At 37.4% G+C, this 57,671-nt stretch carries 54 protein-coding genes (1 of these 54 running past the window's edge); 15 read left to right on the top strand and 39 right to left on the bottom strand.

Going from position 1 to position 57,671, the window contains the following annotated elements; translation table 11 throughout:
* The 8 genes from AC1DFT_RS08110 to AC1DFT_RS08075 form a co-directional block, all read right to left on the bottom strand.
* A protein-coding gene (locus tag AC1DFT_RS08110) for a YczE/YyaS/YitT family protein (RefSeq protein WP_477918685.1) crosses the window boundary here: on the bottom strand, window positions 1–85 show its 5' end (the start). 563 nt of this gene lie to the left of the window's left edge; 85 of the gene's 648 nt are visible here — the first part of the coding sequence; it begins with the start codon at window positions 83–85; its stop codon lies off the left edge, out of view.
* Between the two features lie 39 nt (window positions 86–124).
* Window positions 125–619, bottom strand: a complete 495-nt coding sequence (ybaK, locus tag AC1DFT_RS08105) for a Cys-tRNA(Pro) deacylase (protein WP_477918684.1) — start codon at window positions 617–619, stop codon at window positions 125–127.
* 12 nt (window positions 620–631) lie between these two features.
* Window positions 632–1,276, bottom strand: coding sequence for a hypothetical protein (locus AC1DFT_RS08100; protein WP_477918683.1), 645 nt, complete (start codon window positions 1,274–1,276; stop codon window positions 632–634).
* Between the two features lie 467 nt (window positions 1,277–1,743).
* Entirely contained in the window at window positions 1,744–2,277 is a 534-nt protein-coding gene (resA, locus tag AC1DFT_RS08095; protein WP_477918682.1) for a thiol-disulfide oxidoreductase ResA, read from the bottom strand.
* Window positions 2,278–2,295: 18 nt separating this feature from the next.
* Window positions 2,296–2,700, bottom strand: coding sequence for a disulfide oxidoreductase (locus tag AC1DFT_RS08090; RefSeq protein WP_477918681.1), 405 nt, complete (start codon window positions 2,698–2,700; stop codon window positions 2,296–2,298).
* Window positions 2,690–3,331, bottom strand: a complete 642-nt coding sequence (locus AC1DFT_RS08085) for a DsbA family protein (protein WP_477918680.1) — start codon at window positions 3,329–3,331, stop codon at window positions 2,690–2,692. Before AC1DFT_RS08085 ends, AC1DFT_RS08090 begins: the two co-directional genes overlap by 11 nt.
* A gap of 52 nt (window positions 3,332–3,383) precedes the next feature.
* Window positions 3,384–4,232 (bottom strand): M56 family metallopeptidase, encoded by an 849-nt coding sequence (locus AC1DFT_RS08080; protein WP_477918679.1) that lies wholly within the window; start codon window positions 4,230–4,232, stop codon window positions 3,384–3,386.
* Window positions 4,233–4,235: 3 nt separating this feature from the next.
* Window positions 4,236–4,649 carry a BlaI/MecI/CopY family transcriptional regulator gene (locus tag AC1DFT_RS08075; RefSeq protein WP_477918678.1) on the bottom strand — a complete coding sequence of 138 codons (414 nt, stop codon included), beginning with the start codon at window positions 4,647–4,649 and terminating at the stop codon, window positions 4,236–4,238.
* Between the two features lie 155 nt (window positions 4,650–4,804).
* On the opposite strand from AC1DFT_RS08075, the gene AC1DFT_RS08070 reads away from it, so the two are divergent.
* Complete coding sequence (locus AC1DFT_RS08070; protein WP_477918677.1) at window positions 4,805–5,746, top strand: VOC family protein; 942 nt, start codon at window positions 4,805–4,807, stop codon at window positions 5,744–5,746.
* A 533-nt stretch (window positions 5,747–6,279) separates the two neighbouring features.
* Here AC1DFT_RS08070 and AC1DFT_RS08065 read toward each other — a convergent pair.
* The 8 genes from AC1DFT_RS08065 to AC1DFT_RS08030 all read right to left on the bottom strand — a co-directional run bounded on the left by AC1DFT_RS08065 (window position 6,280) and on the right by AC1DFT_RS08030 (window position 15,090).
* On the bottom strand, window positions 6,280–8,469 hold the full coding sequence (locus AC1DFT_RS08065) for a DNA topoisomerase III (protein ID WP_477918676.1): 2,190 nt from the start codon (window positions 8,467–8,469) through the stop codon (window positions 6,280–6,282).
* Window positions 8,470–9,434: 965 nt separating this feature from the next.
* Entirely contained in the window at window positions 9,435–10,037 is a 603-nt protein-coding gene (locus tag AC1DFT_RS08060; protein WP_477918675.1) for a flavin reductase family protein, read from the bottom strand.
* Between the two features lie 17 nt (window positions 10,038–10,054).
* The gene (locus tag AC1DFT_RS08055) at window positions 10,055–10,993 is read right to left on the bottom strand and encodes a ring-cleaving dioxygenase (RefSeq protein WP_477918674.1); all 939 of its coding nucleotides are present in this window, start codon (window positions 10,991–10,993) and stop codon (window positions 10,055–10,057) included.
* 33 nt (window positions 10,994–11,026) lie between these two features.
* Complete coding sequence (locus AC1DFT_RS08050; protein ID WP_477918673.1) at window positions 11,027–11,968, bottom strand: ring-cleaving dioxygenase; 942 nt, start codon at window positions 11,966–11,968, stop codon at window positions 11,027–11,029.
* A 171-nt stretch (window positions 11,969–12,139) separates the two neighbouring features.
* Complete coding sequence (locus AC1DFT_RS08045; protein ID WP_477918672.1) at window positions 12,140–12,742, bottom strand: NADPH-dependent FMN reductase; 603 nt, start codon at window positions 12,740–12,742, stop codon at window positions 12,140–12,142.
* 19 nt (window positions 12,743–12,761) lie between these two features.
* Complete coding sequence (locus tag AC1DFT_RS08040; RefSeq protein ID WP_477918671.1) at window positions 12,762–13,745, bottom strand: ring-cleaving dioxygenase; 984 nt, start codon at window positions 13,743–13,745, stop codon at window positions 12,762–12,764.
* Window positions 13,746–14,203: 458 nt separating this feature from the next.
* Window positions 14,204–14,473 carry a hypothetical protein gene (locus AC1DFT_RS08035; RefSeq protein ID WP_477918670.1) on the bottom strand — a complete coding sequence of 90 codons (270 nt, stop codon included), beginning with the start codon at window positions 14,471–14,473 and terminating at the stop codon, window positions 14,204–14,206.
* 224 nt (window positions 14,474–14,697) lie between these two features.
* A complete protein-coding gene (locus AC1DFT_RS08030; RefSeq protein ID WP_477918669.1) occupies window positions 14,698–15,090 on the bottom strand; it encodes a DoxX family protein in 393 nt (130 codons plus the stop codon).
* 216 nt (window positions 15,091–15,306) lie between these two features.
* Between AC1DFT_RS08030 and AC1DFT_RS08025 the strand changes: the two genes are divergently transcribed.
* Complete coding sequence (locus AC1DFT_RS08025; RefSeq protein ID WP_477918668.1) at window positions 15,307–15,834, top strand: helix-turn-helix domain-containing protein; 528 nt, start codon at window positions 15,307–15,309, stop codon at window positions 15,832–15,834.
* Between the two features lie 158 nt (window positions 15,835–15,992).
* Here AC1DFT_RS08025 and AC1DFT_RS08020 read toward each other — a convergent pair whose 3' ends face one another.
* The 4 genes from AC1DFT_RS08020 to AC1DFT_RS08005 form a co-directional block, all read right to left on the bottom strand.
* The gene (locus AC1DFT_RS08020; protein ID WP_477918667.1) at window positions 15,993–17,297 is read right to left on the bottom strand and encodes a DUF4179 domain-containing protein; all 1,305 of its coding nucleotides are present in this window, start codon (window positions 17,295–17,297) and stop codon (window positions 15,993–15,995) included.
* Window positions 17,290–17,808: a sigma-70 family RNA polymerase sigma factor gene (locus AC1DFT_RS08015; protein ID WP_477918666.1), complete on the bottom strand. Its 519-nt coding sequence runs from the start codon at window positions 17,806–17,808 to the stop codon at window positions 17,290–17,292. The genes AC1DFT_RS08020 and AC1DFT_RS08015 overlap by 8 nt, the downstream gene beginning before the upstream one ends.
* 118 nt (window positions 17,809–17,926) lie before the next feature.
* Window positions 17,927–18,490 (bottom strand): NADPH-dependent FMN reductase, encoded by a 564-nt coding sequence (locus tag AC1DFT_RS08010; protein WP_477918665.1) that lies wholly within the window; start codon window positions 18,488–18,490, stop codon window positions 17,927–17,929.
* 84 nt (window positions 18,491–18,574) lie between these two features.
* A complete protein-coding gene (locus tag AC1DFT_RS08005; RefSeq protein ID WP_477918664.1) occupies window positions 18,575–19,366 on the bottom strand; it encodes an oxidoreductase in 792 nt (263 codons plus the stop codon).
* Between the two features lie 247 nt (window positions 19,367–19,613).
* On the opposite strand from AC1DFT_RS08005, the gene AC1DFT_RS08000 reads away from it, so the two are divergent.
* From AC1DFT_RS08000 to AC1DFT_RS07990, 3 genes are read left to right on the top strand one after another with little or no spacing between them, the layout of a single operon-like run.
* The gene (locus AC1DFT_RS08000) at window positions 19,614–20,618 is read left to right on the top strand and encodes a hypothetical protein (RefSeq protein WP_477918663.1); all 1,005 of its coding nucleotides are present in this window, start codon (window positions 19,614–19,616) and stop codon (window positions 20,616–20,618) included.
* A gap of 47 nt (window positions 20,619–20,665) precedes the next feature.
* Entirely contained in the window at window positions 20,666–20,848 is a 183-nt protein-coding gene (locus AC1DFT_RS07995; RefSeq protein ID WP_477918662.1) for an SE1832 family protein, read from the top strand.
* Between the two features lie 33 nt (window positions 20,849–20,881).
* The gene (locus AC1DFT_RS07990) at window positions 20,882–22,450 is read left to right on the top strand and encodes an ABC-F family ATP-binding cassette domain-containing protein (protein ID WP_477918661.1); all 1,569 of its coding nucleotides are present in this window, start codon (window positions 20,882–20,884) and stop codon (window positions 22,448–22,450) included.
* A gap of 238 nt (window positions 22,451–22,688) precedes the next feature.
* Here AC1DFT_RS07990 and AC1DFT_RS07985 read toward each other — a convergent pair whose 3' ends face one another.
* Both AC1DFT_RS07985 and AC1DFT_RS07980 read right to left on the bottom strand, forming a co-directional pair.
* Window positions 22,689–23,237: an RNA polymerase sigma factor gene (locus AC1DFT_RS07985; protein ID WP_477918660.1), complete on the bottom strand. Its 549-nt coding sequence runs from the start codon at window positions 23,235–23,237 to the stop codon at window positions 22,689–22,691.
* Between the two features lie 124 nt (window positions 23,238–23,361).
* Entirely contained in the window at window positions 23,362–24,627 is a 1,266-nt protein-coding gene (locus AC1DFT_RS07980; protein WP_477918659.1) for a hemolysin family protein, read from the bottom strand.
* A 133-nt stretch (window positions 24,628–24,760) separates the two neighbouring features.
* Here AC1DFT_RS07980 and AC1DFT_RS07975 point away from each other — a divergent pair, with 133 nt between their 5' ends.
* Window positions 24,761–26,158 (top strand): dipeptidase, encoded by a 1,398-nt coding sequence (locus AC1DFT_RS07975; protein ID WP_477918658.1) that lies wholly within the window; start codon window positions 24,761–24,763, stop codon window positions 26,156–26,158.
* A gap of 61 nt (window positions 26,159–26,219) precedes the next feature.
* Here AC1DFT_RS07975 and AC1DFT_RS07970 read toward each other — a convergent pair whose 3' ends face one another.
* Window positions 26,220–26,792 carry a nitroreductase family protein gene (locus AC1DFT_RS07970; RefSeq protein ID WP_477918657.1) on the bottom strand — a complete coding sequence of 191 codons (573 nt, stop codon included), beginning with the start codon at window positions 26,790–26,792 and terminating at the stop codon, window positions 26,220–26,222.
* Between the two features lie 111 nt (window positions 26,793–26,903).
* On the opposite strand from AC1DFT_RS07970, the gene AC1DFT_RS07965 reads away from it, so the two are divergent.
* Window positions 26,904–27,476 carry a glycerol-3-phosphate acyltransferase gene (locus AC1DFT_RS07965; protein WP_477918656.1) on the top strand — a complete coding sequence of 191 codons (573 nt, stop codon included), beginning with the start codon at window positions 26,904–26,906 and terminating at the stop codon, window positions 27,474–27,476.
* A gap of 105 nt (window positions 27,477–27,581) precedes the next feature.
* The gene (locus AC1DFT_RS07960) at window positions 27,582–28,433 is read left to right on the top strand and encodes a DegV family protein (RefSeq protein WP_477918655.1); all 852 of its coding nucleotides are present in this window, start codon (window positions 27,582–27,584) and stop codon (window positions 28,431–28,433) included.
* 1,047 nt (window positions 28,434–29,480) lie between these two features.
* On the opposite strand, the gene AC1DFT_RS07955 is transcribed toward AC1DFT_RS07960, so the two are convergent.
* The 10 genes from AC1DFT_RS07955 to AC1DFT_RS07910 form a co-directional block, all read right to left on the bottom strand.
* Window positions 29,481–30,500 (bottom strand): histidinol phosphate phosphatase domain-containing protein, encoded by a 1,020-nt coding sequence (locus tag AC1DFT_RS07955; RefSeq protein WP_477918654.1) that lies wholly within the window; start codon window positions 30,498–30,500, stop codon window positions 29,481–29,483.
* Window positions 30,501–30,553: 53 nt separating this feature from the next.
* Window positions 30,554–31,333, bottom strand: coding sequence for a DeoR/GlpR family DNA-binding transcription regulator (locus AC1DFT_RS07950; protein WP_477918653.1), 780 nt, complete (start codon window positions 31,331–31,333; stop codon window positions 30,554–30,556).
* 33 nt (window positions 31,334–31,366) lie between these two features.
* The gene (locus AC1DFT_RS07945) at window positions 31,367–32,707 is read right to left on the bottom strand and encodes an MATE family efflux transporter (protein WP_477918652.1); all 1,341 of its coding nucleotides are present in this window, start codon (window positions 32,705–32,707) and stop codon (window positions 31,367–31,369) included.
* Window positions 32,708–33,601: a metallophosphoesterase family protein gene (locus tag AC1DFT_RS07940; RefSeq protein WP_477918651.1), complete on the bottom strand. Its 894-nt coding sequence runs from the start codon at window positions 33,599–33,601 to the stop codon at window positions 32,708–32,710. It abuts the gene before it with no gap.
* Window positions 33,602–33,610: 9 nt separating this feature from the next.
* Window positions 33,611–34,507: a carbohydrate ABC transporter permease gene (locus AC1DFT_RS07935; protein ID WP_477918650.1), complete on the bottom strand. Its 897-nt coding sequence runs from the start codon at window positions 34,505–34,507 to the stop codon at window positions 33,611–33,613.
* A 64-nt stretch (window positions 34,508–34,571) separates the two neighbouring features.
* Window positions 34,572–36,263: an extracellular solute-binding protein gene (locus tag AC1DFT_RS07930; RefSeq protein ID WP_477918649.1), complete on the bottom strand. Its 1,692-nt coding sequence runs from the start codon at window positions 36,261–36,263 to the stop codon at window positions 34,572–34,574.
* Window positions 36,264–36,287: 24 nt separating this feature from the next.
* Window positions 36,288–37,196 carry an ABC transporter permease gene (locus AC1DFT_RS07925; RefSeq protein WP_477918895.1) on the bottom strand — a complete coding sequence of 303 codons (909 nt, stop codon included), beginning with the start codon at window positions 37,194–37,196 and terminating at the stop codon, window positions 36,288–36,290.
* A 98-nt stretch (window positions 37,197–37,294) separates the two neighbouring features.
* A complete protein-coding gene (locus AC1DFT_RS07920) occupies window positions 37,295–38,764 on the bottom strand; it encodes a CehA/McbA family metallohydrolase (protein WP_477918648.1) in 1,470 nt (489 codons plus the stop codon).
* Window positions 38,742–39,884 carry an ABC transporter ATP-binding protein gene (locus AC1DFT_RS07915; protein WP_477918647.1) on the bottom strand — a complete coding sequence of 381 codons (1,143 nt, stop codon included), beginning with the start codon at window positions 39,882–39,884 and terminating at the stop codon, window positions 38,742–38,744. The genes AC1DFT_RS07920 and AC1DFT_RS07915 overlap by 23 nt, the downstream gene beginning before the upstream one ends.
* 195 nt (window positions 39,885–40,079) lie before the next feature.
* Window positions 40,080–40,568 (bottom strand): amidase domain-containing protein, encoded by a 489-nt coding sequence (locus tag AC1DFT_RS07910; protein ID WP_477918646.1) that lies wholly within the window; start codon window positions 40,566–40,568, stop codon window positions 40,080–40,082.
* A gap of 157 nt (window positions 40,569–40,725) precedes the next feature.
* On the opposite strand from AC1DFT_RS07910, the gene AC1DFT_RS07905 reads away from it, so the two are divergent.
* Window positions 40,726–41,748 (top strand): DUF2804 domain-containing protein, encoded by a 1,023-nt coding sequence (locus tag AC1DFT_RS07905; protein WP_477918645.1) that lies wholly within the window; start codon window positions 40,726–40,728, stop codon window positions 41,746–41,748.
* A gap of 76 nt (window positions 41,749–41,824) precedes the next feature.
* Here AC1DFT_RS07905 and AC1DFT_RS07900 read toward each other — a convergent pair whose 3' ends face one another.
* A complete protein-coding gene (locus AC1DFT_RS07900; RefSeq protein ID WP_477918644.1) occupies window positions 41,825–42,865 on the bottom strand; it encodes an NAD(P)/FAD-dependent oxidoreductase in 1,041 nt (346 codons plus the stop codon).
* A gap of 117 nt (window positions 42,866–42,982) precedes the next feature.
* Here AC1DFT_RS07900 and AC1DFT_RS07895 point away from each other — a divergent pair, with 117 nt between their 5' ends.
* From AC1DFT_RS07895 to AC1DFT_RS07880, 4 genes are all read left to right on the top strand, one after another.
* Window positions 42,983–43,774: an ABC transporter ATP-binding protein gene (locus AC1DFT_RS07895; RefSeq protein WP_477918643.1), complete on the top strand. Its 792-nt coding sequence runs from the start codon at window positions 42,983–42,985 to the stop codon at window positions 43,772–43,774.
* A gap of 4 nt (window positions 43,775–43,778) precedes the next feature.
* Window positions 43,779–44,696 carry an iron-hydroxamate ABC transporter substrate-binding protein gene (locus tag AC1DFT_RS07890; RefSeq protein WP_477918642.1) on the top strand — a complete coding sequence of 306 codons (918 nt, stop codon included), beginning with the start codon at window positions 43,779–43,781 and terminating at the stop codon, window positions 44,694–44,696.
* A 70-nt stretch (window positions 44,697–44,766) separates the two neighbouring features.
* A complete protein-coding gene (locus AC1DFT_RS07885; protein ID WP_477918641.1) occupies window positions 44,767–45,765 on the top strand; it encodes a FecCD family ABC transporter permease in 999 nt (332 codons plus the stop codon).
* A complete protein-coding gene (locus AC1DFT_RS07880) occupies window positions 45,762–46,769 on the top strand; it encodes a FecCD family ABC transporter permease (protein ID WP_477918640.1) in 1,008 nt (335 codons plus the stop codon). The genes AC1DFT_RS07885 and AC1DFT_RS07880 overlap by 4 nt, the downstream gene beginning before the upstream one ends.
* A gap of 48 nt (window positions 46,770–46,817) precedes the next feature.
* On the opposite strand, the gene AC1DFT_RS07875 is transcribed toward AC1DFT_RS07880, so the two are convergent.
* On the bottom strand, window positions 46,818–47,537 hold the full coding sequence (locus AC1DFT_RS07875) for a glycerophosphodiester phosphodiesterase (protein WP_477918639.1): 720 nt from the start codon (window positions 47,535–47,537) through the stop codon (window positions 46,818–46,820).
* A 560-nt stretch (window positions 47,538–48,097) separates the two neighbouring features.
* On the opposite strand from AC1DFT_RS07875, the gene AC1DFT_RS07870 reads away from it, so the two are divergent.
* The gene (locus tag AC1DFT_RS07870) at window positions 48,098–49,291 is read left to right on the top strand and encodes a GTP-binding protein (protein ID WP_477918638.1); all 1,194 of its coding nucleotides are present in this window, start codon (window positions 48,098–48,100) and stop codon (window positions 49,289–49,291) included.
* Between the two features lie 71 nt (window positions 49,292–49,362).
* On the opposite strand, the gene AC1DFT_RS07865 is transcribed toward AC1DFT_RS07870, so the two are convergent.
* From AC1DFT_RS07865 to AC1DFT_RS07850, 4 genes are all read right to left on the bottom strand, one after another.
* Window positions 49,363–50,217: a GNAT family N-acetyltransferase gene (locus tag AC1DFT_RS07865; RefSeq protein WP_477918637.1), complete on the bottom strand. Its 855-nt coding sequence runs from the start codon at window positions 50,215–50,217 to the stop codon at window positions 49,363–49,365.
* 10 nt (window positions 50,218–50,227) lie between these two features.
* A complete protein-coding gene (locus tag AC1DFT_RS07860) occupies window positions 50,228–52,048 on the bottom strand; it encodes an ABC transporter ATP-binding protein (RefSeq protein ID WP_477918894.1) in 1,821 nt (606 codons plus the stop codon).
* Window positions 52,032–53,768, bottom strand: a complete 1,737-nt coding sequence (locus tag AC1DFT_RS07855; protein ID WP_477918636.1) for an ABC transporter ATP-binding protein — start codon at window positions 53,766–53,768, stop codon at window positions 52,032–52,034. Before AC1DFT_RS07855 ends, AC1DFT_RS07860 begins: the two co-directional genes overlap by 17 nt.
* Window positions 53,769–53,864: 96 nt before the next feature.
* On the bottom strand, window positions 53,865–54,785 hold the full coding sequence (locus AC1DFT_RS07850) for a DMT family transporter (protein WP_477918635.1): 921 nt from the start codon (window positions 54,783–54,785) through the stop codon (window positions 53,865–53,867).
* A gap of 146 nt (window positions 54,786–54,931) precedes the next feature.
* Between AC1DFT_RS07850 and AC1DFT_RS07845 the strand changes: the two genes are divergently transcribed.
* Window positions 54,932–56,947, top strand: a complete 2,016-nt coding sequence (locus AC1DFT_RS07845) for an EAL domain-containing protein (RefSeq protein ID WP_477918634.1) — start codon at window positions 54,932–54,934, stop codon at window positions 56,945–56,947.
* The last annotated feature ends 724 nt before the right edge of the window (window positions 56,948–57,671 follow it).

Genomic DNA, 57,671 nt, shown 5'->3' with positions numbered 1-57,671 from the left:
CTTTAATCGTCATGGAAATACCGAGAGACATGAGAAGTACTCCACTTATAAAAAATGACCAACGCCAAATAAATTCTTTACTCATACGATTCCTTCTCTCTCTCTAACTAGAATGATCAGGATATTACGATTCCTTTTCCTGTTTACTAATCGCAGCTATTTTGCCTTTGGTTAATTTCAGTAAATCAGCTAAATTAAGCTTCACTTGAAGACCTATTTTTCCAGCACTTACGATGATAAAATCATTCTTTTCTGCACTTACATCCACTACTGTTGGGAATAGTTTTTTCATCCCGATTGGAGAACAGCCCCCACGAATATATCCAGTAGTCGGAAGTAAATCCTTTAGAGGAAGCAATTCTACTTTTTTCTCCCCTACTACTTTTGCGACTGCTTTTAAGTCCAATTCATTGTTCACCGGGATAATGTATACATAATATTTTCCTGCTCCAGCTGTCACTAGTAGTGTTTTATACACGACAAAAACGGGGTAGCCAATTATGTTTGCTACTGTTACCCCGTCTACTTTGTCACCAGACAATTCATATTCAATTAGTTCAAACTCTATTTTCTGTTGCTCCAATATTCGAACTGCATTTGTTTTTTGTTTTTTGGCCATTACTATTTACTCCTAAGCTATTCGGAAGAAACTAGGTTCTAGATCTGCAAAACCGTATCTCTTTAAATTTACTTGATACGAATATTTTTCTATCGCTTGTTCTTTCCAACGTTTTTTCTGTAAATTCTCTAGGTCTTCTTGTAGTTGTTCTGGAGATTGAAATTCTGATGGAACAGATCGATTAGAAATGGACGCTTCTTCCTCTAGTTGTTGCTTCACTTCTAAGTCAATTTGACGATTCGCTTCCATATTCAAGGATATTTGTGCATTTACTCGTTGAATTTTCGCGGAAGCACTAGTAGCAACACGTAGATCCTCAGGCGTTGGCTGTGCCGGAGCAAGCGCGGTGCTTCTGACTTTTTCCAATAACTCCACTGTTTTCTCCAGGGTTGGCCCACCAATTGTTTGCACCGGGATGCTTGGCCCTTTTATATCGAGCATACTGGTCGATTGATTGGTTGATGTATCTGCTTGTCTTTCTTTATTCCCTAATAGTAATTCTTCTAATTCTGAAAGGGTTGGTACTTTTGGTTGGAAATATTCCGCTTGTTTTCGGTAAGCATCACCTGCGTTATGACGTTGCGACAGACGTTTTCTTTCTTCAAAATCTGACCATTGTCCGAGCATACCGTTTCCAGTGGATCGCACTATACTCATATAGTTCACCTCGCTCATGCATTTCTATTATAGAATATTTTAACACATTGTCAGAATAATCAAACATACTATAGTCATAGTTATTTTACTGTACAAAACAGGTCTAAATAATCATCTGATTGTAGTTATTTTAGAGATAAAAAGCTCTTTCAAGAGTCGACCAATCAATATCAAAGTTCCATCTTCCTTAATATTATATAGTTCTACAAGAAATGAGACCAGAAAATGGCAGAGAGCAACAAAACGGTCATTGAAGTCAACCATTTCTAGTCTGAAAGCAACCAATTTGTAAGTAAGAGCAACTAAATCTCAAAATAACAACTTTACTTAGAATGAGATCGCGATTGCCGTGATGCTTTATACCTAAAGAATTATATACCTCATATCATTCTATTCATCAGTGCCCCCTTTCAAAAAAAAATAGTACAAACCACAGCTTTGGTTTGTACTACTTTTGTAAGCATTATTTAGTTCGGCATTATTTGTTCCATATGGCTTTTAATCGCTTCATCACTCATTTCCCCAGTAATGATTTTCTCTATTTTACCTTCTGGGTTTACAAGCATTGTTGTTGGCAACGGATTAATATTATATGTCTCCATGACACTTTTATTGCCATCAATTAATACCGGAAAAGTTAAGCCTTTTCTATCTACATATTTCTGAACAGCAAAATTGGATTCCCCGATGTTAACAGCGAGGATTTGAAGCCCTTGATCTTTATAGTCTTGATAATGTTTGTCCATTAGTGGGAATTCTCTTTCGCATGGTTTACACCAAGTTCCCCAAAAGTTTAAAAAGACTCCTTGCCCTTTATAATCGGATAATTGATGCTTTTCCCCGTTCATATCAATCAGTGCAAAATCCGGTGCATTGTCCCCTACTTGCAATACGGCTGTTTTCTCTTTCGTTAAGTTCGAGTATATAGTGAAAACGATTGCCACAACTAAGACACTCAAAATAACTGAGCGCATGTAAAACCGTTTTTTCTTTTTTTCCATTGTTACGATTCTCCTCTCCTACTTACGTTTCCAAAGTATCAACATCATAATAGTAATAAAAACAAAAGCAATAAACGCTAAAAAAGGAATTGTCACAAATCCAAACCAGTTTATATACTGTCCAGAACACGGAACCCCGCTAGTGCAACTACTGAATTCATGCATAGAGGGAATCTTTTGCAAAGCATAGTGATAACTGGACATAAGGACACCAGTAATGGAAATTGGCAATATATATTTATAAATCTCCCGATCATTTCGGTAAAAAGCAATGCCTAGAAAAACAACAAGGGGATACATTAAAATCCGCTGATACCAGCAAAGCGTACATGGGATAAAACCCATGCGCTCGCTGAAAAATAGACTTCCTACCACTGCAATGATGGAAGTGATCCATGCAAGGAGAAGTGGCTTATTGACCATCGGCTGCCTCATCTACCATTTTTGCAAAGTCATCCATTGTTGCGCCAGTGAATTCCTTCCCGCCGATATAAATTGTTGGAGTCGATGCGACGCCTAGGTTATTTGCAACATTCATATCGTTTTGCCATGCTTCTTTTCCTGCACTTTCGCTATATGCAACTTTTACCTTTTCCACTTCTTCTGTAGTTGCAACTTCCGCTAAAACAGCTTGTAAAAACTCTTCAGACATTAAATTCGCTTGTCCTGATTCAGTTGTCTGATTTGCAAACAACAAATGATGGAATTCCCAAAACTTTTCATTGCCAAGTTCTTTGTACACTGTTTCTGCGAATTGTGCAGAGGTCGTCGAGTCCGGTGCGATGAATGAGTAGTTCATAAAGTAAAATTTAGCTTTTCCTGTTTCTACAAATTGCTCGGTAATCATCGGTAAAAGGGTGTTATTGAAATCTCCACAATGTGGGCATTTATAATCTCCAAATTCGATGATTTCTACTGGTGCGGACTCTTCTCCTATGAATGGTTGTCCTGCGTATTCAATTGCTACTGCTTCTTGTTTCGCGTCTGTTAGTACAACGATTCCTATTATGCATACCGCGATTATTCCAATAATCCAAAATAATTTTTTTGACAATTAAAACACTCCTAATTCAGACTACGTTATGTAGTGTAATATGATAAAAAATTTACGCTAATGCGTAAATAAAAATAGCGCAAATTAAAGAAAAAATAGCCAATGATATCCATGCTACTTTCAATGGGATTTGCATTTGAATATTTTTTAATGGATTCAATATATATTCAATCCGGTAATTGACGGAAGTGTCCGCAAAGGATGCATATGCAAATGGCATTTTTTTAGCCACTCCTACCTTTAACATTTTCAACAGTGCGCTACCTAAGTGGACAGATGTTTCTTGTTTCTTAATCGCAAATTCATCTGCCAATACTTCTTGAATAATTCTATATTGCTTGTTAAACCATTTTAAAATTGGGATATACCCAATGGTGGACGAACAAAGGGATAATATAAATATCTTTAGTGGATCACGATTTGCTTTATGATACATTTCATGTGCGATCACTGCTTCTAGTTCATCATCTGTTAATAAGTTGATCAAACCTGTTGAAATAACGATTTTAGGTTGCACAAATCCCATCGTAATCGCCATTGGTGCAGGATGCGAGATAATGATGAAATCTTCCTTTTCGTTGCCATATGTTTGATTCAACTCGTTCGTAAGCATTTTCTCTCTATATTGCTCTAATCGTTTTTTCATACGTGCAGTATGAATTAATTGCCAACTAATATGCCAAACCGTAAAAATGAGCGTAAAGATTACGAGTCCGTCTAAAGCAAACTCTAGGGAAGATAACCCAATTGCCTTCAACCAGCTGTGGCATACTACCACCAAGTTAAACTTAGCGTTCCAACCTACTAGCATGGAGACTGCGTATATGGCCATCTGTATGAAAATGGTACCTGAAATAACTAGTGCTGCAAAAAATAGAAACGATGATTGACGTTTGGACATAGGCTACTGTTCCTTTTTCAATTCTTTAATTTTTTGTTCTAGTTTAGCGACGAGGTCATCGTCCACGTCTTCAAGCGCATCTAACATATGACTAACGACGACGTTTCCAAATTCGTCCATCAGCTCATTTGTCATTTCTTTCGATTGCGCACTTAAAAACTCTTCCCTTGTTTGAAGTGGTTTGTAAAGAGAAGATCTTCCTTCTGCTCTCTTTTGCAAAATGCCTTTTTCAACAAGTCGGTTCATGACAGTCATCACTGTGTTAAAATTCGTTACCTTTTCCTTGTCGAGCATTTGTTGGACATCTTTAATGGTCATTTCTAGGTCATTCCATAAGATATCCATAATTTTTGCTTCCAGAGGTCCAAAAAAGCGATTCAATCCACTTTCATTCATTTTAAACTTTCGAATTTTCATAGCTTTACCTCCTCACATTACACATTGTAGTTTAAACGTTATTACCGGTCAACTATCTTTACTTGAAATGGAGTAGTGAGCGAAATAGCTGTATTTTATGAAAATTTCTTGTTACACTACAACTTGTAGTTTAAATGAAAAAGGAGAATTATGCAATGAAAAACAAACGATTGATTATTATAGGTGTCGTCTTAGTTATAGTGCTTATCTCACTGTTCACCTTATTTAAAAAGGACGATACAACTTATGAAACTTATAATACAGACTCTCCTACAAGAGTTGGTGAAGTGCAGTTAGTTGTTTCCGATGTCGAACAAATGACTACTTTTTATGAAGAAGTGATTGGCTTTAAAGTGTTAACTTCTGAACCTAGTAGAGTTACTCTTACTGCTGATGGGAATACTCCCCTACTTGTATTAGAGGAACAAGATGATTCCGTAGAAAAACCACTTGGAACGACTGGTCTCTATCATTTTGCCATTCTAGTACCAGACCATGCTAGTTTAGGAAATATACTTTTACATTTAGCCGAAACCGAATATCCAATGCAAGGTGCGGCCAATCATCAGTATAGTGATGCGCTTTACTTAGCGGATCCAGATGGCAATGGGATAGAGATTTATGCGGATCTTCCTCCTGACACTTGGGAAAGAGACAAAGATGGTGGTTATGCAGGTGGATCCTATCCGATTGATTTTGAAAAATTAGTGGCAGAAGCTACACCTACTTGGAATGGACTTCCGGAAAACACACGTATTGGTCATATGCATTTGCAAGCCACTGAACTAGCTATTACAGAAAAGTTTTATGTAGACGGGCTTGGGCTTAATGTAACAAGTAAAGATAATGGTAGTTTATTTTTATCCAAAGATGATTACCACCATCATGTGGCTCTGAACACTTGGTCCGGAACTGGAATTCCTGCTCCACCGGATAATGCTAGAGGGCTTAAAAACTTCACACTTCTATTTTCTAAAGAAGAATTAGATGAGGCAAAAGCTCGACTTACGGACTTGGATTTTCATTTTGAAGAAAAAGACGGTTCTATTATCGTTCAAGATCCATCAAGAAATACAATCGAAATCATAAGTAAATAATGACTTTCTAAATACTGCTTGAATAAAAACAAAAGTATAATGCGTCATAGTTAGTTACCGCTAGGACTTAGCGCGGGAGACGAGCCGCTTCGTCGCTAACGCTCCTCCAGAGTCCCAAGCCGCGGAAGTAAATTCCAAAATTATGCATTTTATGGATAAATAATTCCGGAAAGTGGTAAAGAGCAACTAACTAGTCACCGAAAGCAACCAGTTCTATTCGGAAAGCAACCAAATTAGCACTAGGGCAACCAAATTGCTGGTGAAAGCAACCAATCCTTAAAATAACAAGCTTACATGGAGCAAGACCTCAATGAATGAAAGGTGTTATTCCAATAAATGGTTGAACTAACGAACTTTATCATAGTATATGCTCCACTTATTTTAAGACAGCATTTTTTAATGATTTTTACTAAATATTGCATATGTGCTTGAAAAAAGTAATCCGCATGTCTAGATTTTCAAAATTTTTTAAGCAATAAAAAAACAGGAGAAGAAAACATCTATTCCTTCTCCTGCTATATTTTAGGTACTTATTAATCAAACTTCATTCCTTTTAATAAATCTGCAAAAGCATTATTAATCGGCTCTTCCTCTTTTTCCTGTTGTTTCAAATACTTTTGCACAGAGCGTTTATCCACTTTACCGCCGCCTTCTTTTTTACGGCGAGCTTCGAAAGCAGATAACTTCTCACGATAGCCGCATTTACAAGTAAAGATTTGACCATCACCTTCACCACGAAGTTCTAACTTTTTCTTACATTGTGGACATCGGGCATTCGTCACACGAGCCACATTTTTACGGTGACCACATTCACGATCTTGACATACAAGCATTTTGCCTTTTTTGCCGTTTACTTCAAGCATTGGTTTGCCACAATCTGGGCAAGACTTAGTGGAAATGTTATCGTGTTTGTATTTCTTATCGCTGCTTTTAATTTCAAAAACGATTTCTTTCGTATACTTCTTCATTTCCGAGATGAACACTTCTTTTTTCAGTTTGCCGTTTGCGATTGCTTCCAGCTTTTGTTCCCATTCACCTGTTAATGTAGGAGATTTTAATTCTTCCGGTACTAGCTCGAGCAACTGTCGACCTTTTGATGTGATATGAATGTCTTTTCCACGTTTTTCGATTAGGAAGGAATTGAATAGCTTATCGATAATATCGGCACGTGTTGCTACAGTACCTAATCCACCAGTCGATTTTAATGTATCCGCTAACTGCTTATTTTGTGTTTCCATATATTTCGTAGGGTTTTCCATTGCCGTTAGTAATGTTGCTTCATTAAAGCGTGCAGGTGGCTTTGTTTGGCCAGACGTTTGGGCGATTAATTTCACGTTTAATGTATCGCCTTTTTCGATTCGCGGTAAAATTTGTTCTTTTAAATCATCTGCGGCATCGTCATCTTCCGTGTGATTTTGGTATACTTCTTTCCAACCGCTTACTAAAATCGTTTTTCCTCTAGCAACAAAGTTTTCATCACCAATTTTCGCACGTAGCGTTAGTTGTTCGAATTCAAAGGCTGGGAACAGGACTGCCAAGAAACGTTTTACGACTAAATCATAAATTTTGCGTTCTTTATCGTTGAAGGCAGAGAAGTTCACGTACCCTTCAGTTGGTATGATTGCATGGTGGTCCGATACTTTGCTGTCGTCTACAAACGATTTAGAAGTTTTTATAGGCTTAGTCAAGATTTTATTTGCTAATGAACGGAATTCACCTACCCCACAAGCTCTAAGACGTTCAGGAAGCGTTCCTACAATATCCGATGAAATATAACGTGAATCTGTACGAGGATATGTTAACACTTTGTGCTGTTCATACAGTTTTTGCATAATGTTCAATGTTTCTTTTGCAGAATAACCAAAGATTTTATTGGCATCACGCTGTAGCTCCGTTAAATCATACAGTCCAGGTGCAAATGATTTCTTCGGCTTTTTCTCGATTTCCGTTACTGTAGCGTTTCCTTTACCAAGCTTTTTCACGATAGTATCGACTTTATCTTTATCGAAGCTACGGCCATTTCCTTTTGCATCTTGCCAAGTGAGCTTTAAATTATCCACTGTTTGCGCTTCAATGCCATAGTAGGTTTGTGCTTGGAAATGCTTAATCTCGTCTTCCCGTTTTGCAATAATCGCTACGACTGGTGTTTGAACCCGTCCACAATTTAACTGGGCATTGAATTTTGTAGATAGAGCGCGACTAGCGTTAAGACCTATATACCAATCTGCCTCAGAACGAGCTACTGCGGATGCATAAAGGTTTTCATAGGCTTTACCAGGCTTTAAGTTGGCAAAGCCGTCTTTAATCGCTTTATCTGTTACAGATGAAATCCACAAGCGTTTAATCGGTTTATTCACTTTCGCTTTTGCGATAATCCAACGAGCAACAAGCTCCCCTTCACGACCAGCGTCGGTTGCGACAATAATTTCATTAATATCCCCACGGATTAGCTGTGATTTTACCGCATTATATTGTTTACCAGATTGTTTAATAACGGATAGTTTCAGATTTTCAGGAAGCATCGGTAAATCTTCTAAATTCCACGTTTTATATTTAACATCATAGCTTTCTGGATCCGCTAATGTTACGAGGTGGCCAAGTGCCCAAGTCACCACATAATCCTTACCTTCCAAATAGCCATTTCCTTTTTTATCACATTTAAGTACACGCGCAATATCGCGTGCAACTGATGGTTTTTCTGCTAATACTAAGCGTTTTGCCATACATAATAACATCCTTTCGTAAATCCCTATGCTAAATATATCACACGTTACGTTTAGATTCAGTTAGTAGACTGGGAGGAAATACAGATAATAGGGATAATGTGTCTTAGTGAAGTAACCACTAGCCTTCGCGCTTGCCGCACCTTGCATGAGCCAACTCGTGTTGCACACGAGTGGGTCTCATGACTGCGGCTCATGCGGCCCGGCGCACTACGGCATCAATATCCACTCTATTTATTCGGAGAAGATTGTCCTACAAAAAATGAGTAACGTTGCAGTCGTTACTCGTAAAATCTCTCTTTAAACTCACAACATTATAGACCATTTGCGCAACCTTTATAAATAGTGCTTCTTATTCCTGGTCATCTCAATCCAAGTAAAGAGCTATTTTAAGAAATGGTTGCTTTCACCGGCAATTTAGTTGCTTTCCTGTTGATTTGATTGCTTTCAGAATAGAATTGGTTGCTTTCAATAACCGATTGATTGCCCTTAGCCATTTATTGGATTCATACATTCGAAAAACTGTATAAGATTTTGTTTTTAGCTAGTAGATACCGAATAAATAAGCAATTTCCAATGATTTTCGTGAAAKGATGGCGACTCCTGCCGGATGAGTGGGCAGATKAGCCTTCACATCGCACGCGCTAGCGTCGGTGAAGGCTCATCGCTCACCCGGCGGAAAGCGTCCATCCTGTAACGAAAATCACAGCGGATACCTTAAGACGCATTATTCCTATTGTATGTCGAATTCATCGTCGTCTCACTCCAAGTATACTTGCTGTTTTGGAAGTTGGTTGCTCTCATCTGCTTTTTGGTTGCTCTCACGCTGATTTGGTTGCTTTCGGCATAAAATTAGTTGCTTTCGATGACCGATTGGTTGCTCTAAGCCATTTACTGGATTCATATGGCCGAAAAAATGTAATTTTAAAAAGCTAATCGGCTCGGTTACCGATTAGCTTTTATTACTACTTTGGTCTTTCAATAGAAAAAATATCACCAATCGCTGCATAACTAGATCCTGCTAAACGACTGACAGCCTTTAAGCCTCTCGGGTCGATTCGGCCATCTTCGTAAATTGCTTTATCCATGTGAAAGCGTACAACTTCCCCAATAAACAAATCACTACCAGGTCCGTCGCCACCGAAAGGAATGGATTGTACTAATTTGCATTCCATTCGAACTTTCGCTTCCTTAACTCCCGGTACAGATACGATTTCACTTTGTATAAGCGTTAAATTCGCCAACTCGATTTCACTTTCCGTTGCAGGTAATGAAGCGGCAGTTTCATTGATTTTCGCCACATTTTCATCATCTACAATATGCACTACGAATTCCCGATTGTTGTAAATATTTCTTGCAGTATCTTTCAGGTCACTAGGTCTTTGAATAGCAAGTGACACCATCGGCGGGTTGGATGAAACAATATTGAAATAACTAAATGGTGCTCCATTAACGATACCATCCTCCGATTGTGTCGTGACAAAGGCAATAGGTCTTGGAATGATAGAACCAATTAATAGTTTATAATTATCTCGTTCACTATTTTGCTTTGGATCGATTGAAATCAATATGTTCAGCCCCTTTATTAGTCGATTGGACGCACTTGAATTGGAATAAGCGAATTAACTAATCGCTCCCGATGTTGTTCGTATTGTGCAGGTAACATTAACTGAGTTCCCATTGTTTCTGGAGACTCATCATGTGCAAATCCTGGTGGGTCTGTTGCAATTTCAAATAGAATTTCACCAGATTCACGGAAGTACAATGCGTTGAAATAGTTACGATCTTTCAACTCTGTTACATGTTGACCAAGACTCATTGCATGTTGTTGCCATTCAAGATGATCTGCATCATCCTGTGCTCGCCAAGCAATATGGTGAACAGTACCTACACCCATCGATCCTCTTACACCTGTTACCATTTTCAAATCGATGATATTGCCGATATCAGCTGGAGCCTTGAAGCGTGTATAATCACCTTCCGTTCCAACTAATTCTAACCCCATAACATCTGTTAATGTTTTAGCTGTTTCTTCTGGTCTGCTTGAGTAAAGCGTTGCACCACCGAAGCCTTTAATCGCCACTTCTGGTGTTACACCGCCAAATGTCCAGTTGTTTTGTTCCCCTTCTGCACGTTCTACAAGCTCTAAATGCAGACCATGTGAATCGTCGAACTGAATCACTTGTTCGCCGAAACGCTCGGCTTTTTTAAATGGGACCGCAAATGTTGCAAGACGGTTGACCCAAAAACTTAATGCTCCTGTTGGAACTACATACGTTGTAACGCCGACTTGACCGTCTCCAATTTGTCCTTGATAAGCATTTGCCCAAGGGAAAAAGGTAATAATGGTACCCGGTTTCCCTCCACCATCTCCGAAATATAGATGGTATGTGCCAGGATCATCGAAGTTCACTGTTTGTTTGACTAAACGTAAACCTAATACCCCTGCATAAAAATCAATATTTTCCTGTGGATGACCGACAATTGCTGTAATATGGTGAATACCTGCTGTTTGTTTTTTCATTATTATTTCCTCCTTAGTTGGAATTTCTACCCTTTACTCAATGGGTTCTAATTTTGCCTCGATTTCAGCTCGCTTGCTTTCTAAAAATGGCGGTAAGTCCAGCTCTTTACCTAGGGATTCAATGGTCGAATCCACTGTAAATCCTGGACCATCTGTCGCTAGTTCAAATAAAATCCCATTTTCTTCTCTAAAATATAAACTCTCAAAATAGTAACGGTCTGTTATTTTCATAACTTCAAAACCAAAATCTTGTATACGCTGTTGCCACTCCCTTAGCTCTTCACCATCTTTTACTCGGATAGCTAAGTGATGCACACTACCTTTTCCAGGTTTTTCTTTCGGGCCATCTTGTTCGACTATTATAATTTCACCAAAAACCTGTCCCTTTACAGATTGGTAGATAGCTTCTTTTGCTGTGCGTGAAGCAACCTCATAGCCAAACAGGTTTGCTAAAACATTTGCTAAACTATCTAGTGATTGCACGGTCATTTCCACAGCACCCATTCCAAGGATACGGTGCTCCTCTACAACGATTGAATCATCCCAAGACTGCCAAAAGGAGGGGGTCTCATCACCATTATTATTTAATAGTACAAGTCGTAACCCCTCGCCATCTTCAAAGTGGAGTGCGTCACGTCCTGCATACAAAGTCAGTTCCCCGTGTTTCACATCGAGTAATTCAAATCTTTTCTTCCAATATAGTAAGCTATCATAAGAAGGAACAAGTAACCCGATTCGTGTTATAGCATCTGTTCCTCTCTTTGTTCTTCCTACCATCGGGATTTCAAAGAAAGACAATTCTGTTCCAGCACTTCCCGTTAAATCTCCATAGAACAGATGGTACATACTCGGATCATCTTGATTGACGGTTTTCTTCACTCTACGAAGTCCAAGCACTTTTTGATAAAATTGATTATTTTGTTGTCCTTTTTTCGTAATCATGGAAATATGATGATGTCCTGCTATTTTGTTCATCTTAGTTCCTCCCATCCATTTGTAAATTCAGCTTAAATTATCTTGTATAAATTCTGAGCAAAACCTTCAATCTGCTTGATAAGGTTTGGCTCAGAATTCATAATATAAATCACAAAATGTACATGGACTCATGCACATTTTGTGACTTGTAAAGAATTACATTTGACGAAATTATTTACGTACAGTGTTTAATGCATTTGTCCAAGGAATAACTTGATCTAACATTTGGTTTACAGAATCTGCTTGTACAGCAGCTGGTTTGAAATCTGTACCGTTTTCGAAGTCAGTAAATAATGATAATGCTGGATGCACACGTACATGCGCTACTAGTAATTCACTCAAAATACCACGTAAATGTTCTGTTGCACGAGCCCCACCTACTGAACCGTATGATACGATACCTGCAGCTTTGTTGTTCCACTCTTCACGTAAGTAATCTAAAGCATTTTTAAGTGCACCTGTGATTGAGTGATTGTATTCTTGAACGATGAATACAAAACCATCTTGTTTTGCAATGATTTCTGACCATGCTGCTGCACCTGATGCGTCGCCGCCTGCTTCACCTAAAAGTGGTAATTTGTAATCTGCGATATCGATGATTGTGTAGTTTGCATCTCCACGTTTATCTGCTAATTCTTTTACCCATGCTCCTACTTGTGGACTTACGCGTCCTTCACGTGTTGATCCTAAAATAATACCTATATTTGATTTTGTCATTGTTTTTTCCTCCTCAGGTTGTTGTTGTGTTCCAAATAATTTATTTAAAAAGCCCATTTTGTTATTTTTCACCTCCTTATAAATACTCTTTTTCTATTTTAAGCGTGCTACGTACTGTATTGATCGGTCGCACAGTTGCCTCAATTTGTTGGCGTTTCCCTTCTAGGAAAGGTGGTAAAGATAGTATTTCTCCTACAGTTTCGTAAGGCTCATCCCCCATGAATCCTGGACCATCTGTTGCCCATTCAAAAAGGATACCAGGTGCCACTCGTGCATATAAAGATTCAAAGAAGAAGCGATCTATATATCCTGAGGTACTAAAACCGGCCTTTTGCATATTGTCAATCCATTCATAGAGTACTTTCGTATCTTCTACACGGAAAGCTGCATGGTGTACTGTACCGAATCCTTGTCGTCCTGCTGGAAAAGTCGTATTATGTTCCACAATTACTTGTGCGCCATTGCCACCTTCACCGATTTCGAACAAATGAAACGAACCTTCTTGTGCGATTTCGCGCATTAACATTACTTTCTCCAATACTTCTTTAAAATAATCAAATTGTGCGATACGAATATGAATTGGTCCTAATCCTGTAATCGCAAATTCAAGTGGTACTGGCCCATTTTGCCAAGGTGTCCCAGATGCAATACCCTCGTTGAATTCATCTGAAACCAACATATATTGTTGATCATCAAAATCCACAAATGAAATAGTTTTCTTACCGAATACTTCTTCGATGCCCGTATTTTTCACTTCATATTTTTCAAAACGTTTCACCCAATATTCAAGTGCAGCATCTGTTGGTACTCGGAAAGCTGTTTTATAAATTTCGTTCGTTCCATGTGTTCCTTTTGGAATTCCAGGGAAATCGAAGAATGTCATATCTGTACCCGCGGATCCTTTATCGTCTGCGAAGAATAAATGATACGTTTGAATACTATCCTGATTCACTGTTTTCTTTACTAGACGCATTCCTAATACATAGGTGAAAAATTCATAGTTTTTTTCTGCGCTACTTGTAATCGCTGTTACATGGTGAATACCTTTTAAATGGTTCATTATTTTTCCTCCTCGTTTTACCTCTAAACAATAATTCTTGAATTCGAGATATTTACTTAAAAAAATTTATAGTTTCAATACATGGTGTTTAAGTTGTTAAAGTTGTTCAATCTCGTTATTACTTTATGTGCACTTAATTAAGATATCTTTAATTCAAAGTAATATTATCATAGGTGGAACTTCAATGTCAATACATTTTCCCTAATATTTTTAAATTACGTCTATTTACTTCTTTAAAACAGCAGCGTATGCGATTCCAAGAGTGTCGTTTAACATTTTATCTTCAAATTGCTGATATGAAAATACTGATCTTGACCCAAAATCTGAATTTGATATGGGGACTCCTTTGTTTCAAACTTCAATCGAGGAACCTTTCGCATAATCGGTTGTCTTGGAGATAGATTATTGTTTTGCAATGCGGCAAGTCCAAGTAGACAAGAAATCAGTAAATAGCCGATTCATCCAAGGGTTGAATTGTCTGGCAAGAGTTGATTCCTTGCAGTGTTAACATTTTGCGTGGGGATGTTAAGAGAATGGGAATGAAACAACTTATCGCCCATTTCAATTATGCCAATTTTTTTGGCACCCTGACCTTTCCACAGTTCGCAGAGCCTTTGCAAGGTTGCTCCTCCACCAAGACCACTTCCGACAATGAGAACATCGTAGTCCACTCCTGACATTTCTTCAAGCGTCTTAGTTGGAATCCAATTATTCTTATATTTCACCACAGTAGAAGTACACTCTCCTTTTCATTAAACATCCTTTTAAGATATGCACTACCTTTTGTCCAAGATAATAGATTTTCTCCAGTACAAGTGGTCATCGAAAAAAATAGCCGCCAGAAGTATGAAAGAACTTGAAACTGTTAATTTTTTCATAAACAAGAGCCTCCACGTCTTTTTTGACATGAAGGCTCTTGTTTATGATCTTCTACAATTAAGTATTCGCTCTTTTATTTAAATAAAGTTTCGTCAATTGATAAGAACTTACTTCCATTAATAGCTAAAAACAGTGCAATTACTAAGAATGCTAGATCAAGCTCATATCCAGCCATCTCAGGCGTCCCTAAAAATCCGATAGCAAATTTTACTTTAACTATTGCACCGATCATTAATATAACAAACAATGCAGAAAATACGCGAGTTCCAATCCCTAAAATAAGTGCAATTCCGCCAACCAATTCCAATGTTGCTACTGCATAAGCAAAGAATCCTAAAATTCCAATGCTATCAAACCATCCTGCAGTATTAGCAATACCATCTTTAAACTTTACAACACCGTGTATAAAAAAGCTGATCCCTAACACAAGTCTTAATAATAATGTACTAACTCCTAATTTATCCATCAATATTTCCTCCTTTATTCTCTTGAAGATATTTTATTCATATAAGTAAACTAATAGTGCAAAAAAATATTCCTCGTTTAAGTTGGGCCCGTTTAACGAAAGAAAAGTTCTCTACTAAGAATATTTATTTCTTATAAGATAACATCATGTTGTAGATATCGTCAACAACTTTGTGTTACGATATATGCAACTTAATAATTAATGGGAGGGATGAGCGTGGAAATCGGTTCTAAAATCCGGGATATACGTAAACGCAAAAAGATTACCATTGCACAAATGAGCGAACAAATTGGGCTGTCAAAAGGATTTATTAGTAATATCGAAAACGATAATACATCCCCTTCCCTTAATACGCTACAAACGATCGCAACCTATTTGGATGTTCCGTTACCTTATTTATTACTTGAAAAAGAGGAACATATGAAAGTAGTCAGGAAGTCTGAGCGGGTATATACGACGCATAATAATATTAAAATAGAACATCTTACGTCTCAAAGTGGACTTCGAATGATGCATGTGGAATTAACTCCCGGCGCATCTACTGGCGAGGCGATTGCGCACGAAGGAGAAGAAAGTCATGTCGTCCTTAAAGGCACTGTACTCGCAGAACAAGGCGAAGACTCAGTCATTGCACATGAAGGCGATTCATTCAGTTGGAACGCTTGTGTACCACATTTTGTAAAAAATATTGGAGAAGACAATGCAGTCTTACTCATCGCCGTTTATAAGGAAGATAGTCGATAAGGGAATAAGATAACCGCCAAGGAATAGAATTTCCTTGGCGGTTTGTGCTTTAGCTGGTTTCGACTTGCCTGGCTATTTTATCTGGAGTAAGGTTTCATGATTATTCAATTTTTGTGTCTGGTTATCCGATTAATCAATTCGTGCACGCTACTTTTGTGTTATTTAATCTGAATAGATACAGAACCGTTCAAATAATTTGGGTATGCAATAAAGTCGATTCTGACCGGATCAATTAAATTTGCTGCATCCACAGTTATTTCTGAGTATTGATATTCATCATCATTCCATGTACTTTGGGTTGGTATATCAACTATTCCTCCTTTTGCATTTTTTCCTTGAKAAAATAAGGAATAGGAGTGGTTTTCACGTAATGGAAGATACTTCACTTCCAATGAATTGCTATGGATGTTTGTTACTTCTACTTTTCCTTGCGAAGGCTGTTCAAGAAGTTTTTTCTTTCCAAAGTCAACTAATAAATAGCTCTCCACTTTAGGCAAGGCTTGCACCTTATCAAATTTAAAATAAAGTTCTTTTGGTTCTTTAAAATAATTACTCTGTAAAAAGTAAGTTCTTTCTTTATTATCCACGCCGCCAAAACCACTCGTTCCATTTTGAATAGAACTCCATACTTCCCCATTTTCATCTTCTAGGCGCATATCTTCAAATTGCAAGATTTGCATATCGTTCTGCTCATCAAATTCTATATCTACCGCTACACGAAGGGGGTGGACTGTAATTTTTTTCACTAACATCTTTTGTCCGTTCATTTCTACTTCTTGATTTAAGGCATATACTTTTCCTTGTTGTATTGTATTTTTTAAAGTAAATGGTACTTTAAAGGTCGTTTGTTTATCGTTTTCTATTTGAAAGATCAATTCGAATTGTTGAGAAGAAAATTGCTTTGCTTCTCCAAACGTATAACTAAAACGTTCGACTATTCGATTTGTTTTTTCACCAAAATGTCCAAATGAATAAGCTGAATCTTCACTAAGGTTTCTTCCATCGATTAACACATCAAGTTTTCCATAGTCAATATTTTCAATAGAAAACGGCGCTTCTAGTGTATAAAAAATCTCCATACCTGTTTCATCTAAAATAACTCCATCTATGGTGAACGTCATATTGTCCTTCACCTGACTGACTCCTACCGCCTCATAATATTCGTTTTCTATAATTGCTTCTAGCCCTTTATCAAACTGAATTAAATCAACAAACCTTTCCATGCCTGGTAAAGATGCAACCGCATTTGCAAATGCAGGTGATACCCGGATAGTGGTGATAAATGTAAGTATGAGTACTGCAGCGACCGATATAGTCCAAAGTGCTTTTTTACGTTTTCTGCTTTTACTATTGGCTCTGTAAATACCTCGCCGAATGGCATCATCTATCTGTGGATCAGGTATTGCTAGGCGCTCCAGTTGCTCTTTTGCTTCATTTAGCATCGCTTCTTCTTTTTCATACATGATCTTCATCCCCTTTCTCTGTCAGAAAACTTCGCAGTGACTTGAGTGCTTTATGGAGTCTCGATTTGACGGTGCCTTCAGGTATTTTTTCGAGTACCGCTATTTCTTTAATTTTTGTGTCTTGGAAGTACTTTAGAAATATTAACTGCTGCTCGCTACTCGAAAGCGATGCAATGGCTTCTTCTATTTCAAGAGTAGAATTATTTGTATGAAATTCAATTTCTTGTAGTACTTCATTCGAGATAAAACGTTTCTTCTTTTTTAACTGATCTTGGCAGTAATTTATCATGATTCGGATGAGCCATGTCTTCATATATTGTGGCTCTTTTACTGTATGTATTTTTTGATAGGCTCTAAATGTTACTTCCTGTATTGCTTCGATTGCATCATGTTCATTTTTTAGAAATGCAAAAGCTGTTCGATATAGTGCACCTTTATGCAGCTGCATTAACTGTATAAAGGCTTGTTCGTCACGCTTTATTGCTTTAATCGTAATTTCATTTTCCTCCACCCTGTCACCTCATTTCACTTCTTGTTACACATTAGACATCTGAATTAGGAAAAAGTTCATTTATTTTAAAAATTAAAAAAGGACATCACCAACTGAATGGGACATCCTCTCTACTATTTTAGTGCGTATCAATCGGCTCTTTGCAAAGACTTTTGCTCATTTCTGCATATTGGACGAATACACGAGCTAGCTCGCGTAGACGATTATGTACATCTTCGTCCACTATTACGTTATTCTCATCGAAATGACTAGAGTGTGTATAGACATAGTTTGGTGTCACCAGACATCTGAAATAGTCCAAAATAGGTTTCAACTGATTTTCGATGACTAAGTGATGCTGATAAGTTCCACCATTTGCAACAATCGATACCGGTTTATATCGCATCGTTTTCGGATGTAAAAAATCAAAAGCATTTTTTAAAACACCTGGAATCGATCCTTGAAAAATAGGCGTTGCCATTATATAGCCATCTGCTTGCTCAAACTTACTGACAAGCAACTTCATATCATCATTGTACTGATCGAATGGACGACCATCTACAAATTGGTGCTCATAATTAGCAAATCGAATAATTTCTAAAGTATGTTCTGAACTGATTTCTTCTATATAGTCTTTCACTTTTTCAAGAATGACACCTGTTTTCGTGCCGATAACCGTTCCATCTACGAGTAGAATTTTCATCGTTGTAGAACCTCCTTTACCCGTACTACATTGTATCAAAGAAGAGGCTCAGTTGTGAGATAATTGTCATGCTTCTAACAAAGTTCATTCTTTAGACTGAGAAATCTTATCACTGATACGATCATCCATTTTTTCCTCTTCCACAAAAATATTTTTCCGCTTACTCCAATCAAATAATTCTTCCCTAGAGATTGGTTTTTCATCTTTATTTTCTACAGGTCTAGCATTTAGAATGTCGATTGATCTATATGTATTTACACTATTTCTTCTTCCATGCACTGCATAATGATACATGGCAAATGCGAGTTGCTGCCCTTCAATTGCCCGAAGTCCCCTAAAAGGGCCAATCAATAACGGATTGAGTAGTTGAAAGATCCCTTCTGCTAATCGTTCCCCCATTCGAAATTCTGCTCGTTCTCCGGTTAATAATGAAGGGCGGAAGATAGATAGATGAGGTAGCTTCAAGTCGATCAGTCCTTCCTCCATTTTTCCTTTCACACGGCTATAGAAAAAAGGAGATTTGCTATTGGAACCGGCTGCAGAAATGACATGAAAATTAGGAATACCCCTTTTTTTAGCTAATGAAGCTATTCGTAGTGGATATTCTAAATCCACTTTTTCGAAGTTTTCCTTTGTTTTCGCTTTTTTTATCGTCGTCCCTAAGCAGCAAAATAAATCATCCGCAATTTCCAAATCTTTTTCTTCTATTTTATCGAAATCTCGAATCTTCACATCTAGTTTTGTATGTGTGTATGTACTATTTCTTCTAGCAATAATCGTCACTGCAACGTATTCTTCACTTTGGCATAATTGCTTGACTAATAGTTGCCCGGTAAAGCCCGTTGCCCCAATGACGATGGCTGTTCGTTTCGCCACTTCCATCCCTCCTCGCTTTTCTAGTTGTCTAGCTACAGCGCCTTGCCCCTGCGCAAAGCTCGTCGCAGAAGAACGTTGCCCCTCGGGTCAAATAACCTTCCACAACGAAGTTAAAGTGCAACTTCTTTTGTGGAAGAACATTTGCCTGTCGGGGCAGTAACAGGCGCTTCCGCTTTTCTAGTTGTCATATACACCCGTCCATCCCCATACACTACTAAATATATGCACTTAGAAAGGAAGATGAAAAATGAAACTAGCTTATCTATTAAATACATTTCCACACCGTGGTTTATACCCTGCAGATCGGGCGAATGCACTATTACCCGCTTTGAAAACATCCGATTATAAAGTTTTTGTGCCTAGTACTAATACAAGCCTTCTAAACTATTTAGAAAAACGACATATTAAAACTTGTGCATTTAATAATAATGCACAGTTATTTGAAGAACTGAAATCATTTAATCCAAATTGTATAATTCATGATAGCGGAAATTCCGAAAAAGATTTAATTCGCCGTTTAAAATCATTAAATACTCCACTTATTCATTTTGATGATCATGGGGACGGCAGTGCTTTAGCTGATCTTGTTTTTCAAGCCTTATATGAAAATCCAAAAGATCTTTCCAAAGAACATTTTGTTTATGGACTAAATGGGTATATTCCATCAGAGAATATTCTTCCTAAAGATAATAACACGACACAGGATCCACCACATATTGTTGTAGCTTTTCCACATGAGGATCCGGAAAACTTAACGTATCGAACGCTAAGACATCTTGTTCAACTTCATATTCCCCTACAAATCAGTGTTCTAGTAGACGAACATTACAAACATGATATTCTGGATCTCAAACGGTTTGCGCTCACTCGTAAATCGATCAAAATTATTTCAACGTCTGAACCAACGTCTATTATTACTACTAGTGATATCGTCATAACTTCTGGATCTTATATGCCTTTTTTAGTGGCACAGTTTCAAATTCCATGTATTATTCTGTGTGCACATGAAGAGGAAGTAAATTATGCATTTCCTCAAGAAGGGAATGGATTTGCGAATCTAGGACTTGGTCGAAAAATAAAACAATCGTATTTGCAAAATGCGGTAATGGAAATTATCTTACATGATAATCGCAGAAAGGCTTATATTCAGAAACAAAAAAACTTTGACTTTACTCCTAACTTAGTAGAAGTAGTGGAACTAATCGAACAAACAATTGCAAATAAAAAAGCCGAAGAAGAAATCGCACGTTAAGCGCATTTTTATGCTACAATAGGGCAAAAAGCTGAAGGTGATTATTCATGACAAAAGATCAACTACAAGCGGAAATTGCTGAGTTAAAAATGGATTACATCCAATTACAAGGTGACATGGAAAAACTAGAATCTAATGGCCACCCCACTCAAGTAGAAAACGCCGAACGTAGATTAGCCAAAATGGAAGAAGACCTTGCAGAACTAAACAAACAGCTCGCGGACCTGTAATCCGTAGAGCTTTCTTTTTGGAGGAAATAATAAATGAGCTTATTAAACGTAGAAAATTTGGGACATACATTCGGAGATCGCACACTATTTAAAGAGGTTTCTTTTCGCTTAGTTGAGGGTGAGCATGTTGGACTTGTTGGTGCAAACGGTGTTGGAAAATCCACATTGATGAACATTTTAACAGGGGAAATCATTTACGATGAAGGTCGTGTGGAATGGCTTCCTGGAACACATTACGGTTATTTAGATCAGCATACTCGTCTGCAACAAGGACGTTCGATGTTCGATACATTACGTGATGCATTCTTGCCTCTGTATAAAAAAGAGGAAGAGTTAAATGAAATTATTGCTAAAATGGCGGACGCGACGCCAGAAGAATTAGAAGTATTACTAGAAAAAATGGCAGAAATACAAGATGTATTAGATGCCGGAGATTTTTATTCATTGGACATGAAAGTAGAAGAAGTTGCGCGTGGGCTTGGACTAGACGCAATTGGTTTAGACCGTCCCGTTGAAGCACTTTCTGGTGGTCAGCGCACGAAAGTTCTGTTGGCAAAATTATTATTAGAAAAGCCAAAAGTCCTTTTATTGGATGAGCCTACCAACTATTTAGACGAAGAACATGTTAATTGGTTATCCAATTATTTGAAGAACTATCCATATGCGTTTTTATTGATCTCGCATGATACAGAATTTATGAATGGCATTGTAGATGTTATTTTCCACTTAGAATTCTCTAAACTTACGCGCTACACTGCGTCTTATGAGAAATTTTTAGAGCTTGCCGAGTTGAATAAACGACAACATATCGATGCTTATGAAAAACAACAAGATTTCATCAAAAAACAAGAAGACTTTATCGCCAAAAATAAAGCACGCTACTCAACAACTGGTCGTGCAAAATCTCGTCAAAAACAATTGGACCGCATCGAACGAATCGATCGTCCAGAAACAGCTGCTAAACCAGAATTCAGTTTTAAAGAATCTCGAAGTTCTGGACGTTATGTTGTGGAAGCAGAGCATTTGCAAATTGGGTATGATAATCCACTGCTCCCACCACTTACATTTACAATCGAGCGTGGAGAAAAAATTGCACTTGTCGGCATGAATGGTATTGGTAAATCTACCTTGCTAAAAACGATGTTAGGCAAGATTCCCGCACTAGGTGGGAAAGTAATRCGAGGCGATTTCTTATACCCATCTTATTTTGAGCAAGAAGTAAAAGCTGGAAATATTACACCAATTGAATCCATTTGGGAAACTTATCCTAGTATGGAACAAAACCAAGTTCGTGCCGCTCTAGCTCGTACTGGTTTAAAAAGTGAGCATATCTCTCGCCCGCTTTCTTCTTTAAGCGGTGGAGAACAAGCGAAAGTACGTTTATGTAAGCTCATGATGGAAGAAAGCAACTGGTTAATCTTCGATGAGCCGACCAACCACTTAGATATCCACGCCAAAGAAGAGTTGAAACGTGCGATGAAAGAATTTAAAGGCACGATTGTCCTCGTCAGCCATGAGCCTGAGTTTTACGAAGGTTTAGTGACGAAAGTATGGAATGTGGAAGAATGGTTTTCTACTGGTAAAGAAGTTATTGAAGAATAAGATTGTGTGAAGCCCTTGAGCATTTCAGAAGCTCAAGGGCTTTTTTTCGGGCGGACCTTTTCTCCCTTGGGGCGCTTGCATCCCAGTTAGGGGCGGATGCAACCTCGGTAAGGGCGGATAACCCAATTCTTTGCTCGGTCCCCATTTATGCGTGGACACCTCCTCTTTACCCGGTTATTTCCATTCAACAAAAAAGCCTCCCCAGCCACTTTTGGACAAGGGAAGCTCTTACACATTATTAGGCTAAAACTAAAGAATCTTTCGCAATTTCATCATTCAAAATAAGCTCTTTTAAACGTTGCTTCGCTCTAAATAATCTCGATTTTACTGTACCGATTGACACCTTCATCACTTCTGCAATTTCGATCAACGAAAATTGGTGTACATAAAAATACATGACTGTTTTTTGGTAAATACCATCTAACTCAGCGACTTTCGAACGAATAATTTCGCCGACATCTTCTTTCTCCAACTGTTCTTCTACCGATAAAACATCTGCAGCGATTAAATCCAACAAAGAGACATCTAGTTGTTCTGGTTGATTGGCAACGTATTTGCTGCGTCTTACTTGTTTACGGTATCTGTCACGGAATGTATTCATACAAATAGTCGTTAACCAAGCTTTCACATGGTCCACTTCTTTCATATATGATTMATATCGTACGACTTTCATCCACACTTCCTGCATTAGATCTTCTGCGTCTATTTGATTTTTCGTTAGTTTCAGGCATAAGTAATATATGTAACGGTTATATTCTTCGTAAATATTTTCAATTTTAACTTGCATCATTTATTCCTCCGCTCGGCTTTTCTTTATATCTCTATAATGCCAAACTCCAACCTTACCCTCTATCGTATTCTCTTTCAATATAATTACAATCGTGTAAGAAAGAAAAGCGCAAAAGGAAATGCTATTCCTCTTGCGCTTCATCTATTTTCGGTTCTTCTCTCTTCGTAATCGTTAACGTCACAATTCGGCTACGATCCATTTCATTAATTTCTATGAATAAATTCTCGTATGTAAATTGCTCGCCTTCTTCTGGAACATGCCCTAGCTGGTCCAGTACGAATCCTCTTATTGTTTCATTTTCATTTACTATCGATAGATCAAACAATAGATTTACTTCTTCAATTTCCACGCGACCCGCGCAAATCAAACGATTTTCCGTCATTTCATGTATTAATATTTCTTCATCATCATCTGTTTCATCTTCAATTTCTTGCCCGATCATTTCTTCGATTAAATCTTCATGGGTGACAATTCCAAGTGTTCCACCATATTCATCTAAAACGATTGCCATATGCTTTTTATGCGTCAGCATTAGTTCAAATACTTTCTCTATACTTAACGTTTGCACGACAAACAGCGGTTCTAAATCGATAAGCGTGTCGAATGGAAGTGACGGATCCATAGACCATTCGATTAATTTTTTCGAATAAAACATACCAACAATCGTGTCTAAGTTTTCATCATAGACAGGATATCTTGTATAGGAGTGTTCGAGTATGGTGTCCCGTACTTCTTCATACGTAAATTCTATAGGTAAGGCAACCATCTCTGTTCTATGTGTAAATACTACGTCCGATACGTCTTTATTTTGGAAATCGAGTATTCCTTTTATGCGTTCGGATTCTTCTTCTTCAAATGTGCCATCTGTTGAAGCTATATCTACCATGTTCAAAAGTTCTTCTTTGGTAATAATCGTTTCTTTAACTGCACCTTTAGACCCGATTCGGATCAGCATATTGATGAATTCAGCAACTAAAAATGTTATGGGTCTTAATAGTCCGACCAATAATCGAATCATCGGAGCAACGATATATACGATTCTTTCCGAAAAAGTTGCGGCGATTGTTTTTGGTAGCACTTCCGCAAATAAAATAATGATTACGGTCAGTACGATAACGGACCAAACAATATTCCACTCATAATTTTCTGCGATGAGAATTACTAAAACAGTCATTGCCACATTGGCAATTGTGTTACCTATTAATATCGTTACAATCATTCGGTCCGACTTTAATAAAAGAACGAGCAACTTTTCTGCTGCCCGGTCCCCTTGTTCTGCTCGCAGTCGGACCTTCATCCTATTTACTGTCATTAAAGCTGTTTCACTTCCCGATAAAAAGAATGAAACAAGTAGTGCAAATGCTAAAAGTACAAATTCTATGTACAAGTTTGTATCCTCCTAAAATGATAACATCGTTGCTTATTTCTTTTTATTACTATAGCACACTACGATTTTAGTTGTCACAGTTCTTATGCTATACTATTTCTATTCACGAAACTTTATGAAAAGAGGGATTCTAGTGAGCCATTTGACAGCATTAAATAACTACTTTACCGAGAAACGAGAGACACATTTAGAAGAGCTAAAACATTTTTTACGCATACCGAGTATCTCTTCTCTATCTGAACATAAAAACGATATGCAAAAAGGTGCCGAGTGGTTGGCTGACTCATGCAAAAAAGCTGGATTAGAAAATGTAATCATCGATAAAACAAATGGACATCCCGTCGTATATGCGGATTGGTTACATGCAGAAGGCAAACCAACTATTCTTGTGTATGGCCATTATGATGTGCAACCAGTCGATCCATTAAATCTTTGGGAGTCAGCACCTTTTGAACCAGAAGTACGCGACAATAAATTATTTGCACGAGGAGCAAGCGACGACAAAGGGCAAGTGTTCATGCATGTAAAAGCAATAGAAGCACTTCTTCAAACAGAAGGATCACTTCCTGTTAACGTAAAATTTTTAATCGAAGGCGAAGAAGAAGTTGGTAGCCCAAACTTAGAAGCTTATATTGAAGAAAATAAAGCCAAGCTTGCTGCAGATGTCATCGTCATTTCTGATACTGGCATGCAAGGACCAGGTCAACCTGCTGTATGTTACGGTTTACGCGGCCTTTGTGGCGTGCAAATTGACGTAAAAGGAGCTAAAGGTGACCTACATTCAGGTCTATACGGAGGTGGAGTTCAAAACTCTATCCATGCCCTTGTTTCGGTTTTAGATTCTTTCCGTGATGCAGAAGGTACGATTCAAGTTGAAGGATTTTATGAAAATGTACGTCCCCTACTTGATGAGGAACGTGAAGCTTATAAAGCACTCGGTTTTGATGAAGAAGAGTTAAAAAAAGAAGTTGGAGTCGACGAGCTATTTGGCGAAAAAGGCTACTCTTATTTAGAGCGTACTTGGACTCGCCCAACGCTTGAAGTGAATGGCATATTCGGTGGATTTTCTGGGGAAGGCATTAAAACAGTATTACCGAGTGAAGCCGGTGCCAAAATTACTTGCCGTTTAGTACCTGACCAAGATCCAGATGAAATCGTAGCGAAATTAAAAGCGCATATCGAAAAAAATAAGCCGACTGGTGTTACAGTTACTATCACTGAATTTGATAAAGGAAAACCTTTTATCACGCCTTTTGATCATCCTGCAATTCAAGCAGCCGGTCGTAGTTATGAAAAAGTGTATCATGTTCCAACTGCCTATACACGTGGTGGTGGTTCTATCCCAATCGTAGCTGCATTTGATGAAATTCTTGGCTTGCCAGTCGTATTAATGGGCTTCGGATTATCTTCTGAAAATTTCCATGCACCAAATGAGCATTTTCATTTGGAAAACTTTGACCAAGGGCTACGCGTAATTGGTGATTATTACTACGAACTAGCAGAGCTATCAAAAGATCAGCTTAAAAAATAAAACGTCACTTAAAGAAGACAAAATAGAGCTATCCCTCGTCTATAAGGAGATAGCTCTTCTTTTATTCACCAAATATCGTAATTAGCTCTTCCACATGCTTACGTTCTTTCGGTTTTGGCATTTCGTCAAAATAACCTACTTGTAACATACTAATAATACGTTCCCCTTGTTTAATCCCAAGTGCTTCACGGAATTTAGGGTTGTCTAAAAAGCCCGGTGTTTTCCAGCAAGAACCAATACCACGGTCCCAAGCAAGCAATTGGATATTTTGAATAAGCATGCTTGCGGCAGCATAATCTTCTAAACGCTCTTTTTGGCGTGCATCTTCCGGGACAATGACGAACATATATCCCCCTGGATTTGTAAACTTTTTCATTTGTTTTTCTAATTCTTCATCCGTCAGCTCTTTCCACTTTGGAATAGCGAATTCTTTTAGTACATCATATAAATCTAATAGTTCTTTCCCGCATGCAACGACAAATCGCCATGGTTGTCTATTTTGATGGTTTGGTGCCCAAACAGAATCTTCCATAATTGAAAGTAAAATATCTCTTTCAACCGGTTGTCCATTAAATGCCTTGATGGACCTTCTTTGAATAATCGCATCACGAATAGTTAATGATTGTTGCATCATTGTATGAAAACTCCCTTTTCTTTAGCATCCATTATCACTAACATCATACCAAGTAAAGCGGTATATTAAAAGAGTTGCTATTTTCAAATTCAAACAATTCGAGGTGGTTATATGTTTGTCTATTGGTTAGTAAGTTATATTACGGGTACGTTTCTTACTGCTTGGTGGATTGGAAAATGGAAGAAAACCGATTTAACTAAAATACGTAGCGGAAACCTAGGAGCAAGAAATGCCGGTGCTGTCCTTGGGAAACCTGCATTTTTCTTCACTTTTTTTGGAGACGCGCTTAAAGGGGTATTTATCCTCTATATTGGCTTCCGTTATCATTTTTCTTTAGAGATTGTTGCAATTGGTGGGTTATTGGGAATCGTTGGTCATATGTTTCCATTCTGGCTTCGATTTAAAGGAGGTAAAGGAATTGCCACTTTTATAGGAGTCGCGCTCGTTTTTGAACCAATGTTATTTGGGGTGATGGTTGCTTGCTTTATTATTTTCATTGCTCTATTAAGAAGTGCCACATTAAGTATGATTATAGCTTTTAGTATATACGCCATTTTGTGCTGGATCATCCCTGCATTTACACATGCATGGCCACTTTCTATTGCCGTCCTACTCATTTTATATCGTCATCGATTGGATGTTTTAGAATCTTGGGAAGCACGCTGGTGGAAATCTACCAAATAATTATTATTTCTTTAATAGTAATTCTCAATATTCATAGGCGAAGTAACCAAGTAAGTATGCTATAATTACTAAAAAATAAATAATGAATAAGATAGGATGTCCAACATGACTTTGAAAAAAATTGCTTGGGTTGTAGATAGTACAGCTTATGTAAATCCCCTTTTAAAAAATCATCCAGATGTTTATGAAATTCCACTTAATATTCATTTTGGCCAACAGCAATTTGTAGATGGTGTGGACTTAACTTCTGAGCAGCTGTATGAACGTATTCAAAACGGGACAGAACCAGTAAAAACTTCTCAGCCATCCGCTGGAGAATTTGCGGAAATTTATACAAAACTTAGTAAGGAATATGAATCCATCATTGCAATTCATGTTTCCAAAAGTTTAAGTGGAACAATTTCCTCTTCCTTAAGTGGTGCCGAGATTGCTGAAGTACAAATGGAATGTGTCGATTCACTTTCATTGTCTGCTGGTATAACAGGTCTCGTTGAAAAAGGACTTCAGTTGCAAGCGCAAGGTTTACCTTTTAAGGAAATCGCCCCTTTGTTACGAACAGAAGCTACTAAATTTAGAAACTATATATTAATTGGTAACTTAACACAATTATATAAAGGTGGAAGATTGAGTAGTGCCCAGTTTTACTTAGGCAGTTTATTGAAAATAAAACCAATCATTCAGATTAATAAAAAAGGTGAATTACAGGAACTGGATAAAGTTCGCTCCGAGAAAAAAGCGGTGCAATATTTGATCAATAAAGTAGTAGAATCGGTTGAACAAGAAGGCGCAAAATTGGTGTATATTATGCACGCTAATGCACTAAGCAAAGCAGAAAGTTTGAAAGAGGCTATTTTACTACAATCCCCCGCTCTCGAAATAGAGATTGGAGAAATCAGTACTGTTTTAGCTGTTCATGCAGGAGAAGACACACTAGCAGTGCTTTGGTACGTACCGTAGAAAACCAAGCAGGACAACTTAAGAAAATAAGAAAAGCGTCTATCTCTGACCCGATATGTGAAATAGAAAAAATTTACAGTAAAGGGTTATCACACATAATAGGGATACTGCGACGTAGTGAGTTGACTAGTGACCGCTATGATTTTCGCTGCAGGACGGACGCTTTCCACGGGGTGAGCGATGAGCCTTCACCGCCGCTTGCGCGTACGTTGTGAAGTCTCATTATGCTCAGGCAGAGGAACAAAGGCTAAGAGCGCCACATCGTGTGGCAACGCCTTCGTGACCAACATCGTGTTGGCCTCCACTGGAGTCGCCGCCTGCAGCGAAAATCAATGGAAATTGCTAAATTATTGAGATCCCATATTAACAATAAATGGTTGAACGCGACAATCTCCACTGCGAACGCGACAATCTCGCCTTTGAACACGACAAACTAGTCGAGTAGATGCCGGCCAGGCGTGTTCGAAGGGATTTAAGACATATAATTCCTATAATAGGTCGGAATTATAGTTGTCTCACATCAAGTAAAGAGCCTTTTTAAGAATTGGTTGCTTTCACGAGTAATTTGGTTGCTCTCGTGCTGATTTAGTTGCTTTCGTAGTAGAACTGGTTGCTCCCAGTGATCGGTTGGTTGCCCTAAGCCATTTATTGGATGAATGCAATGAAAAAACTGGTTGAAATTTTGTTTTTTAACGGGATGGTATGGATAATTGGGCAATTTTTTTTGATTTTCGCTACAGACGTCGACTCCTGCCGGATGAGTGGGCTAATGAGACATCTCAGGCGTACGCCTAAGGGCGGCGGGGATGGCTCATCGCTCACCCGGCGGAAAGCGTACGGCTGCAGCGAAAATCACAGCGGACACTTTATTCAACGTACTACGGCACAGTATCCTTATACCGCGTTCGATTGAAAAAATGCCTCACCATATGTTACTTTTAAAAAAGTTATCCACATGTCAAAAATCTTTATAGCTTCCGAAGCAACAAAAAAGAGCTTAGAGAGTAGTTTTCAACAACTTTCTAAGCTTCTCTTTTCAATACACTATCACGTAACTAAAATGGGATCCATATGTAGAGGCTTTACAATTCTTTTTTTCTTATCAAAGGTTACTACTTCGTTCACACCTTTTTCCACTAACATCTTTTTTATATCATCTGAATAAATACCTAAATCATTAGGAAAATGCGAATCCGAGGATGTTGTGAATTTTACTCCTTCGGCAAGTAGGATATCTAAAAACATTGGGCTTGGACACATTTCTTTCACTGGGTAGCGATAAAATAGTCCAGGATTAATCTCTGTTGCCATATCATTTTCAACTAACGTTTTTGCAACCTCTTTATATATTTCCACCAAACTTGCTTCATCTGGTCTATAATTAAATACTTTCATATTATCTAAATGCGCAATGAAATCAAAAATTCCACTTTTCGCAGCTTTTTTTACGGTTTCAAAGTGATTGTAGTAAAGTTCATTCAGATCATATTGCTTAAATTTATGTTGCAGTTCGGGATTATCGAATCCCCATCCTTCATAAAAATGCACAGATCCAATCACATAATCAAAGTCATAATTACTAAGTATAGATTTTAACTCCTCTTCTCCACCGACAAAGTAATCGGCCTCGATACCTAGCCTTAGTTCAACCCCTTTAGAAGCCCATTTTTCCTTTTCAGAAGTAATGAACGTAACAAACTCTTTCAAACTTCTAACCATTACTTTTTCTAACCAATCTGCTTGTTTTTTACCTACCTCTTCTGAACTAACATCCATATATTTGGTGAAATACGCTTTCGTTTCTTTGAATCTGTATAGATGATCGACAATTCCTACCTCTTTAATTCCTTTATTTAAAGCTTCTTGTAGATAAAAATCTAACCACCAAGTGGAATATTCAGTTTCATCCAAGCGCTTACCCATCAACTTCATCGCTTGTACTAACCACTCTTTTGTATGCTTCTTTTCTTTCATAGAACTAAAATGCTCCAATGCCTTCAACGTTTTCTCCACGTAAGCAAGTGAATACGGTCCTTCTTCCAGATGAATATGATAATCTACTTTCATACGCTCAATTCCTTTTTTTCATATGTTCTGATCATTCGTGCAAATCCTTTTTTTCATATGTTCTGATCATTCGTGCAAATCCACTCATATTCCCCTTTAGACCAGTCTAAAGGACGTTCTTCATTACAAATAACTTTTGTAAGTTTGGAAATAGGGCTTATTTCAAATAATGTCTTTTTATTTAATTTGGATGAATCAGTAAGTAATATAGCTTCTCTGCTATGTTCCATCATGACTTCTGATACTAGTGATTCGTCCATATCATAATCATATATAGCATCTTTCGTTACTCCACCGCAGGATATAAAAGCTTTATTTAAATTAAATCTTTTTAAAAAGTCGACCGTAAATGTACCTTTTACAGAAGCTTGTTCAGGATTAGTAATACCGGGTAGCATAATTACTTGTCCAGAAATTCGCTTCTCCTCAATCGCCAAATTAAATCGATTGGCTGCACTTAGTGAATTCGTTACGACCGTTAATGATTGGATATCTTCTATCATATCCGCAATATGTACGGTCGTCGTCCCAGCATCTACTGCAATTGTATCTCCGTGCTGAATAAGTTCGGCTGCTTTTTTGGCTATTTTCACTTTTTCATCATAATTCAATGACACTTTCTTCTCATATACCATTTCTTTTTGAGTCGGAACATAAGGAACAGCTCCGCCATGGATTCGTGTCAACTGCTCATTCATTTCAAGCTCTGCTAAATCTCTTCTTATTGTTTCGGGCGTTACATTTTGATGCTTGGCAATATCTATCACCATAATTTTGGAAGAACTTTGTAGTTGGCTTAATATAAATTGGTGTCGTTCATCTTTATTTAACATTCCATTCCCTCCACCGTTATCTAGTCATTAGTATTAATCTACCAAAATGTTCACTGATTTCCAACGTCTTTTTTTCCATCGCAAAAATAAAAATAAAGCACGAATCCACTCATCTAATATGAATACAATCCAAATACCAACTAATCCATACCCCAACCATACGCCTACTATAAAACTCATCGGAATAACAAATCCCCATACAACAACAATGCTTATAAATACAGGATACTTCACATCCCCTGCAACATTTAGATTAGAAACGAGGATAACATTTGCTGTTCGAGCAGGTTCTAACAAAATACTGAAAAAAACTAACATAATCGTAAGATGAGCGATTTCCTCATTTGAAGTGAAGAAGGAAATTACTGTGGAAGATAGTAGTGCGATAATAGCTGTTAAAGTAGTAGTAATAGCAACACTTTTCACTAATAAACGCACCGAAAAGGTATAGGCAAGATCATGCATTTTAGTTCCAATGAGCTTACCTGTTATGATTTGACTTGCTTGAGATATTGCCATTGAACATGCAAAAACAATGGAAGTAATCGTTTGCGTATAAATTTTAGCTGTAACTGTTGCAGCCCCTAAGCTGGCGATAAAACCAGTGATGATTACTTGCGATAAATTATAGGAGACATGTTCGCCAGCTGAAGGGATGCCAAGCACTAGTATTTTTTTCATTGCTTTTACATCTATTTTTAACCACTCAATAAAACCAAATAGTAATTGCTTATGTTTCACAAAGTACAAGCATAATATGATCATACCAATCATTCTACTTAGGTTCGTCGTAACAGCTATACCAAAAACACCTTCACCGAAAACCGAAATCGGTGTAAATAATACGATATAGTTAAAAATAATATTAATAATATTAATGAATATAGATACAAACATAACAAATTTAACCATTGAGTAGCTTCTAAATATGCTCCCTAATAAGCCCATTATCGAATGGAAAACGAGACCATAGGTAAGTACTTTTAAATAGGTAGATGCTTCACTCATTAAACTCTCTGGTACTTGAATCATTTGAAGTAATTTTTCATGAAAGATTACTAAAACGGACGTCATAATAATAGTAAAAATCACATTTAAATAAAAAGCTTGCGAAACAACTTTTGCACTTCTTTCCTTCTGATCAATGGTCGAAAGCTGAGTTAGCTGAATGGCTGTTCCAATATTGATAAATCCGTAAATCATAGTCGTCACAACTAGTATTTGGTTCGCTAATCCAACCGCTGCAACACTATTATCGGAGTACTGACTAAGCATTAACACATCCATGTTTCCAAGTAGCAGTTGAAATAGCTGCTCCACTAACAAAGGAATAAAAAGAAACTTGAATGTAGGTATTTCTTTATAACTTTTCATTTATTTGTAATTTTGTTGGGAAGTTGTTTCGATTATATGTGTTTGAAACAACTGTTTGGAGTTCATTTCAATTACACGCGCCCCACGCGTAAGTTCTCCATAACACTGGAATCCACTAATTCTACCGTAACATAACTTAATATCTTGAAATGCGGCAACGAAGTCATTGTCATGATCATGGCCACAAAATACACCTGCGACATTCCCATTCAATAATAGCGATGTAAATAACCCAGTATTGACCATTGGCGAAGAAATACTTTCATTTTTTTGACCACTAGCTTGGCCATCTTCCCATGCTTCTTTGTATTCTGGAAGAGGTATATGTAAGAATAATAGATCTTGCTTGAAATCTTGCTTTCTACCACCATAATGCTTGGAAACTTGGTTAAACCATGTAACTTGATCTGGGTGAACAAACTCATATGTCCCAATTTTTAAGGGATCTAAAGCACCACTATCAATCATGTAAAGAACATTTGTCACAGCATTATCTTCATTCTTTATTTCCACACAATAAGCTGCACGATCCTCCACCACATGTAAATGCTTTTTCTCTACTAGTAAATCAATTTTTTCTTCCATTTCTCTTAATTCGGAACGGGTAACGCCTTCTTCTGTATCATGGTTACCATATGTAATGGCAATTGGTTTTTTTAATTCATTTAGCACATGGATCAATTCATCAAAACTTTTTTCCGGTCCTACTACTCCTTCAGACCATATTAAATCTCCTGTAATAACGATTAAATCTGGATCGGCCTTTGCAGTCATTTCTTTTATATGGTGAAACGTTAAATAATCATGTTCGTGAAACGGCATTGATCCCACATGTAAATCAGTCAATTGCATAATCGTAAATTTTCCATCATTTTTCATTACTAATTCCATCATTCCATCCTCCTACTCTTTTACCGAACCGATATTAACACCTTTAACAAAATACTTTTGGATAAAGGGATAAATCATAATAATTGGTGCTACAACAAGAATAATAGTTGCCATCTTTAAAGAATCACCAGTAACCGTGATTTTCTCTATAAGCTCATATGCACCTGAGTTTTTCATCAAGGCATCTGCTAATGCTTGTTGTCTTGTCAACATTTCTTGTAAAATGGTTGCAAGTGGTTTTAGTTCCGGATTCCTTACATAGAATGATCCAGAGAACCAATCATTCCAATGGGCAACAGCATTAAAAAGTCCAATGGTCGCAATAACTGGTTTACTCATTGGTAGAATGATTTTAAGGAAAATTTGAAATTCACTACAACCATCAATTCTAGCTGCTTCTTCAATACTGTCTGGTATTTGCAAAAAGAAAGTTCTCATGATTAATATATTCCACACGCTATAAAGGCTTGGAATAATGTATACCCAAATCGTATTTGTTAAATGGAGTTCCGTTAGCACTAAATAATAAGGAACAATTCCGCCACTAAATAACATGGTAAAAAAGATGAAAAATGTTATAAACTTTCTACCAGGCAATGTTTTCGTTTTAAGTGCATAGGCAGCCATTGCAGTTAAAAAAACGCTGATAATCGTTCCTACTACTGTTCTGAACAAACTGATCCCAAAAGCATTTATAATAGTTGATTGCTTAAAAACTTCCATATAGTTTTCAAAACTAAACTCTCTAGGGAAGAAAGAGATTCCGCCTCTTTGCGCATCAGTTCCTTCATTAAGCGATAATGCTAGTATATTTAAAAAGGGGAGAATGATAGACAAGCAAAGCAGTGCCACAATGACCAAATTGAATATTTTAAAGAAACGCCACGTTTTATCATGCTCGTCGAACATATTTATACCTCCAATAAGTAAAGCTTCCTTTCCCTCACTCAGATAAGAAAGGAAGCTTTTTATTTTAGAATTTAATTGTCGTTCCTTCTGATTCTTTTTCTTGAATTAGATTGATATAATCATTTAGTCCAGCTTTTTCTAATTGTATTTTAGAATCATTTAATATTTTCTCCGCTTCTTCCGAAGACTTACTATAGTAAGCACGAAGTAAATTTTCATTGTACGTATCTAGTGCAATGTTTAAATTATCCCCATTTTGGAATTCGAAAATAAATGATTTAGGTGTTGAACCATCAATTACTTTTGCATTCTTAAACTTCTCATCGTAATTCCACATTTGAATTATTTTTTCTGCTGCTTGAACATCTTCTCCAGCAACTCTTGCACCGTATTCAAACTCACCGAAGTCTGCTAAATTATCCATATCTGTATATCCTAAATGTTCTGCCCAGTATGATCGAACGCCTCTAAAACCTAACTTAGCAGCTGCTTCTGGATCATTTTCTTTTAACTCTAATACTTCTTTTTTCACTAACGGATTACCTTGTTCATCTAGTGTGTAATCTCTTCCTTCAATTCCATAATGGCTAAGTAACTTTCCTTCACGACTTGATAAAAAGTCAGCTAATTTAACAATATCCTCAGGGTGTTCGGTTGTTTTAGGAATAGACCATCCAGCATAACCAGATTTGTAGTTTAATTGCATTTGATAGTCGCCTTCGACCGTATCAATTGGGCCAAGTGGAATATATTTCATATCATTATTTTGAACAACATAGTTATGCATATCCGAAACAATCCCAAATGACTTGTTCACAATACCTTCCTTAGCTCTGTTTTCTTCCATCGTGAAAAATTCAGGATGCAGAAGATCATCTGCTAATAATTCTCTAATAAAATTAACTCGTTTTAAACCGTACTCCGTTTGAGATTCATGCTTGATTGTTCCATCTTTATCTTTTAAAAACTTCTCGCCTGTTGCCCCTGACCACACAAGATCATTGAAAATGGAGTCTCTGTCTGCCCCACCCCATGCAGTTGGACCAATCGGTGTCATCGGTTTACCATTTACATCTGTTAAATTGGCAGCTTTAATCTGTTCTGCTACTTCACGTAATTCTTCTGTCGTATCGATTTCAGTTGGATTGATGCCTAATTGGTCAACAACGTCTTGTAATATATATGGTCCTCCAACATATTTACGGGTAACAGTTCCAGCTTCACGTGGAATAGACATATGAACAAAATAACTTGCATCATTAAATTCATCCCTGAACATGACATTATCCTTCGTGTCTGTCGGTAAATAGCCTTCTTCAAAATATTTACTATAAATAGTTGTATCTTTTAACATTGGCGTTAAATCGTGGAACATGCCTTCACGAGCGCCTTTTAATAATATTTGCATTTCTGGTCTTCCACTATGATCTAAGTAGTATGCAATGAAATCTGGTAAATCTCCAGATGCTAATCCAGAAGTTAAAGCTTCTGTTGAATTTTCAACTGTAATTCCTTGTAATTCTAAAGTAATCCCTGTTTTTTCTTTTAATTCGGCAGCAATTTCAGGGTTCATTTCGGCTGAAACGTCTCCATCACTCATAAATATAAGCCCTTTTACAGTTCTATCTGCAATCCAAGTTTCTGGAGCTCCTTCAGGTTTTTCATGGCTAATTGCTTCCTTGTCATTTGTACATGCTGTTAGTAACAAAATGCTTACTAATAGCACCATTAATAGTTTATAAGTTAGTTTTTTCATCTCTTTTTTCCTCCAAGTTTTGAATTACCATAATGAAGTATTAAACTTTTTGCTGGCAAAACGATTCACCGCAAGTACAACGATTAATCCTACTATTCCTTGCATCATTCCTACTGCGGTTGCATAACCAAATTGGCCACTTTGAAGCCCAGTACGAATAACATACGTATCGATAATCTCCGAAACTTCCATATTACCTGGTGTTTTTAGTAAATAAATTTGATCAAATCCTGCTGATAAAATATTTCCTAATGATAAGATGAACAAGATTAGTATCGTTGGTCGTATACCAGTTAAGGTGATATGCCATATTTGTCTCCATCTGTTCGCACCATCAATCGCGGCTGCTTCATATAGGGATGGGTTAATACCCATAATAGCGGCAAAATAAATGATAGAGCTCCAACCAATATCCTTCCAAACATAACTCCAAAACATGACAGAATGAAAACTCGCTTCTTCCATTAAGAAGAATCTGCTCCCATCGCCTCCTAAAAACGAAATCATCTGATTCAATAACCCTGAGTTAGGTGCCAGAATACTTTGTAATATCCCTACAACAACTACCCAAGATAAGAAGTGTGGCAAATAAGTGATACTTTGAAAAAAGCTTCTAATTTTATTGTTTTTTATTTCATTAAACATAAGTGCTAAAATAATCGGAAACGGCAATGCTAATATTAATTTCATCCCGCTGATGATGAGTGTATTTTTGACAAATGTCCAACTTTGAGGATCCTGAAAAAATCGTTCGAAATATTGGAGTCCTACCCAAGCACCACCAAATATTCCTGTGTCAAATCGAAACTCTTTAAACGCTAGTACCATACCAGCCATCGGTAAATACGAGAAAATAATGAAGAAGATAATACATGGCAGGAGCATAAAGTATTGCGCCCGGTGTTGCCAAATGTTTTCTAAATTGATCTTCATTGGCTTGACTTTATTCTTTTTTTTCAAGCTTGATGGTTGTTGAATTTTTTTATCAGCCGTCATCACCATAAAATAACTCCTCCTTTCTAATTCATGGATTAATTTTCTGAGAAATAAATGGGATTTGTTAATAAAATACGATTTAGATTGTTATCAAAAGCTGATACTCTCAACCATTTCAATTGTTTAATCGTATCGATTTTGTATTGAATATTTAATTGATCACTACTAACTAAATCTCCTAAATTCGATTCCACTTTCACGACATGCACCTTGGCAGCATTTGTAAGATGAATATTTACTACCATGTCATCGACACCATTTGAAGTTATCCGATCTCCAATTGTCCACTCGTTATTAATGTTCCACTCCATTTGAGGTGCAATTGTCATATAGCTTCTTCCAAGCTTTATGGCTTGTAAGATGTCCCGTTCCCTTGCATTTTTCTCCGCCATGACATAAAGAGAAGGTGGCATTTTAGCTGTATTTGAATGATGCCAATCCCTTCCGCATGTAGCGGGGATTTCAATACCACTATTTAATAATTGCGTCCATTTCCCAATGGCATCTGCACTGGATAACGAATAATGAGGATCCTCTGAATTCCAAACTTCGATAAAATCAATATACTCTAGCGATTCCAATACATACTGCCATCTACAGCCTGTACAATATGGACTTCCAACATCGAATGGATGAGCAATACCTATTAATAAATTTTGCTCTTTCATTTCTTTTAATTTTGCATTGATATTAAATCGATCAATGGATGTCCAATCGATCGGCTTTTGATCTTGATAGCCTAATGTTAAGAAATGTCCGTGTAATGTTGTCATTTCTAATCCTTTAATCAACTTGATTGATTTATTCTCCGTTGCAAGTTCATTAAACGCACTTAATGTATTATGATCTGTTATCGCTAGCCAATCGATGTTTTGCTTAATAGCTTCGTTCACTAATTCGGAAGTAGTATGAATAGCATCACTATGCTGCGTATGCGAATGCAATTCTACTTTTTGGAAATGGCGGTAATCCATTTTATTTCTCTCTAATGACTTTTTAGAAATATCTTCTATTGCTATAGGTTGATGTACATTCAATTCCTCTTCATGTAGAGCTTGAATTGTGCAATCGATTTGCGTCAATTCCGTCACCAATGCATGTAGATTAAAAGAGATATCCCAAAATCCTGGCTCGATTTCGCCAGTATTCATACCTGGTGTAGAACTAGTGTTGTTAATAGTAATCGTTCCAACTGTTTCAAATCGATGACAACTTCCTTCGAATCCTTTATTGGAGCGAGCTGATATAGTAATTAGGTTTCTTACGGATTGAATATGAGCTCTATCTGAAGAAGCCATATGGTTGTCTTTCTGATATTTTAAAAATAGTTTATCTACATTTGCTTCTACTTTTTCTTCCGTTGGTGAGTAAGCATAATGGATAATAAGCTCTTTCGTTAACTTCGGGACTTCCACTCTAAATAATATATGGGACTGATGTGCGTCCGGGGTAACTGTAAGTTGATAGTTCCCTAAAGTGGTTTTAAACGGCGACAATTGCTTCACCTTTCTCCATCTCTACTGGATGTAATTCAATTCGTTCGGTTGATTTTTCATCAAAATAGTGGATATGTTCAAAGTCAAAAATCATGTCAATGGATTGACCTGATTCAAATGGTTCTACTGCATCTACTTTTACAACCATTTCATTAGTATTCAATTTCACATGTAAAATGGTTTCAGACCCTGTTAGTTCTGCTAATTCAATATTTGTTTGAAAATGATAGCTATTTTCACTTTCTGTATGCTCTTTACATAATTTAATATGTTCGGGTCTGATACCAACAACAATGCTTTTATTCATATATCCTTTTGTTTTTAATCGATTAATCTGATCAACTGGTAAAGGAATAATAGTTCCAGTTATATCTAGTCCCGCTTCTGTTAAAATACCTTCCAGAAAGTTCATAGCAGGAGCACCTATAAAGCTCCCAACAAAAATATTATTTGGTTTTGCGTAAATTTCCCGTGGTGTTCCAACTTGTTGAATGACGCCATCTTTTAATACAACGATTCTAGTCGCCATTGTCATTGCTTCCGTTTGATCATGTGTTACATATATAGTTGTTGTTTTTAATTCTTTATGAAGCTTCGTAATTTCTGCTCGCATTTGTGTTCTTAACTTCGCATCTAGATTAGAAAGAGGCTCGTCCATTAAAAATACTTTGGCGTCCCTTACAATCGCTCTTCCTAAAGCTACACGTTGTCTTTGTCCACCTGACAAGGCTTTAGGTTTTCTATCTAATAACGATTCAATATCTAAAATCTTTGCTGCTTTAAGCACACGTTCTTTAATTTCCTTTTTCGGTACCTTTCTTAACTTTAAAGAAAAAGCCATATTACCGAATACAGTCATATGTGGGTACAGTGCATAGTTTTGAAAAACCATTGCAATATCTCTGTCTTTCGGATGTAAAGAATTTACTATCTTATCGTCTATGAGTATTTCACCACCACTTATACTTTCAAGACCTGCAATCATTCGGAGTGTAGTGGATTTACCACAACCTGAAGGACCAACAAACACAATAAACTCTTCATCATCTATTGTTAAATTAAAATCTTTTACTGCTTTTACGTCACCACTATACTCTTTCGACAAATTGCGAATTAATAACTTAGCCATGGTACCTCCTAGTAAAGTTCGTTTAACTTTTGCTTCTTGATTTTTTATGTTTGTTTTGTTTTTGTTTACAAGAGAAATTTAACATGCAAATATTAAGTAGATATATTTCGGAAGTAAATAATTTGTAAATACCAAAAAATCAGCATAATAAAAAAGGTAACTAAAGCGCATGAGCGTTTAGTTACCCTTTTTCTATTAAAACTGATCTTTGACATGAAAAAAGACGTATTTTGTATTTGGTGTATGGGCATAGGAATCTGAATAGTTCCAATGCCTGTTTCGACTATTATTCGTATGCGCATTTACATAGGGGATCCCATCTTGAACGCTTGTTACAATCGTGGAATGATCGTATCTCCCATCCCCTTCAAAATCATAAAAGATAAGATCTCCCGGAATCAGCTTACTTGGAGAGTCTACTTGAGTCGCCTGTAAGCCCTTTGTAGATCCCGCCAAATACCAGCGTAAACCATGAGGAGTACTCCAACTGAAACTCCATGTATTATTTCCTAGCCACCATCCTCTCTCCCTATTATATTGTCCTCTCATAGGGGCACCACCGGCAAATAAGCATTGGGAAATATAATTGGTACAATCCACATCAAACACGGGAAACTTGGGGTTGTAGCTATTCCACCACTTTTGGGCATAAGCTACCGCAGCATCGCGGTTATAAGTTGCCAATTTTCGACCTCCCTCTATTTGTTTATATGATTTCAAAGGAATTATATGCTAGTATTGAGTCAATGAATTCAAATTTTTCAACAAAAATTAAAGACCCCGGCGGATGTCACCATTTTTGGAGAAATGGCAACCTACTTTTTAGAAAGGAAGATGGCAAGTGATACAGCATGCAGAAAAAGAAATAACCGAGTCGACTTTACTTTGCGACGACAAAGGTAATTTGAATCCAAAGGCAATTGGATATGCCAAAAAGCCAATCATTGAGAGCAATTTAAAAGGTCATTATATGCGGAAGAAAAAGTGGAATTATTGGTGTATCTTTGGAGATGATATACTCTTTTCTGCAACCATTAGCCATTTAGATTATGCAGCAGTTTGTTCTGTATATTTTTTAAATTATGAAACACAACGGTTTGTCGAAAAAACGGTTACAATCCCTTTTGGCAATAAAATAAAAATGCCTTCGAACGTTTTAGAAAGTCTGCAACTTCATTCGAAGGAAATGTCTATTCATCTATTATATATACAAAACGAAACACATATGACAATTACGATACCTGATTTTGATGGAGACTTTTTGCATGCTGATTTACATATTTCACATCCTTTAGAAGATGAATCTTTGAATGTAGTCATCCCTTGGAATCGGACTCAGTTTCAATTTACAGCAAAGCAGCATATATTGCCTGCTACAGGTTTTGTAAAAATGGGAGACGCTCGTTATATTTTTCAAGCAGAGGATAACTTCGCCGTACTTGATTACAGTAGAGGGGTTCTGCCTAGAGAGATGACACGGAATTGGGGATTTGCTTCTCAACGTGTAGGACCTCGACGAATTGGGTTAAACTTTGGTGGAAAATGGACAGATGGTACGGGCATGACTGAAAATGCCATTATACTAGATGGTAAGTTAATGAAAATACATGAGGACTTAATGTTTACCTATGATACAAATGATTTTATGTTACCCTGGAAAATGAAAACCAAATTTTCGAAAGAAGTAGATTTAACATTTACCCCTTTTTTCCACAGAACTGCAAAAACGGATATAAAGCTTGCTTCTTCTGAAGTCCATCAGATGATTGGTTACTATAATGGCAAAATCCAATTAGAAAACGGTCCAACCATACATATCCGCGAAATGTTAGGTTGCATAGAAGAACAAAAAGCGAAATGGTAATAGCAAAGGTTGCCTACCGAGTATTTTTTCTACTCGGTGGCAACTTTTGCTTTTTAGTCGGAAAACCCATTTTCCTTCAAACAAACTGCTTAACAAGCTGTTTGTTTTTTTCTTTAAACACATCATTATGAGAAGAAACCATGGCCATTTTATATGCATCCGGTTGAATGAATTGTTTCGCTTGGTTTACTGCATTTGCTGCATCATGGAAAGTTCCTGCTATTAAATGCAATTTCCCGGGATGCGCCAATATATCACCTGCTGCATAAATACCTTCCACAGACGATTCGCTCGTACTAGTACCGTCCACATAAAAGTCCTCTACCATCGCAATGTTCACATCACTATTTTGGAGAAGTTCCGCTTCTCTTTCATATCCATGATTAATAATCACTTCATCAATTTCCAAAAAAGTTACTTCTCCAGTTTCATGGTTTGTTAAAGCTACCTTTTCAACTGCATCATGACTATGTGATGCGATTAGTTTGGATATGGAAGTATTGAAAAGGACTGTTGCGGAGCTTGACATTAATTGACTAACTTGTGCCTCATGTCCATTCAAAGCATCCTTACGATATGTCACATACACTTTCTTAGCAACGGGCTCTAATTCATTTGCCCAATCTACCGCTGAATTGCCTCCCCCGGAAATAACAACTGTCTTATCTTTAAATCTTTGTATAGACTTCACTGTATAATTTAAATTGCTTACTTCGAATCGCTCTGCACCTTCGATATCTAACTTCAAAGGATTAAGGATTCCACCACCTACCGCTAAAATAATTGTTTTAGAATAATGCAATTGACCTGTAGCCGTCTTCAAGCAAAAAATTCGTTGTTCGTTTTGTGTGATGGATTCCACTTTCTCATTTAACACAACTTCCGGATCAAAAGTAAGTCCTTGTTGTACTAATTGTTCGATTAATCGTTCCCCCGAAATTGGAGGTTGCCCCCCTACATCCCAAATCATTTTCTCCGGATATACATGTATTTTCCCGCCTAAATGTGGTTGAAACTCAATAATTTTTGTTTTCAATTCCCGAAGTCCACTATAGAAGGCAGAATATAGTCCAGCTGGTCCCCCACCAATAATCGTTACATCCAATATATCATTCATTTTTTAGTCTCCTAAAATTTATTGTTGACATTATGACTTTATTTAAATATAGTTGCTATTGTGATAATGATAATCGTTATCAACTATTAATGCAACATTAAATTTGGAGGTTTCTGTATGGTCCGTCTTTATACAGACGATTTATCTATTGGCTACGGGGAACGTTTAATCGTAAAGGAGTTATCCGTACAAATTCCAGATCAACAAATTACGACGATTATTGGACCGAATGGATGTGGAAAATCCACCCTTTTAAAAGCTATTACAAGAATTATCTCCCATCAATCTGGCTCGATTGTGTTAGATGGAAAAAGCGTTACAAAAGAAAATACGAAACATCTTGCTAAAAAAATGGCTATCTTACCACAAACACCTGAAAGTGCAGCAGGTCTCACAGTAGGAGAGCTTGTTTCTTACGGAAGATTTCCTTATCAAACTGGTTTTGGGCGACTAACAACGAAAGACTATGAAGTGATTGAGTGGGCTCTTCAAGTTACTGGGACGTCTGAATTCAAGTATTATCCAGTAGATTCACTATCCGGTGGACAACGCCAGCGTGTTTGGATTGCTATGGCACTTGCACAAGAAACCGAAATTATTTTTTTAGATGAACCAACTACATATTTAGATATGGCGCATCAATTGGAAGTGCTAGAACTACTGCAAAAACTGAACAAAGAAGAAAAACGCACAATTGTCATGGTATTACACGATCTCAATCAAGCAGCGCGCTTTGCAGACAATATTATTGCCTTGAAAGCGGGTCAAATTGTAAAAGCAGGTAGTTGCCAGCAAGTCATCACACAAGAAGTACTGCGAGATGTGTTCCAAATAGATGCGGAAATTGGATTGGATCCAAGAACAAATAAACCAATGTGTGTTACATACAACTTACTTAAAGGAGAATAACATTATGAAGAAATTTTTATTTCCAAGTTTACTTTTACTTGTACTAATTTTAGGGGCTTGCAATAACGAGTCCAGCGCTAAAAAAACGAATGACGAACAAGAAGAACCAACTACTATTACGTACCAATCAGAAGAAGGTCCAATTGAAGTTCCTGCTGATCCACAACGTGTAGTTGTTCTCGCTTTTGCTGGTAACGTTGCTGCGCTTGACGTTAATATAGTTGGCGTAGATTCTTGGTCGAAACAAAATCCACGATTTGATAAATTTTTTAAAGATGTGGAAGAAGTATCTGAGGAAAACTTAGAGAAAATTATTGAACTAGATCCAGATTTAATTATCGGGTATTCTACGGTACAAAATTTAGATAAATTAAAAGAAATTGCACCAACCGTAACATTTACTTACGGGAATGTCGATTATTTAACACAGCATTTAGAGATTGGAAAACTACTAAATAAAGAAAAAGAGGCACAAGATTGGATCACTGACTTTAAAAAACGCTCGAAATCTGCTGGGGAAGATATTAAAGCAGCTATCGGTGAAGATGCGACTGTATCAGTAATAGAAAACTTTGATAAACAATTATATGTATATGGCAACAACTGGGGTCGAGGAACGGAGATTCTTTATCAAGAAATGGGCTTAAAAATGCCTAAAAAAGTAGAAGAAACGGCTTTAGCACCTGGATACTTTGCATTGTCTTTAGAAGTACTTCCTGAATTTGCAGGAGATTATGTAGTCTTTAGTAAATCAGCTGGTACAGATAACTCATTCCAAGAGACAGAAACTTATAAAAATATTCCTGCTGTAAAAAATAATCGAGTGTTTGAAGCAAATATGGAAGAGTTTTATTTTAATGATCCACTAACATTAGATTATCAACTTGAATTCTTCCAAGAACACTTTTTAAACGGGAAATAATGATGGTCGAGGAGGAATTCGAGTCTAGGATTCCTCTATTTTTTATAGGTAGATGGAAAGGAAATAAACGATGAAATCTTCTATTCGCTTTAGTGTAAAACTCATAATCGGATTATCTATACTTTTTGTTATGTTTATCGTTGCGATGGTTTTTGGCGCAGCAGAGACCTCTGTTCAAGATGTATGGAATGCTTTATTTTCAAATTTGAAGAATGATCAGATCAATATAATTCGTGAAATTCGTTTTCCAAGAGAAGTTGGAGCTATTGTTGTAGGGGCTGCACTTGCTGTTTCGGGAGCTATTATGCAAGGTATTACAAGGAATCCTCTTGCCGATCCTGGATTACTAGGACTTACTTCAGGAGCGAATGCTGCACTTGCGGTTACACTGGCATTTTTCCCTATGGTGAACTATTTGGGAATCACCATTGCCTGCTTTATTGGAGCCGCAGTAGGTGCCATTATGGTATTTAGTATCGGAGCCATGAAAAAAGGAGGTTTCTCTCCACTTCGAATCGTCCTGGCTGGGGCCGCTGTTTCCGCTTTTTTATATGCGATTGCAGATGGAGTCGGTATTTTTTTCAAAGTATCGAAGAACGTAAATATGTGGACAGCAGGAGGGCTAATCGGAACGAATTGGAGCCAGTTGTATATTATTATTCCATTTGTAAGCGTTGGAATTTTAATTGCTCTATTACTTTCTCGTCAGCTAACTATTTTGAGTTTAAATGAAGAGGTTGCAGTGGGATTAGGCCAGAAGACAGTTCTGATAAAAACAATTCTATTTATCATCATCATATTACTGGCTGGGGCATCCGTGGCACTTGTAGGGAATATGGCATTTGTTGGTTTAATGGTTCCACATATTGTTCGAGCGATTGTTGGAACTGATTATCGTTCTATCATTCCTATGTCAGTCGTTGTCGGAGCTATTCTTATGCTATTTGCCGATACGCTTGGCAGAACGATTAACATTCCTTATGAAACGCCTGTTGCAGCAATTATTGCGATAATGGGATTACCCTTTTTTCTTCTTGTAGTTCGTAAAGGAGGAGGCGTATTCCAATGATTCCAAAAGAGGTTATTAAAAAACAACGTGTGTTTGTTGCCCTATTATCAATTCTCATTTTGACTACTGCTATTATTAGTGCTGGTATCGGCTACTCCTCTTTATCGTTTGACCGTTTGTTACCTACTCTATTTGGACAAGGTACATTCAAAGAGGAATTTGTTTTATTTTCCATTCGTTTACCTCGAATTATTATTACGATACTTGCTGGAATGGCACTTGCATTGTCTGGCGCAATTTTACAAGGGATTACACGTAATGATTTAGCAGATCCGGGTATTATCGGGATAAACTCTGGAGCAGGAGTGGCTATTTCTTTATTCTTCTTATTTTCACCCATTGAACCCGGTTCTTTTGTCTATATGCTTCCTTTTGTAGCATTTATCGGGGCTTTACTTACAGCGTTTTTTATTTACATTCTGTCCTACAATCGAAAAGTAGGTTTGCAGCCTGTACGATTAGTACTTGTCGGTATAGGATTTTCAATGGCTTTGTCCGGCTTAATGATTGTCATTATTTCATCAGCTGAGCGTGAAAAAGTTGATTTTATTGCCAAATGGTTAGCCGGCAATATTTGGGGTTCTGATTGGCCATTTATCTTAGCATTACTACCATGGCTGATCGTTCTGATCCCATTCGCTTTATATAAAGCCAATAAGTTAAATATACTTGGTTTAAATCAACCAGTTGCAATTGGTGTTGGTGTATCCATCGAGAAAGAGCGAATCGTACTTTTACTTGCTGCGGTTGCCCTTGCAGCTTCTGCGGTTTCCGTTACAGGAGGGATTGCATTTATCGGGTTGATGGCACCTCATATTGCCAAAGCAGTGGTAGGTCCTAGACATCAATTATTTGTCCCTGTTGCGATTTTAATCGGCGGCTGGCTATTACTATTTGCGGATACAATTGGTCGAAACGTTGTTGAACCAAGCGGACTTCCGGCTGGGGTAATGGTTGCTTTAATCGGCGGTCCTTATTTTATGTATTTATTGTTGAAGAAGTAAGTGAACAAGGAACTGCCTTATGATTGTTTATAGGCAGTCCCTTTTACTTTACTTGTTAAAATGGTTATACAGTTTTTCCGGAAAATCCGTAAAAATGGCATGTACTCCGGCAGCTTCAAGCATATCGGCATAAAACTCCTCATTCACTGTAAAAACACGTAGCTGTCTCCCACTCTCAATAGCCTCTTTCCCCATTTTACGTAATGCCGTTGGAAAAAAAGCATGTAGTGCATCTGCTCCTACTACTTTCGCATATTCATGCGGAGCAATCATCACTTCCATAAATAAAACAGCCGTTTCGACATGTGGTGCTAGTATTTTAACATGTTGAATCATTTCATGATTAAAAGAAGAAATAACGACTCTTTCTTCCAGTCGATACGCACTTAACATTTCTAATACTTTCTGCTCCATTCCTTCATATGGAAAAATATCCGATTTCAATTCAATATTAATATGGTGATGAGTGTCTTTAAATACATATAGTACCTCCCTTAAAGTAGGAATTGTTTCCCCTTTAAAATTGGGAGAAAACCATTTACCGAAGTCATATGCCTTTAATTCTTTCAGTGTTAAATCCTTAACGAAACCTTGCCCATTCGACGTGCGATCAATCGATTCATCGTGAATGACAACAAGTTCTCCATCTTTTGTCAGATGCACATCGAACTCAACACCATGTATTGGCAATTGGGACGCTGCTTTAAAAGCAGCAATCGTATTTTCTGGATATGTCCCTGAACATCCTCTATGCGCATAAATTTTCATGAAAAGCCGCCTCCTCTTTTATTATCGATCCAGCTCCAGCGCCTTGCCCCTCGGGGTCAAATGTGAAAAAGCTGTGGTGGCTGAGGAGCTGCCTCCTCGCTTTTCCCCATTTGCCTGTCAGGGCAGACATAGGCGCTTGCGCTTTTCATTTATTATACTTTTTTTCAAAAGGAAAACGCCATCTCCAGGTGTGAGATGACGTGTATTTATTCACTTCCTTGGAGGAAGCGGAATATATTTAAGTCTCGGGGGTCTAGCTTTTTTCATGATGAACCATTGTAGACTTGTATGTACTTTCTTTCTAATAGAGCTAAATTGTAAAGTATTCAACCGTTTATTCGAAACTTTCATCGTCACATTGCGTTCATTCAAACCCAATAAGTATCTCTCCTTTTCGATTGAACGTTCTCTTCACCATTCATCCTATCGTAAGTTTATGTAGTCCATATTGAAATTATGTTAGGAGATTGTAAAAAGTTGTCTCTTTTCTACTTGCATTCTTCTTTTCTATCGTTTATTATTTAAATCGTAACCATTACGATTTAAATAAGGAGAATAAAATGACTATACAAACACAAATTCCAGTTACCGTATTAAGTGGATATTTAGGAGCAGGAAAAACAACAGTACTCAATCATCTACTTGCCAATAAAGAAGGAAAGAAAATTGCAGTCATCGTTAATGATATGAGTGAAATTAATATTGACTCCCAGCTCATCCAAGATGGCGGATTTTCTAGAACGGAAGAAAAACTTGTGGAGCTAACAAATGGATGTATTTGCTGCACACTAAGAGAAGATTTAATGATTGAAGTGGAAAAGCTTGCAAAACAAGGAGATATCGATTATATCGTCATCGAATCGACAGGTATTTCAGAACCAATACCTGTTGCTCAAACATTTACTTATATCGATGAAGAAGTGGGAATTGACTTATCTCAATTTTGCAAGTTGGATGCAATGATAACGGTAGTGGATGCATTTCGTTTCTGGACTGATTATGAAAGCGGAGAAACATTACTTGAACGAAAACAAACGGATGATGAATACGATCAACGAGATGTTTCTGACTTATTAATAGATCAGATAGAGTTTGCGGATATTTTATTAGTATCGAAAATAGATTTAGTAACAGCTGAATATGCAGCAGCTTTTCAATCCTTCTTGCGCAAAATGAATCCAGATGCGGAAATTCATCTAATAGAAAACGGTGTAATCGATACTTCTGTTCTACTCGCTCGTCATTTATTTGATTTTGAAAAAGCTTCGAGCGGTGCTGGTTGGATAAAAGAATTGAACGAAGAACATATTCCCGAAACAGAGGAATATGGGATTAGTTCGTTTGTGTATAAAAGAAAACGACCATTTCATCCGAAAAGATGGGAACAATGGTTAAGTGGCTTTCCACAAGAAATCGTCCGCTCAAAAGGCTTCTTTTGGTTAGCATCAAGAAACGAAATGGCTGGTTTACTATCTCAAGCTGGTTCCTCTATTCAGTTCCAAGGTGCTGGTTATTGGATAGCGACACTTCCTAAAGTGGAGCAGCAACAGATTTTTGAAGAGGATTGTACCGTTTCAAGTAGATGGGATGATGAATACGGTGACCGCCAAACGGAGATTGTTTTTATCGGTATGGATATGGATAAGGAAGAAATCGAAGTGGCATTAGATGCTTGCTTGTTGAAAGATGAAGAGATGCATATGGATTGGTCATTATTTGAAGATACGCTTCCTCCGTTTGTAAGTGCTAATTAAGGTATTTTTGGAGTACTGTGGTACAAGTGTTTCTTAGGATTATATTTCTAAAAAGGATGACCCACATCGGGTCATCCTTTTTGAAAGAAATGTATATGATCAATCGTTTTAAATCCTGCTTTTTCGTATACGGATAATGCTGTATCATTATCTGTCTCCACGTCTAAGTAAACATTTTCTTTCCCAAGAAGACGGGCTTCATTTTTCGCCCAACTCAGCATAGCAGTAGCGAGGCCTTTTCCACGAGCATGCTCATGCACACCGAGACCTGTCACCCATAACTTATCGGAATCATCCACAATCGTAACGGTACCTACAACACTATTTTCTAATGTAGCAACCATTAGTCTACGGTTTGGTGATTGCATATTAAATGCAATAAAATTCATCACCTCTTCGACTGTATCCCCAAATGCACTGATAAGCACTTCGATTAACTCGGAATCCTCTGAGCTGTATGGAATGATCTCCACTTCACTACTTAACGAAGTCGCCTCTGCCTTAGCCACCATTGTCCGCTCAGTAAAATCATACTCATAACCCAATTTCTTCAACCATTGTCGTCCCGCTTCCGACTTCTCTGAAACTAAGGCTAAATCGTATATTGCTCCGCGAAGTTCTAAGTTTCTATCTAACTCCGCTACAAGCACCGTTCCAATTCCTTTTCTGCGAAGAGAGGTCGAAACAACTGTGCTCCACTCAAATTCTCCCGTAGCGAGTCGGTCGATAGCCGATAACACGCCAACTAATTTATCTGAATCATCGTCATAGGCTAGTACACAAAAACCTGTTAAATGGGAATCTGTAAACTCACCCGCACTTAATAACGATGCGTAATTCACTGTATCTTCTTGTAATAATTCATTTATTTCTTTCCTTGTATCGATATCTAATGGAATAGATACGGTCATTATAGAAATATTCATAAAAGCCTCCTTAAATTTTCGTATCTGCTAGCATATTATAATACCTCCCTTGACTTTGGAGCAACTCTTCTTGCGGTCCCGACTCTACTAGCTTTCCGTTCTCCATTACAAAAATAAGATCTGCCTTACGTACCGTATTCAAACGATGGGCAATAACAAAACTTGTTCTACCTTCCATTAACCGCTCTAGTGCTTCTTGTATTTTCAGCTCTGTCACGGTATCGATATTCGATGTAGCTTCATCCAGTAATAGAATGGCAGGGTCGGCAACAAGTGCTCTTGCAATGGATACTAATTGCTTTTGACCTTGGCTAATTTCTCCGCCGTCTGCCGTTAAAATCGTATCATATCCATTTGGCAACTTCATTATGAATTCATGTGCATTTGCTTCTTTAGCTGCTGTTACAACTTCTTCATCTGTAGCATTTAATTTCCCGTATCGTATATTTTCTCGTACGGTCATTTCAAAAAGAAATGGATCTTGCAAAACAAATGCCGTTTGGCTTCGCAATGTATGTCTTGGTAGTTCCTCCACCTTAATACCATCTATTAAAATACTTCCGCCATTTACTTCATAAAAACGAGCAAGAAGTTGCATGATGGTTGTTTTTCCTGCACCAGTGGCCCCAACTAAAGCAGCAGTATGCCCAGCCTCTACATGGAAAGAGACATGCTCAATGGTCGGATTTTCATCGTTTTTATCGTACCAAAATGTTACGTCTTCGAATGTTACATTTCCTTTTATTTTATAGTCTTGGTGATCAGTTGCTGCATCTATTTCTTCCGGTTCATCGATAATTGCAAACACACGCTCCGCACCCGCTATCGCTGATAACACAGTATTAAACTGGTTGGCTAAATCGTTTAGAGGACGTGTAAACTGGCGTGCATACTCCGTGAAAATTACGATTTCCCCAATCGATATATGCCCATAAAATGCAAGGATTCCTCCAGCTGCAGCAACCAGTGTAAAACTCATATTATTTAAAAAGTTCATCACTTTGGGGATAAACCCTGAATAAGTAAGTGCCCAAAACCCAGTTCGTTTTAAACGTTCACTTTTCATTGCAAATTCCTCTAACATATGAGTCTCTTGAGAAAACGCTTTGACGATTCGTTGACCAGAAACAGTTTCTTCAATCATTCCATTAAGTTCCCCAAGTGCCTTTTGCTGCTCTTTAAATAACTTGGAAGTATGTCTCGTGATCCATCGCATCGCAACATACATAAAAGGTACAATAATCAACGTGATAACAGTCATTAGTGGACTTAATAGAAGCATAACGACCGTTGTTCCGACTAGAGTTAACACACTTGAAAATACTTGTATAAAAGAAGAATTCAACGTTTGACTGACGTTTTCTATATCATTGGTCATCCTGCTCATTAATTCCCCATGTTGTCGTTTATCAAAAAACGATACAGGTAGTTTTTGTAAATGATTAAACAATCCCGTTCTTAGCCTATAAATCGTTTGCTGTGCAATACCAATCATCCAATAACTTTGTAAATACATCGTGACAGACAAAAATACATACACAATGATCAATATGCCAATCATATTGGCAAGTCCTGCAATAACGCTTTTAGCAATATATTCATCGATAATAATACCGATTAAATAAGGTCCAAATAAAGCTAAAGCAGAACTAGCGATGACTAATAAAAGCACCATAATCAATAAAAAACGTTGCTCATCAACTAGCTTCCATACCCGACTGAGAACACCTTTCCAATCAGATGCCTTCTCCACTTTTTTCTTGTGGTCCTTCTTCAAATCTTCCTTGGTCACAATAGGTTCATATCCAAAAGGTTTACGAATGAAGTTCATCACGTCCGCCCCCCTCCTGCTGTGATTCTGCAATTTCCCTATATAAAGAGGAACTTTCCATCAACTCTTCATGCGTACCGTATGCCGAAACTTTGCCTTCTTCTAGCAAAAGAATTTGATCCGCGCCTTTTGCGGTTCTAATTTTTTGCGTAACGACAAGCATCGTTGCATGTTCTTGTTCTAAAGCTTCCCATAAGGCATTTTCAGTCGACACATCTAAGGCACTCGTACTATCATCCAATAATAAAATTTCTGGTTTACGTACTAGTGCACGTGCTATGGACAATCTTTGTTTTTGACCGCCAGATAAATTGACTCCTTTTTGACCCACTCTCGTATCATATTGATCTGGGAAATGTTCAATAGAATGGTGAATTTGCGCTTGTATTGCCGCTTCTTTAAGCGTTTCACCGTTAGCGGTTGCATCTCCCCATCCTAAGTTTTCTTCAATACTTCCTGTAAAAAGTATAGATTGTTGCGGCACAAGCCCAATTGTTTGTCTTAACTCTTTTAGTGGCCATTCTTTTACTTCTACCCCATCAATCCGTATTTCACCTTCTGTCGCATCAAAAAAACGTAGTATTAAGTTTAATAGCGTCGACTTCCCGGAACCTGTTGCCCCCATAATGGCAAGTTTTGTTCCCGATTCTAAAGTAAAAGAAACGTCTTTTAGAACAGGTAAATCGGTCGTTGGATAATAAAAAGAAACATGTTGAAATTCAATTTCTCCCTTCTTCGGAACAGTATTCGCAGGATCTTTACTTATGTCTTCGATTCCTTCTTCCACTACTAAAACCTCTTCCATACGTTCTGCTGAAGCCTTCGCTCTAGAGAAAAATATGATAATGAAAGAAAACATGGAAAATGCACCCGTCATACGCATTGCATAGTTAACAATCGCAACAAGATCCCCCATCTTCGTGTCTCCTGTTTGAATTTCTTTTGCGCCAAACCAAAGCACTGCCATTAAACTCACATTCATGACAAATAAAAGAACGGGTAAAATAAGCTCCATAATACGAAATGCTTTCACATTATCTATTTTTAATGTATTTGCAACAGATGCAAAACGAGTCGATTCAAAACTACCACGTAAATACGCTTTGATAAGGCGAACGGCTTGCAAATTTTCTTGCACTTTCCGTGTTACGTGGTCCACACTTCTTTGTACTTTTCCAAATAGCTTAAGTCCTCTTTTACTCATTAAAAATAGAAAAACGATTAAAATCGGTGCCCCCATCACTAAGAACATAGCTAGGTAAGCATGAACAAAAAAAGACATCACAATGCTTCCAATAACTAATAGTGGTGCTCGAAGCATTATACGCAGCCCCATAAATATTAAGTTTTGCGTAATTGTCACATCATTCGTTAAGCGCGTTATTAGGCTAGAAGATGGAAACCTTAAAAAAGTTGCCATCGTAAACGACTGTACTTGCTTGAATAAGGCCTGGCGAATGTCAAACCCATAACATTGCACAACATGAGATGCGATGAAAGTATTAATGATTCCTGCTAAAAAAGCAATCACCGATATCCCAAGCATTATAATTCCCCAAAAAATAATTGTCTGCTGATCACCCGCTAGTATTCCATCGTCAATAATGGTTGCTATTAACAAAGGCTGGACAAGCTCTACAGAAAGCTCTACTAACATGAGCAGTAACGCGATGACAACAAGCCACTTATATGGCGATAAATAAGAAAAAATCGTCCTCACAAACACAACACCCCTAGATTCTTCGTTACTCGAATTATTTCTATATGGAGTCTATTATGCCATAACATGGACACAACATATAGAAAAAAGATGGCCTCAATTAGCCATCTTTCCTTTTCGTTTCCATTTAATTTCACCAGCGATCGAAAGCCATGTGACGAATACAAGCATCACGACAACTCCTACATATTGCCAAGCCCCAAAAACTTGGCCTAACCAAATAACGGAAATAACCATGGCAGTTAATGGTTCCATACTCGATAGAATACTAGTTTCTACTGGTGATATGTACTTCATACTTGTTAAAAAGAAAATAAAAGCAATCGTCGCGATAAGAATAATGATACAAGTCATTAAGTTAAATGGATAACTTACAAGGACTTCCCACTCGTTCGAACGCCAAATTTGAGAGACCAATGCTAGTACTATACCCCCTATTAACATCCCCCAACCTACGACAATGAGTACCCCCCACTCTTTCATAAGCCTAGCGGGATACACCGTATAAATAGAAAATGCAACACCGAGTGCCAATCCCCAAAAAAGTGCTTCCTTACTTATTAATAGCTGATTGAATTTAGCATTTGTTAATAAAAAAAACAACCCAATAAGCGTTCCAATAATACCTATAATTTGATAGTTAGGTGGAAACATCCTACTCTTCCACGAAAGAAATACTACAATATAAATTGGCCCCAAAAATTGTAGTAATGTTGCAACAGACGCATTACTCGCCTCAATTGCCGCAACAAAAGTATACTGAACAGCGAGCATTCCAAATATACTAAAAACGATTAATTGCTTTAACCAACTTTTCTCTTTCCATATAGTATAAATAGGCTTTCCTTTAATTCTTAAAAAAGCTAATATACATATTCCTGCTACGATTAATCGAACAGTAAGAAAGAAAGGAACAGATAAGTTACTTTCTTTTAATAACCATTCCATCATCGGTCCAGAGGCTCCCCACATTATAGAACCTAAAATAATTAATATTATACCCTTCCAACGTTCCATTTTTACTATTCCTCATTTCTTTTCCCGTTTGCAACTAGCCCCTTATACCTTAAATATATTTTTCAATGAATATATTGTTCTACTTTAATGACTATTTTATGTATTTTATATATAATGGATGTATATTATTCAAAGGAGCCGTTAATATGTACCTAAAAGATGATTTATTTGATCCTAGTAATACTATTTTTAATCATTTACCTTTCCCAACTTTTATGACAAATAGGGACGGTCATATTATTTGGTGGAGCAGGGAAGCCGAAAAGCAGTTCGGATACCAGTTGGAAGACTTACAAGGATCTAAAGCTCCACTGTTTAATGAACACACTTATGGACATTTAACTGCTAATTGGGAAACAATCCTACATCAAGATGAGCCAATTCGCTTCAGTCCTGTCACCCTTTACTCAAAAGATAAAAACTCCACGAAAACATCAATCGTTGTCAAATCAATCTTTCTGAATGACAATCACTATGTTTTTTTCCAAATTGAATCAAATACAATACAAAATACAGAAGAATCATCTTTTTTAGAGTTACAATTATTAAAAAAAGGTTTATCTAAGTCATTTATGGTTGCTTATTTAGACAAAGAAGGATTAATCCTTCATGCCAATGAGATGTTCTTAAAAAGAAGTAATTGGACTCCGAAACGAATTGTCGGAAAGACATTTTGGCAACTTTTCCCAAACACTTCACAACATATTTCCATTGCTGATAAAATTATGAACACATTACAAAAAGGACAAATTTTCCATGATACCGTCGAGAAAACGACAAAAGACGGAGAAAGTTATTGGGTTGAGTTAATTGCAATACCAATTACTAATAAGGAAAATCATACGCTATACCACTTGTTATTGGAAGAAGAAATTACGGAAAAAAAACTAATACAATCACGCCTAGAACAAATAGCCTATGTCGATACAGAAACTGGTCTATTGAGTAGACATCGTTTAGAAGAAACTGTGGACGAATACATTCAAGAGGACAAATACTTTTCCTTTGTTTCCCTTAGCATTGATCAATTTTATACATTAAAAAAAATATTCAACGATCAAACGGAGTCTCAATTATTAAATGAATTTACGAAAAGATTGAAAATCTATTTTGAAGAATCGATTATTGCTAGGTCCGGAAGAAATGAATTTACTATTATTACAACATTAGGGGAATGGTTTATACAAGGATTCGTTCATTATTTAAAACAAAACCCAATTTATCTAGACAATAAAATTGTCGCTCTTACGGTCAGCGGAGCAATTACTAGGTACCCAGAAGATCAACAATCCTATTTGCACTTATTGAAAGCAAATGATATGAAAATCCAACGAGTGAAATTAGAAGGTGGTGGCATGATTGCGAGCCTGTCCTCATCTGATCATCATAAGCTAACTCGTCGTGCGCAAATTGAAAAGCGATTACTGGAAGCATTAAATCACCGTAATCTTCATGTTCTATATTTGCCACAAAAAGATGTATTAACCAATAAAATTACAGCAGTGGAAGCACTCGTACGTTGGGAAGACGATATACTTGGAATCGTTTCTCCTGAAGAACTAATACCTATTGCCGAAGAAACTGGACTAATCAATGAAATTGGTGCTTTCATGCTAGAAAAGGTTTGTGAGCAAGCAGCAATTTGGCAGCAAAAAGGGATACCGATTAAAGTGAGTTTCAACTCATCTATTCGGGAATTCCGTGATAAAAACATGGTAAAAGCCATTCGTAATGTATTAGATAAATACAAATGCTCACCGGAGCTTTTACAAATCGAGTTTACAGAAAAGTTCGCGCTCGAAGCGGAAGCGGAAAAGTCTATTATTCAGCAAATGCAAACATTACAACAAGATGGAGTTGTTTTTATTTTAGATGATTTTGGTACAGGGTATGCATCACTTAGGTACTTGCAACTTCTTCCCATTAGTAAGCTAAAAATCGATAAATCATTTGTGAGTTCTATTATGCAACAAGAAAAATTACAAAAGCTTATCCAAGGACTAATCCAGTTTGGTCAATCTTTGGACGTACATGTTGTCGCAGAAGGTGTAGAAACAGAAGAACAATATGAGCTATTAAAACAAATGGGTTGTGATTCAGCTCAGGGATACTATATAAGCCGCCCAATCCCTGCAGAAGAAGTCGAAGCACTTTTAAGATAAAAAACAATGTTCTTTATAGGTCGCCTCTGAATAGGTGTGCAGTATAGGGAAACTGCGACGTAGTGCGTTGACTAGTGACCGCTATGATTTTCGCTGCAGGACGGACGCTTTCCGTGGGGGGAGTGATGAGCCTTCACCGCCGCTTGCGCTGGAGTCGCCGCCCTGCAGCGAAAATCAATGAAAATGGCTAAATTATTGAGATCCCATATTACAATAAATGGTTGAACGAGACAATATCCACTACGAACGCGACAATTTCGCCTTTGAACACGACAATGCACACCTCGAACGCGACAATAAGATAGCTGAACACGACAAACTAGTCGAGTAGATGCCGGCCAGGCGTGTTTGACGGGCTTTAAGACATATAATTCCTATAATATGTCAGAATTATTGTTGTCTCACATCAAGTAAAGAGCCATTTTGAGAATTGGTTGCTTTCACCGACAATTTGGTTGCTTTCCATGCAGAACTGGTTGCTCCCAGTGATCGGTTGGTTGCCCTTAACCATTTATTGGATGAATGCAATGGAAAAACTGGTTGAAATTTTGTTTTTTAATGGRATGGTATGGATAATTGGGCAATTTCCACTGATTTTCGCTACAGGCGTCGACTCCTGCCGGATGAGTGGGCTAATGAGACATCCCAACGTACGCCTAAGGGCGGCGGGGATGGCTCATCGCTCACCCGGCGGAAAGCGTACGACTGTAGCGAAAATCACACA

Source organism: Psychrobacillus sp. 05T411, assembly GCF_056396485.1.
This window is presented reverse-complemented; position numbering and strand designations above follow the sequence as displayed.

Bases quoted from the DNA above. Each gene is read 5' to 3' on its own strand.
- ybaK (WP_477918684.1), bottom strand. From the start codon at position 619: ATGGCCAAAAAACAAAAAACAAATGCAGTTCGAATATTGGAGCAACAG.
- AC1DFT_RS08100 (WP_477918683.1), bottom strand. From the start codon at position 1,276: ATGAGTATAGTGCGATCCACTGGAAACGGTATGCTCGGACAATGGTCA.
- resA (WP_477918682.1), bottom strand. From the start codon at position 2,277: ATGGAAAAAAAGAAAAAACGGTTTTACATGCGCTCAGTTATTTTGAGT.
- AC1DFT_RS08090 (WP_477918681.1), bottom strand. From the start codon at position 2,700: ATGGTCAATAAGCCACTTCTCCTTGCATGGATCACTTCCATCATTGCA.
- AC1DFT_RS08080 (WP_477918679.1), bottom strand. From the start codon at position 4,232: ATGTCCAAACGTCAATCATCGTTTCTATTTTTTGCAGCACTAGTTATT.
- AC1DFT_RS08075 (WP_477918678.1), bottom strand. From the start codon at position 4,649: ATGAAAATTCGAAAGTTTAAAATGAATGAAAGTGGATTGAATCGCTTT.
- AC1DFT_RS08070 (WP_477918677.1), top strand. From the start codon at position 4,805: ATGAAAAACAAACGATTGATTATTATAGGTGTCGTCTTAGTTATAGTG.
- AC1DFT_RS08065 (WP_477918676.1), bottom strand. From the start codon at position 8,469: ATGGCAAAACGCTTAGTATTAGCAGAAAAACCATCAGTTGCACGCGAT.
- AC1DFT_RS08055 (WP_477918674.1), bottom strand. From the start codon at position 10,993: ATGAAAAAACAAACAGCAGGTATTCACCATATTACAGCAATTGTCGGT.
- AC1DFT_RS08050 (WP_477918673.1), bottom strand. From the start codon at position 11,968: ATGAACAAAATAGCAGGACATCATCATATTTCCATGATTACGAAAAAA.
- AC1DFT_RS08045 (WP_477918672.1), bottom strand. From the start codon at position 12,742: ATGGGCTTTTTAAATAAATTATTTGGAACACAACAACAACCTGAGGAG.
- AC1DFT_RS08040 (WP_477918671.1), bottom strand. From the start codon at position 13,745: ATGAACCATTTAAAAGGTATTCACCATGTAACAGCGATTACAAGTAGC.
- AC1DFT_RS08030 (WP_477918669.1), bottom strand. From the start codon at position 15,090: ATGGATAAATTAGGAGTTAGTACATTATTATTAAGACTTGTGTTAGGG.
- AC1DFT_RS08010 (WP_477918665.1), bottom strand. From the start codon at position 18,490: ATGAAAATTCTACTCGTAGATGGAACGGTTATCGGCACGAAAACAGGT.
- AC1DFT_RS08000 (WP_477918663.1), top strand. From the start codon at position 19,614: ATGAAACTAGCTTATCTATTAAATACATTTCCACACCGTGGTTTATAC.
- AC1DFT_RS07995 (WP_477918662.1), top strand. From the start codon at position 20,666: ATGACAAAAGATCAACTACAAGCGGAAATTGCTGAGTTAAAAATGGAT.
- AC1DFT_RS07970 (WP_477918657.1), bottom strand. From the start codon at position 26,792: ATGATGCAACAATCATTAACTATTCGTGATGCGATTATTCAAAGAAGG.
- AC1DFT_RS07965 (WP_477918656.1), top strand. From the start codon at position 26,904: ATGTTTGTCTATTGGTTAGTAAGTTATATTACGGGTACGTTTCTTACT.
- AC1DFT_RS07960 (WP_477918655.1), top strand. From the start codon at position 27,582: ATGACTTTGAAAAAAATTGCTTGGGTTGTAGATAGTACAGCTTATGTA.
- AC1DFT_RS07955 (WP_477918654.1), bottom strand. From the start codon at position 30,500: ATGAAAGTAGATTATCATATTCATCTGGAAGAAGGACCGTATTCACTT.
- AC1DFT_RS07950 (WP_477918653.1), bottom strand. From the start codon at position 31,333: ATGTTAAATAAAGATGAACGACACCAATTTATATTAAGCCAACTACAA.
- AC1DFT_RS07945 (WP_477918652.1), bottom strand. From the start codon at position 32,707: ATGAAAAGTTATAAAGAAATACCTACATTCAAGTTTCTTTTTATTCCT.
- AC1DFT_RS07940 (WP_477918651.1), bottom strand. From the start codon at position 33,601: ATGATGGAATTAGTAATGAAAAATGATGGAAAATTTACGATTATGCAA.
- AC1DFT_RS07935 (WP_477918650.1), bottom strand. From the start codon at position 34,507: ATGTTCGACGAGCATGATAAAACGTGGCGTTTCTTTAAAATATTCAAT.
- AC1DFT_RS07930 (WP_477918649.1), bottom strand. From the start codon at position 36,263: ATGAAAAAACTAACTTATAAACTATTAATGGTGCTATTAGTAAGCATT.
- AC1DFT_RS07925 (WP_477918895.1), bottom strand. From the start codon at position 37,196: ATGAAGATCAATTTAGAAAACATTTGGCAACACCGGGCGCAATACTTT.
- AC1DFT_RS07915 (WP_477918647.1), bottom strand. From the start codon at position 39,884: ATGGCTAAGTTATTAATTCGCAATTTGTCGAAAGAGTATAGTGGTGAC.
- AC1DFT_RS07900 (WP_477918644.1), bottom strand. From the start codon at position 42,865: ATGAATGATATATTGGATGTAACGATTATTGGTGGGGGACCAGCTGGA.
- AC1DFT_RS07895 (WP_477918643.1), top strand. From the start codon at position 42,983: ATGGTCCGTCTTTATACAGACGATTTATCTATTGGCTACGGGGAACGT.
- AC1DFT_RS07890 (WP_477918642.1), top strand. From the start codon at position 43,779: ATGAAGAAATTTTTATTTCCAAGTTTACTTTTACTTGTACTAATTTTA.
- AC1DFT_RS07885 (WP_477918641.1), top strand. From the start codon at position 44,767: ATGAAATCTTCTATTCGCTTTAGTGTAAAACTCATAATCGGATTATCT.
- AC1DFT_RS07880 (WP_477918640.1), top strand. From the start codon at position 45,762: ATGATTCCAAAAGAGGTTATTAAAAAACAACGTGTGTTTGTTGCCCTA.
- AC1DFT_RS07875 (WP_477918639.1), bottom strand. From the start codon at position 47,537: ATGAAAATTTATGCGCATAGAGGATGTTCAGGGACATATCCAGAAAAT.
- AC1DFT_RS07870 (WP_477918638.1), top strand. From the start codon at position 48,098: ATGACTATACAAACACAAATTCCAGTTACCGTATTAAGTGGATATTTA.
- AC1DFT_RS07865 (WP_477918637.1), bottom strand. From the start codon at position 50,217: ATGAATATTTCTATAATGACCGTATCTATTCCATTAGATATCGATACA.
- AC1DFT_RS07860 (WP_477918894.1), bottom strand. From the start codon at position 52,048: ATGAACTTCATTCGTAAACCTTTTGGATATGAACCTATTGTGACCAAG.
- AC1DFT_RS07850 (WP_477918635.1), bottom strand. From the start codon at position 54,785: ATGGAACGTTGGAAGGGTATAATATTAATTATTTTAGGTTCTATAATG.
- AC1DFT_RS07845 (WP_477918634.1), top strand. From the start codon at position 54,932: ATGTACCTAAAAGATGATTTATTTGATCCTAGTAATACTATTTTTAAT.